Origin of the sequence: Vibrio caribbeanicus ATCC BAA-2122, assembly GCF_000165125.1 — a bacterium.
Taxonomy (GTDB): domain Bacteria; phylum Pseudomonadota; class Gammaproteobacteria; order Enterobacterales; family Vibrionaceae; genus Vibrio; species Vibrio caribbeanicus.
On the sequence record NZ_AEIU01000003.1, the window covers coordinates 57,672 to 115,342 of the forward strand.

57 protein-coding genes and 1 pseudogene (2 of these 58 cut by a window edge) are annotated in these 57,671 nt (G+C 40.7%); 24 read left to right on the plus strand and 34 right to left on the minus strand.

Going from position 1 to position 57,671, the window contains the following annotated elements; genetic code table 11:
- A protein-coding gene (locus RH40_RS00890; RefSeq protein ID WP_009599356.1) for a LysR family transcriptional regulator crosses the window boundary here: on the plus strand, positions 1 to 222 show its end. It extends 675 nt beyond the left edge of the window; 222 of the gene's 897 nt are visible here — the last part of the coding sequence; the start codon falls outside the window, past its left edge; it ends in the stop codon at positions 220 to 222.
- Positions 223 to 460: 238 nt separating this feature from the next.
- Positions 461 to 1,558, plus strand: a complete 1,098-nt coding sequence (locus RH40_RS00895) for a YdcF family protein (protein ID WP_009599358.1) — start codon at positions 461 to 463, stop codon at positions 1,556 to 1,558.
- Positions 1,559 to 1,656: 98 nt separating this feature from the next.
- On the opposite strand, the gene rcnR is transcribed toward RH40_RS00895, so the two are convergent.
- Positions 1,657 to 1,926: a Ni(II)/Co(II)-binding transcriptional repressor RcnR gene (gene rcnR / locus RH40_RS00900; protein WP_009599359.1), complete on the minus strand. Its 270-nt coding sequence runs from the start codon at positions 1,924 to 1,926 to the stop codon at positions 1,657 to 1,659.
- Positions 1,927 to 2,057: 131 nt separating this feature from the next.
- On the opposite strand from rcnR, the gene RH40_RS00905 reads away from it, so the two are divergent.
- The 3 genes from RH40_RS00905 (at position 2,058) to RH40_RS20185 (ending at position 2,999) form a co-directional block, all read left to right on the plus strand.
- The gene (locus RH40_RS00905) at positions 2,058 to 2,495 is read left to right on the plus strand and encodes a hypothetical protein (RefSeq protein ID WP_009599360.1); all 438 of its coding nucleotides are present in this window, start codon (positions 2,058 to 2,060) and stop codon (positions 2,493 to 2,495) included.
- Positions 2,496 to 2,521: 26 nt separating this feature from the next.
- Complete coding sequence (locus tag RH40_RS00910; RefSeq protein WP_009599361.1) at positions 2,522 to 2,704, plus strand: DUF1289 domain-containing protein; 183 nt, start codon at positions 2,522 to 2,524, stop codon at positions 2,702 to 2,704.
- A gap of 88 nt (positions 2,705 to 2,792) precedes the next feature.
- The gene (locus RH40_RS20185) at positions 2,793 to 2,999 is read left to right on the plus strand and encodes a hypothetical protein (protein WP_081454945.1); all 207 of its coding nucleotides are present in this window, start codon (positions 2,793 to 2,795) and stop codon (positions 2,997 to 2,999) included.
- Between the two features lie 40 nt (positions 3,000 to 3,039).
- Here the strand turns inward: RH40_RS20185 and RH40_RS00915 are convergent, their stop codons facing one another.
- The 9 genes from RH40_RS00915 to RH40_RS00955 all read right to left on the minus strand — a co-directional run bounded on the left by RH40_RS00915 (position 3,040) and on the right by RH40_RS00955 (position 11,370).
- Positions 3,040 to 4,080 (minus strand): nickel/cobalt transporter, encoded by a 1,041-nt coding sequence (locus tag RH40_RS00915; protein WP_009599362.1) that lies wholly within the window; start codon positions 4,078 to 4,080, stop codon positions 3,040 to 3,042.
- A 57-nt stretch (positions 4,081 to 4,137) separates the two neighbouring features.
- Positions 4,138 to 4,866 carry a DUF1007 family protein gene (locus tag RH40_RS00920; RefSeq protein WP_009599363.1) on the minus strand — a complete coding sequence of 243 codons (729 nt, stop codon included), beginning with the start codon at positions 4,864 to 4,866 and terminating at the stop codon, positions 4,138 to 4,140.
- A 39-nt stretch (positions 4,867 to 4,905) separates the two neighbouring features.
- Positions 4,906 to 5,787, minus strand: a complete 882-nt coding sequence (locus RH40_RS00925; RefSeq protein ID WP_009599364.1) for a DMT family transporter — start codon at positions 5,785 to 5,787, stop codon at positions 4,906 to 4,908.
- Positions 5,780 to 7,057, minus strand: coding sequence for an opine metallophore biosynthesis dehydrogenase (locus RH40_RS00930; RefSeq protein ID WP_009599365.1), 1,278 nt, complete (start codon positions 7,055 to 7,057; stop codon positions 5,780 to 5,782). The genes RH40_RS00925 and RH40_RS00930 overlap by 8 nt, the downstream gene beginning before the upstream one ends.
- 1 nt (position 7,058) lies before the next feature.
- Positions 7,059 to 7,844, minus strand: a complete 786-nt coding sequence (locus tag RH40_RS00935) for a nicotianamine synthase family protein (protein WP_009599366.1) — start codon at positions 7,842 to 7,844, stop codon at positions 7,059 to 7,061.
- 25 nt (positions 7,845 to 7,869) lie between these two features.
- A complete protein-coding gene (locus RH40_RS00940; RefSeq protein ID WP_009599367.1) occupies positions 7,870 to 8,625 on the minus strand; it encodes an ABC transporter ATP-binding protein in 756 nt (251 codons plus the stop codon).
- Complete coding sequence (locus tag RH40_RS00945; protein ID WP_009599368.1) at positions 8,622 to 9,698, minus strand: FecCD family ABC transporter permease; 1,077 nt, start codon at positions 9,696 to 9,698, stop codon at positions 8,622 to 8,624. The genes RH40_RS00940 and RH40_RS00945 overlap by 4 nt, the downstream gene beginning before the upstream one ends.
- Before the next feature lies 1 nt (position 9,699).
- Entirely contained in the window at positions 9,700 to 10,809 is a 1,110-nt protein-coding gene (locus RH40_RS00950; RefSeq protein ID WP_039953929.1) for an ABC transporter substrate-binding protein, read from the minus strand.
- A gap of 321 nt (positions 10,810 to 11,130) precedes the next feature.
- A complete protein-coding gene (locus RH40_RS00955; RefSeq protein ID WP_009599370.1) occupies positions 11,131 to 11,370 on the minus strand; it encodes a VPA0252 family protein in 240 nt (79 codons plus the stop codon).
- A 201-nt stretch (positions 11,371 to 11,571) separates the two neighbouring features.
- Here RH40_RS00955 and RH40_RS00960 point away from each other — a divergent pair, with 201 nt between their 5' ends.
- Entirely contained in the window at positions 11,572 to 12,468 is an 897-nt protein-coding gene (locus RH40_RS00960) for a LysR family transcriptional regulator (RefSeq protein ID WP_039953957.1), read from the plus strand.
- Positions 12,469 to 12,577: 109 nt separating this feature from the next.
- On the opposite strand, the gene RH40_RS00965 is transcribed toward RH40_RS00960, so the two are convergent.
- A complete protein-coding gene (locus RH40_RS00965) occupies positions 12,578 to 13,054 on the minus strand; it encodes a GNAT family N-acetyltransferase (RefSeq protein WP_009599372.1) in 477 nt (158 codons plus the stop codon).
- A gap of 399 nt (positions 13,055 to 13,453) precedes the next feature.
- Here RH40_RS00965 and RH40_RS00970 point away from each other — a divergent pair, with 399 nt between their 5' ends.
- The 3 genes from RH40_RS00970 to RH40_RS00980 all read left to right on the plus strand — a co-directional run bounded on the left by RH40_RS00970 (position 13,454) and on the right by RH40_RS00980 (position 15,889).
- On the plus strand, positions 13,454 to 14,185 hold the full coding sequence (locus RH40_RS00970) for a substrate-binding periplasmic protein (RefSeq protein ID WP_206536083.1): 732 nt from the start codon (positions 13,454 to 13,456) through the stop codon (positions 14,183 to 14,185).
- A gap of 497 nt (positions 14,186 to 14,682) precedes the next feature.
- Positions 14,683 to 15,426 (plus strand): winged helix-turn-helix domain-containing protein, encoded by a 744-nt coding sequence (locus tag RH40_RS00975; RefSeq protein ID WP_009599374.1) that lies wholly within the window; start codon positions 14,683 to 14,685, stop codon positions 15,424 to 15,426.
- Complete coding sequence (locus RH40_RS00980; protein ID WP_009599375.1) at positions 15,413 to 15,889, plus strand: hypothetical protein; 477 nt, start codon at positions 15,413 to 15,415, stop codon at positions 15,887 to 15,889. Before RH40_RS00975 ends, RH40_RS00980 begins: the two co-directional genes overlap by 14 nt.
- 141 nt (positions 15,890 to 16,030) lie before the next feature.
- Here the strand turns inward: RH40_RS00980 and RH40_RS00985 are convergent, their stop codons facing one another.
- The 6 genes from RH40_RS00985 to RH40_RS01010 form a co-directional block, all read right to left on the minus strand.
- A complete protein-coding gene (locus RH40_RS00985) occupies positions 16,031 to 16,582 on the minus strand; it encodes a winged helix-turn-helix domain-containing protein (protein WP_039953959.1) in 552 nt (183 codons plus the stop codon).
- A 427-nt stretch (positions 16,583 to 17,009) separates the two neighbouring features.
- Positions 17,010 to 17,852 (minus strand): hypothetical protein, encoded by an 843-nt coding sequence (locus RH40_RS00990; protein WP_009599377.1) that lies wholly within the window; start codon positions 17,850 to 17,852, stop codon positions 17,010 to 17,012.
- A 352-nt stretch (positions 17,853 to 18,204) separates the two neighbouring features.
- Positions 18,205 to 18,633: a YccF domain-containing protein gene (locus RH40_RS00995; RefSeq protein WP_009599378.1), complete on the minus strand. Its 429-nt coding sequence runs from the start codon at positions 18,631 to 18,633 to the stop codon at positions 18,205 to 18,207.
- Positions 18,634 to 18,744: 111 nt separating this feature from the next.
- On the minus strand, positions 18,745 to 19,470 hold the full coding sequence (locus RH40_RS01000) for a sulfite exporter TauE/SafE family protein (RefSeq protein WP_009599379.1): 726 nt from the start codon (positions 19,468 to 19,470) through the stop codon (positions 18,745 to 18,747).
- A 98-nt stretch (positions 19,471 to 19,568) separates the two neighbouring features.
- Entirely contained in the window at positions 19,569 to 21,113 is a 1,545-nt protein-coding gene (locus tag RH40_RS01005; RefSeq protein ID WP_009599380.1) for a cryptochrome/photolyase family protein, read from the minus strand.
- Positions 21,110 to 22,405, minus strand: coding sequence for a DASH family cryptochrome (locus RH40_RS01010; RefSeq protein ID WP_009599381.1), 1,296 nt, complete (start codon positions 22,403 to 22,405; stop codon positions 21,110 to 21,112). Before RH40_RS01010 ends, RH40_RS01005 begins: the two co-directional genes overlap by 4 nt.
- 326 nt (positions 22,406 to 22,731) lie before the next feature.
- Here RH40_RS01010 and RH40_RS01015 point away from each other — a divergent pair, with 326 nt between their 5' ends.
- A complete protein-coding gene (locus tag RH40_RS01015; RefSeq protein ID WP_009599382.1) occupies positions 22,732 to 24,564 on the plus strand; it encodes an MFS transporter in 1,833 nt (610 codons plus the stop codon).
- Positions 24,565 to 24,575: 11 nt separating this feature from the next.
- Here RH40_RS01015 and RH40_RS01020 read toward each other — a convergent pair whose 3' ends face one another.
- The 4 genes from RH40_RS01020 to RH40_RS01035 form a co-directional block, all read right to left on the minus strand.
- Positions 24,576 to 25,574: a succinylglutamate desuccinylase/aspartoacylase family protein gene (locus RH40_RS01020; protein ID WP_009599383.1), complete on the minus strand. Its 999-nt coding sequence runs from the start codon at positions 25,572 to 25,574 to the stop codon at positions 24,576 to 24,578.
- A 126-nt stretch (positions 25,575 to 25,700) separates the two neighbouring features.
- On the minus strand, positions 25,701 to 26,609 hold the full coding sequence (locus tag RH40_RS01025) for a DMT family transporter (protein ID WP_009599384.1): 909 nt from the start codon (positions 26,607 to 26,609) through the stop codon (positions 25,701 to 25,703).
- A 1-nt stretch (position 26,610) separates the two neighbouring features.
- Entirely contained in the window at positions 26,611 to 27,354 is a 744-nt protein-coding gene (locus RH40_RS01030) for a 2OG-Fe dioxygenase family protein (RefSeq protein WP_009599385.1), read from the minus strand.
- Positions 27,355 to 27,376: 22 nt separating this feature from the next.
- Positions 27,377 to 28,588 (minus strand): argininosuccinate synthase-related protein, encoded by a 1,212-nt coding sequence (locus tag RH40_RS01035; protein ID WP_009599386.1) that lies wholly within the window; start codon positions 28,586 to 28,588, stop codon positions 27,377 to 27,379.
- Between the two features lie 98 nt (positions 28,589 to 28,686).
- On the opposite strand from RH40_RS01035, the gene RH40_RS01040 reads away from it, so the two are divergent.
- The gene (locus tag RH40_RS01040) at positions 28,687 to 29,601 is read left to right on the plus strand and encodes a substrate binding domain-containing protein (protein WP_009599387.1); all 915 of its coding nucleotides are present in this window, start codon (positions 28,687 to 28,689) and stop codon (positions 29,599 to 29,601) included.
- 2 nt (positions 29,602 to 29,603) lie between these two features.
- Here RH40_RS01040 and RH40_RS01045 read toward each other — a convergent pair whose 3' ends face one another.
- Together RH40_RS01045 and RH40_RS01050 are read right to left on the minus strand one after the other, a co-directional pair.
- Positions 29,604 to 30,785 carry an MFS transporter gene (locus tag RH40_RS01045; RefSeq protein ID WP_422636355.1) on the minus strand — a complete coding sequence of 394 codons (1,182 nt, stop codon included), beginning with the start codon at positions 30,783 to 30,785 and terminating at the stop codon, positions 29,604 to 29,606.
- Positions 30,786 to 30,962: 177 nt separating this feature from the next.
- Entirely contained in the window at positions 30,963 to 31,943 is a 981-nt protein-coding gene (locus RH40_RS01050; RefSeq protein ID WP_009599389.1) for a phosphotransferase, read from the minus strand.
- Between the two features lie 199 nt (positions 31,944 to 32,142).
- Here RH40_RS01050 and RH40_RS01055 point away from each other — a divergent pair, with 199 nt between their 5' ends.
- From RH40_RS01055 to RH40_RS01065, 3 genes are all read left to right on the plus strand, one after another.
- Positions 32,143 to 32,832 (plus strand): PilZ domain-containing protein, encoded by a 690-nt coding sequence (locus RH40_RS01055; protein ID WP_009599390.1) that lies wholly within the window; start codon positions 32,143 to 32,145, stop codon positions 32,830 to 32,832.
- Between the two features lie 364 nt (positions 32,833 to 33,196).
- Complete coding sequence (locus RH40_RS01060) at positions 33,197 to 33,943, plus strand: flagellar brake protein (RefSeq protein ID WP_009599391.1); 747 nt, start codon at positions 33,197 to 33,199, stop codon at positions 33,941 to 33,943.
- 639 nt (positions 33,944 to 34,582) lie between these two features.
- The gene (locus tag RH40_RS01065; protein ID WP_009599393.1) at positions 34,583 to 35,503 is read left to right on the plus strand and encodes a polyprenyl-phosphate transporter; all 921 of its coding nucleotides are present in this window, start codon (positions 34,583 to 34,585) and stop codon (positions 35,501 to 35,503) included.
- 496 nt (positions 35,504 to 35,999) lie between these two features.
- On the opposite strand, the gene add is transcribed toward RH40_RS01065, so the two are convergent.
- On the minus strand, positions 36,000 to 37,001 hold the full coding sequence (gene add, locus RH40_RS01070) for an adenosine deaminase (protein ID WP_009599394.1): 1,002 nt from the start codon (positions 36,999 to 37,001) through the stop codon (positions 36,000 to 36,002).
- A gap of 197 nt (positions 37,002 to 37,198) precedes the next feature.
- Between add and RH40_RS01075 the strand changes: the two genes are divergently transcribed.
- From RH40_RS01075 to cyoE, 6 genes are all read left to right on the plus strand, one after another.
- Positions 37,199 to 37,867: a Crp/Fnr family transcriptional regulator gene (locus tag RH40_RS01075; RefSeq protein WP_009599395.1), complete on the plus strand. Its 669-nt coding sequence runs from the start codon at positions 37,199 to 37,201 to the stop codon at positions 37,865 to 37,867.
- A 558-nt stretch (positions 37,868 to 38,425) separates the two neighbouring features.
- A complete protein-coding gene (gene cyoA, locus RH40_RS01080; protein WP_009599396.1) occupies positions 38,426 to 39,310 on the plus strand; it encodes a ubiquinol oxidase subunit II in 885 nt (294 codons plus the stop codon).
- A 5-nt stretch (positions 39,311 to 39,315) separates the two neighbouring features.
- Positions 39,316 to 41,352: a cytochrome o ubiquinol oxidase subunit I gene (gene cyoB, locus RH40_RS01085; RefSeq protein ID WP_009599397.1), complete on the plus strand. Its 2,037-nt coding sequence runs from the start codon at positions 39,316 to 39,318 to the stop codon at positions 41,350 to 41,352.
- On the plus strand, positions 41,342 to 41,941 hold the full coding sequence (cyoC, locus tag RH40_RS01090) for a cytochrome o ubiquinol oxidase subunit III (RefSeq protein WP_009599398.1): 600 nt from the start codon (positions 41,342 to 41,344) through the stop codon (positions 41,939 to 41,941). Before cyoB ends, cyoC begins: the two co-directional genes overlap by 11 nt.
- Positions 41,941 to 42,252, plus strand: coding sequence for a cytochrome o ubiquinol oxidase subunit IV (gene cyoD, locus RH40_RS01095; RefSeq protein WP_009599399.1), 312 nt, complete (start codon positions 41,941 to 41,943; stop codon positions 42,250 to 42,252). The genes cyoC and cyoD overlap by 1 nt, the downstream gene beginning before the upstream one ends.
- An 8-nt stretch (positions 42,253 to 42,260) precedes the next feature.
- Positions 42,261 to 43,127, plus strand: coding sequence for a heme o synthase (gene cyoE, locus RH40_RS01100; RefSeq protein WP_009599400.1), 867 nt, complete (start codon positions 42,261 to 42,263; stop codon positions 43,125 to 43,127).
- A gap of 259 nt (positions 43,128 to 43,386) precedes the next feature.
- Here cyoE and RH40_RS01105 read toward each other — a convergent pair whose 3' ends face one another.
- Positions 43,387 to 43,941 (minus strand): hypothetical protein, encoded by a 555-nt coding sequence (locus tag RH40_RS01105; RefSeq protein WP_009599401.1) that lies wholly within the window; start codon positions 43,939 to 43,941, stop codon positions 43,387 to 43,389.
- 132 nt (positions 43,942 to 44,073) lie between these two features.
- Positions 44,074 to 45,042: an arginine deiminase-related protein gene (locus tag RH40_RS01110; protein WP_009599402.1), complete on the minus strand. Its 969-nt coding sequence runs from the start codon at positions 45,040 to 45,042 to the stop codon at positions 44,074 to 44,076.
- A gap of 290 nt (positions 45,043 to 45,332) precedes the next feature.
- Between RH40_RS01110 and RH40_RS01115 the strand changes: the two genes are divergently transcribed.
- Both RH40_RS01115 and RH40_RS01120 read left to right on the plus strand, forming a co-directional pair.
- Positions 45,333 to 47,192 (plus strand): ABC transporter ATP-binding protein, encoded by a 1,860-nt coding sequence (locus RH40_RS01115; protein WP_009599403.1) that lies wholly within the window; start codon positions 45,333 to 45,335, stop codon positions 47,190 to 47,192.
- 222 nt (positions 47,193 to 47,414) lie between these two features.
- Positions 47,415 to 47,753 (plus strand): hypothetical protein, encoded by a 339-nt coding sequence (locus RH40_RS01120; protein WP_139056832.1) that lies wholly within the window; start codon positions 47,415 to 47,417, stop codon positions 47,751 to 47,753.
- 248 nt (positions 47,754 to 48,001) lie between these two features.
- Here RH40_RS01120 and RH40_RS20770 read toward each other — a convergent pair whose 3' ends face one another.
- Complete coding sequence (locus tag RH40_RS20770; protein ID WP_158091813.1) at positions 48,002 to 48,151, minus strand: hypothetical protein; 150 nt, start codon at positions 48,149 to 48,151, stop codon at positions 48,002 to 48,004.
- Positions 48,152 to 48,669: 518 nt separating this feature from the next.
- Here RH40_RS20770 and panB point away from each other — a divergent pair.
- Positions 48,670 to 49,434, plus strand: a complete 765-nt coding sequence (panB, locus tag RH40_RS01125; protein ID WP_039953965.1) for a 3-methyl-2-oxobutanoate hydroxymethyltransferase — start codon at positions 48,670 to 48,672, stop codon at positions 49,432 to 49,434.
- A gap of 174 nt (positions 49,435 to 49,608) precedes the next feature.
- Here panB and RH40_RS01130 read toward each other — a convergent pair whose 3' ends face one another.
- On the minus strand, positions 49,609 to 51,777 hold the full coding sequence (locus tag RH40_RS01130) for an FAD-binding protein (protein ID WP_009599407.1): 2,169 nt from the start codon (positions 51,775 to 51,777) through the stop codon (positions 49,609 to 49,611).
- A 537-nt stretch (positions 51,778 to 52,314) separates the two neighbouring features.
- Here RH40_RS01130 and RH40_RS01135 point away from each other — a divergent pair.
- On the plus strand, positions 52,315 to 52,668 hold the full coding sequence (locus RH40_RS01135; protein WP_009599408.1) for a hypothetical protein: 354 nt from the start codon (positions 52,315 to 52,317) through the stop codon (positions 52,666 to 52,668).
- Between the two features lie 73 nt (positions 52,669 to 52,741).
- Here the strand turns inward: RH40_RS01135 and RH40_RS01140 are convergent, their stop codons facing one another.
- From RH40_RS01140 to RH40_RS01160, 6 genes and pseudogenes are all read right to left on the minus strand, one after another.
- Complete coding sequence (locus tag RH40_RS01140) at positions 52,742 to 53,287, minus strand: OsmC family protein (RefSeq protein ID WP_009599409.1); 546 nt, start codon at positions 53,285 to 53,287, stop codon at positions 52,742 to 52,744.
- A 645-nt stretch (positions 53,288 to 53,932) separates the two neighbouring features.
- Positions 53,933 to 54,058, minus strand: a pseudogene (locus RH40_RS21010) (GNAT family N-acetyltransferase); the annotation flags it as partial.
- 59 nt (positions 54,059 to 54,117) lie between these two features.
- The gene (locus RH40_RS01145) at positions 54,118 to 54,453 is read right to left on the minus strand and encodes an AzlD domain-containing protein (protein WP_241209853.1); all 336 of its coding nucleotides are present in this window, start codon (positions 54,451 to 54,453) and stop codon (positions 54,118 to 54,120) included.
- A 1-nt stretch (position 54,454) separates the two neighbouring features.
- Positions 54,455 to 55,189, minus strand: a complete 735-nt coding sequence (locus RH40_RS01150) for an AzlC family ABC transporter permease (RefSeq protein WP_009599411.1) — start codon at positions 55,187 to 55,189, stop codon at positions 54,455 to 54,457.
- Entirely contained in the window at positions 55,186 to 55,716 is a 531-nt protein-coding gene (locus tag RH40_RS01155) for a helix-turn-helix domain-containing protein (protein WP_009599412.1), read from the minus strand. The genes RH40_RS01150 and RH40_RS01155 overlap by 4 nt, the downstream gene beginning before the upstream one ends.
- Positions 55,717 to 55,810: 94 nt before the next feature.
- Positions 55,811 to 57,671, minus strand: partial view of a dermonecrotic toxin domain-containing protein gene (locus RH40_RS01160; RefSeq protein WP_039953938.1) — the 3' portion only. It continues 632 nt past the right edge of the window; only the last 1,861 of its 2,493 coding nucleotides appear in the window; its start codon lies beyond the right edge, outside the window; the stop codon is at positions 55,811 to 55,813.

Below are 57,671 nucleotides of genomic sequence, written 5' to 3' on the forward strand. Positions count from 1 at the left end.
GCCCTGCAACTGACATCAATTCTTGCCATGATACGCGCCAACCTTGGGGTTTCAATAGTAGCAGAATTATCAATTCCTCAACTGCACAATGATGTAAATGTTATTCCACTGACCCCCGAATATCCTCGACATATTTGTGTCGCGAAACTCCATGGGGGCTTTGCTTCTAATAGCGCAAAGTTGACATGGCAATATTTTAAGGAATTCGCCGCTAGGAAATGATTAACTTGAGTTAAAGCGCACACTATTTTCTGCCAGAGCGATTATTAGCACATTAAAAATGCAAACAAACTCATACTGTAGAAAGAATGAATGAAAAGAAGACATATGCCCTGTTTATTTTGGAGGAATTTTTTGCTGAAAATCAGAATAGAAAGAGAAAAATTGTGATTTTAATAACACTTTTATTGGCAGGTAAATTTACAATGCAAAAAAAGAACGTCCACACTTGGAAACTACAATGAAAAAAAACCTCCTTACCCTCGTTTTAAGCGGTACGATTGCCTTTACTTGTTCACCTTATGTACTAGCGAAAAATGTTGCCACAATCCAATCCAATACTGACTATTCACAACTGGTTACCAAACGTCAGGTGGTAGACCACCTTTTAGATGAAGCGGTCAAGGCGTTTAAGTCACCAGCTAGAATTTCTCATGCCGGATTTACTGCCAAAATGCCCAGTAATATGGAAGTCGTTACTAATCGACTTCTTGAAGCCTACAAACTTGAACCATACCGTACTGACCTCCTAATTTCAGCGGCAAATGCCCAGATTTATAACAAAAATGTCGACAAAGCCATCGAGTTGTTTCAACAAGCACTGAGTGTTGCTCCTGAGGATGTCGACTTACACGCCTATCTTGCCGTTTGGCAACACTTCAAAGGGAATCAAGCCGAGTCAAATAAACACATGAAAGTGCTCGCAAAGCTCAACAAAGGCAAAGCAAGCGATATCAAACATATCTTTGATACTGTTGATAGCGTTGTCTCAACACCACTTAAAATCAAGGCTGAAAAAGGGTTGCTTGAAGATAGAGGAGCGATTGTCACTTTAGGCTATGCACTAAACCCTGATGGTTCAATGCACGAAATATTAATCGAACGCCTTATGACAACACTAAAACTAGCGAAAGAAAATCCTGATGCTCTGATTATCCTCACCGGTGGTGTACCAAAAAATAATAAGACCGAAGGAAAATTAATGGCAGACTGGCTTGTTGGTAAGGGAATCAATCCAAATCGAATCATAGAAGAAAACTACGCAACAAGTACTGTTGGGAATGCACTATTCAGCAGCTATGCTCTCGCTCGACATAAGATTAAACACGCCACCATCATTAGCTCAGCCAGCCATGTACGCAGAGGACAAACCCTATTTGAAATTGCCAGTTGGCAAACAGGCCCTCAAAATATTACATTTGACACGGTAAGCTACCCTGACAAACCGCTCGAACAACTAAAGCAAGTAAGTGACAGTGAACTATTAGGTATCTACCGTGATGCGTTACGTACCTACGGAATGTGGAGCTATCGCTCTTATCCATTGGAGTCTAGGTAAAAGCGTTGCTTTGACAGGTAAGCAAACTAGTTTTTAACTATTTTTTACGATATACCCAAGTATCCTCAAAGTTCTTGGGTATAGATGACTTTTTTACTCTACTTGATATACGAATCCAATACTTTCAACACGATTTCCATGTCTGATTCACGCTGCTGACGATCATCTTCATATACACAATGCTCCTGTAAATGTCCTTTTATTACTTCCCTCATAAGGCCATTTACTGCCCCTCTAATCGCAGCAATTTGCTGCAGTACTTCCTGACATTCATGCTCTTCACCAAGCATTTTTTTCAACCCGTTGACTTGGCCCTGAATTTTACTCACCCGAGCATTGAGCTTTTTTTGATCCTTTGTGTGCGACATTAGAAAGCGGCCCTCAGTTATCTGTAGGTTCATTTTAATTGATAATGTAGCACCTTAATTATACTTGGGGGTAGTATTTTATACTCAGGGGGAGTATGATTTAGCGACGATAAAGAGTAAACTTGAAGTGTATGAAAGATATAAAAGGCGTATTTCGTAACCTGGAGAAAATGTTAGAACAAGCAAACTGGTTTGATGAAAACTGGGAAATTTATAATCGCGGAAACTACCTTCAACTATACAAAGTCAATTGGTTCAACCAAAAACAAGGAGGAGTTCATTTTGAGACGTTTATTGAAGCACAGCAGATCAAAAATAAGTCATTTCCAGTGTGCATGCATGCCGAGGAGGACTGCCCTTCTCAATCCATGTTTATTCGTGAATTGTTAGCCCACGAGCACAAGCGCATAGAGAGTTGGAAGGGGTACAAAACGCTCAATAATAGTTATGGTATCTGCCAGCGTACTTTACCACTCAACTTTAAAAACCTCGAACAAAGGTTGTATGAAGAATTCAATCGTCTTAGAACGCTAGAATCGAGTATCGACAGGATCTTATCTGATCTTTAAGTTCAAGGGGACCGTTAGGTTAGTCTATGAAAAAGCAAAAAAGTCCTTGTATTAATCTTTGTGAGTTTTCACAATCTAAAGGCTGGTGCATCGGTTGTGGAAGAACACGTAAAGAGTGCCAAGCATGGAAAACAATGAAGCCGTATGCGATTAAGAATTTAGAAAAAGAATTAAAAAGACGTATGTTACAAATCGAAAACAATGCGTGATATACCCAAGTGACCTCAAGATGCTAGGTTCAGCGAGAATGGATTGCTTGACAGGCAAGGCAACGATTTGAAAATCTAGTCATCTAAATTGAAAATCGGTAACGAAGCATGTAAAGCAAGACAACTCGCCCTTTGGGAGCGTGCCACAGTGCCGATTTCATCGTCAAACAACTTGGTAAGAGTCGACTATTACGCTGCGTTATTTTCCTTGAACTCAACACTGTGGCAACGCTCTGAATCCTGCATTTTGAAGTCACTTGGGTATACACCTCTTTTCTGGGCAGCCACCAAATAAAGTGGTGCCCACAAAAGCTGACTTTTGCCTCTTTAAAAAGTCACAGTACTGGCGAAATGCCATAGTCTTGACTGCTTGATAATAGTAAGCCGATACTCATTAAAAGTAAGCCACCAAAAAACTGTAGATAATAGCCAGCGAGCTGCCATGATTTGGTTTGGTCGGTGTTACCCTTTGACATATAACGCTTAACCATATTCTTACTAGTAAGAGTCAGGATTGCAATGATTGATGTGGTGAGCGCCGTGCCTCCAGCCATAGCAACTGCACTCATTACCCCCATCCAATAAGTGCCAACCATATTCGCAAAAAGTAGCGCCATGATAGCACCTGTGCAAGGGCGAATTCCTACTGTAATCACAATACCAACATACTCGCGAAGCGTCGACGCTCGGTTTATGGCATCCGCCTCAGCAACATGTTGATGACCACAACCGCAAGGTGCATTTGCATCGTGTTGGTGAGCTTGGGGGCTTAACGAAAGCTTGTTACTTTGCAGAGAAATAGGAGCCATAGAACTTTGAGCGGAGATCGGTCTAAGGGCTTTTACCTTCAGCTTACGAGTACTAATAAGATGATAAATCTGTTTGCCTGCTTTCCAACAAATTAATGTCCCCAATACCATCACCAACATAAAGCTGAGTGAGACAAATGTACTGGCTTTGTCATTGACCATCCGCATGGAGGCATTAAATCCCCACAATAAAATAGTAACAAGTAATATAGCAACCAAAGCTTGGCAAAGCGCAGACACGACTGTCAGTACTAAGCTTGCTCTCACCTTTGTAGGGTGTGTAGCTAAGTATGTTGACACGATGACTTTACCGTGGCCGGGACCTAGAGAATGCAACATACCATAGAGAAAACTAAATCCCACCAAGTAGCTCCCAGATACCAATGGCGTAGACTGTGCCATATAGAGTAAATCAGCCAGCTGGGTGTTAACTTTTCTCTGCCACTGTATAGATTCTACGACCAAAGATGGCCAAACTAACCACAATTGAAAAGCCGCGAAAGCGACGAGTGATAAAAAAGAAATAGCGACAAAAGAGCCTTTTTTTGTTGTTCCATTGAAATTCATTTATCTCAACCTTTTTGCTATACGTTGATTGTCAGAAATAATATTCAAAAACCTATTTCACGACGGATTAGTCACCGAGGCACAATGTACATTGACCGTTTGAGTGAATAATTGCCCTAAAGAATTGTCAGGATCTGCATCTTCGGCCAGTGACATTGCGTACACCATTTGATCAGGGGAAGGATTAGGTTCGACAAGATCGAGTCTACAGTTTTTTGCCAGTTCATCTGACAAAACGATATCCTGTTTCGATTTCCAAACCATATCAACGAAGTGACTAGAATCAAACACTAATAGACGCAACGTATCTCTAGTGACTGGCTGCTTTTTAGCTAAAGGTAAACGAAAACTTAACATCAACTTTGCTTTATCGCGTACCAGTTGTGGCTCTAACGCTGTTTGGTATTTGATCGGCTGATCGCCATCATAAAAGTAAGTAAAATAATGTTCACTCAACATATCTTTCACAATAGAATGGGCAACCTTCCTCAGTGTTTTTGGTTCATTGCCTTCTGATGTATCTTCTCCATCTAACATATAAGCTGAGGTCATAGCGTCAAATGTCCACTCCATCTTTAAGCCACTAATCTTCCCGTCTTGGCCTTCAATCAACGTCTTCATTTCGACCCAAGAATGAGGATGTGCGTGAATAAATGAGGGAAAGAATAAAATCGCCAGCCAACAGAAAGAAGTGAACCTCTTTTTAGCTTGAGTCTTAGCCGCCCTTAAGCCCAAAACTAGCCCCAAGATACTCATACAACTTTTTGAAACGTTGCTCATTTCCATGTCCTCCGATCATCACACCCAGTTTGTTTTCTATAAGTCTTATCGACTCTGTAATGGTTTTTCTTTCTCGGTTGCTGCTGATTCTTTTGCCGTTTTGTTCCAAGACAAGGCAATACAAGCAGCCACAATTATCAACGCCCCACAGACCGTCATCCACCCGGGAATTTCTTGCCAAAAAAGGACACCCCATAAAACGTTAAAGACCAGTCCTATATAGCGAGTTCCTGCCACAACCGCGGCATTTTCATGCGTGAATGCCTTGGTTAAGAATATTTGTCCTATGAGGGAAACAACACCTATCGCAATGAGGTAGAACCACGCTATTCCTTGAGGAATAACAAAAGTGTCTTTCATTAAATAACCAGAAACCAGCATCGCCGTCATCAAGAAGTAAAATACGATTTCGTAGGTATGGTGTTTTTTACTGAGGTGACGAATTGTTATAGACGCACCGGCAGCAAATAAAGCACTCGCGATACCGACCAGTGCGTAGAAATTAAATGATTGATAATTGAATGGATTGACAACAAGCCCCACTCCGAGCAAAACAAGTGGCAAAAGGATCCGCGCTTTTTGGGGTAAACGCTCACCCAAAACAAGGTTGGATAATAAGATAACAAAAAATGGCGAAAGATAGGCAAGAATTGCAGCATCAGCGAGTGGTATATGAGCGATCGTATAAACAAACGCTAATAAATAAAAGGCACCTAATAGGCCACGTAACACTAATACAGAAATGCCCGATGTCGAGAAAGAAACCTTTGCATGCTTCATTAAGGCTAAAACCAGCAGTGTACCAATGGCACTGCGAAAAAATACAATTTCAGCACTTGGAATCGTCAAACTCGCTGCTTTAATTAGCGCATTCATCACACTGAAAACAAATGCGGAGAAAATGGCTAGAGCCACACCTTTATTCATTGGTTACTCCTAGTTTCGGATAAAGCCATTTGAGGCTTTGAGTGGATTGATTGTGGCTCGACTGGAGAAATCGATTAGGATGTTGCCGATCTGCCAACCAAGATTCGAAAGTATTTAATATTTTTTCAACTGTTGGTAAGTGGATCTTGTGATATGAAGCAAGAGCGGAAAGCCAATATAGAGCCTGTATATCTTCACTCGGAATTCTAGGCCAGTCGCCTTTGTCTAAGTCACCTTTAATAAACGGTACCGCTGAAAAATCAAAATATCGCCCTTGAAGATCAGGGCTAGAAAAAGGATCAATCAAAATAGCACTGTAGCGTACATAAAGCCTGTATTCTTGCTCGATTTTTGAGCACTCACAGAAACTATCAATCTGTTCACGTGAAAGGCTTTCTTGGCGGACTGGGTAGTTATCATCATTTAGAAATTTCAATAAGTTAAAAGCCTCTCCCTCAAACTCATTGATTAGTAGAGAAATATCGCGCCACAATGAGACTAGTGTCTCAATTGATGCTGGCGTTATTGGCCCCTCAGGAAAAAGTTTATACATAAACTTTTTTTCCCCATCATCACCAAAAATATGATTTAAGCTAAAAGGTTGAATAAAAAATGCGGAGTGCACATACAGAGTAATATTGCGCCCTTCGACGCTAAAGCCGTTATCCAAAGCTAAAATCTCGACACCACACTTATTTAATGCCAACTTAAACAGTGAGAGGAAACCATTTTCGTGCTTACTGACGTATGTGTATATTTTCTTTTTAACTGCTTTTGTAACAACACTTAAGCTCTCTCTACCCTGACAAAATTTGGTCGCGGCATAGTAGTTGGAAAAAACAACAATATTTGGAGTCAGTCCTTGCTGCACAAAAAAACCTTTTGCGATACAGTGCCCACCAAACCAAGACGACAGCAACACGACTTCCCTTGCTCCGGCAATTGTTTGCTCCGGCAGCGCTTGTAGAACGGTTACGAGAGCACACGCTGGGGTAGCAAAAATAAGAGTTTCCCATTTCCCCTCTATCTGATTAATGTCATCAAAAACTCTATCAAATGAAAAGCACGATTCTAATTCTGTTAAACTCGGTTTTGCTACTTGAACATTGACTGTTTCCCCGTTGAGCAATCTATCTTTTCTCGCTTGCCAATGTACTGACCTTCGAGAAACGAGCCCCAAACAGGAACAATGCTCTCTCAGTATTGCAGCGGTCTGAAAAGCCGCAGGACCAGCACCGACAATCAAGACATGACCTAACTTATTTTCCACGCTAAATTCTCCCCATTACCACGGTATCGTATACTGCGGCTGCGTTGCTGACATGGTGACTATCCCATCCTTCCATCAATGTGGGATTAAATGGATAGTTAAAGGCAGACTTGAGACCATTACCAAATCGAACTAACACTCGGTGAGAGGGAGTCAATAGAGGTTTTAATTGATGCAGTACCTCCCACTTGTGTTCGACTAGAGAGGCAACAACAACATGGGTTGGTTTAAAGTCATTGAATTCTGTTACCAAATCTCGACAACCAAAAGTCGTCATTAAAGAGGTGCTATCTAGTCGATTAGCCATGGTGACTGCTTGTTCATCAATATCAATACCATGCACCGCAGCACCAGTAAGCTGAGCAATGGTAAAGGCAGAAAGAGGGTAAGATCCTGACCCAATAAACAACACCCTCGAGCTGGGCATCACACCTGCATGATCAAGTTCAACGTAAACATTGTTTGAAAGCTGACTTAAATATTCGCTGACATTTAATGCATGAGACTGGGCACATTCGGACTGATGTTTCTCTAGTAAGCACAGAGCTTTGATGGCAGTTTCTCGCAATCTTTTTAATTGTCTATCATGTTCTGGGTTGTGCCCAAGTTGATCACTTAAGTTCTGAGCTGATTCATCTAAGATCCAAGCACATAGCTCGTCGAGCTTGTCTTGAAGTAATGTAAAGCAATCACAACTTTCCGCACTATATTGTATTAATGTTTCTATTTGAGATTCAAAAGTCGAAATAGCCACTAATAATTCATAATGGCAATACTTCATCGTCATGGTCTCTCCTTGTTTCTCATTCACGCTATAAACGTACGGGCGTAATATATCTATGCCCTTTACTACAGATACCGACATCTACTTCTACTTGGTAGATTCGACTAAGAAGCTCTTCATTCAATACCTTATCGGGGACTCCCTCACCCTGTATTTGACCATGGTCGAGTAATAAAAGGTGGTCACAATAACGTGCTGCCATAGATAGGTCGTGTAATACTGAGATGGTGATACATTGATGTCTTTTTGTATAATCTCTCGCCAATTCAAGAACTTGAACCTGATGCTTAAGGTCAAGCGCACTAGTAGGCTCATCTAGCAACAATACTGAGGGTCTTCCAACCAATGCTTGAGCTAAAGAAACAAGCTGTTGTTGTCCACCACTCAAATCTGAGAACCTCTGGTTTGCCAAATGAATTAAATTCAATTCTTGGAGCACTGCTTCAGCTTTCGCTTCTTGCTCGGAGGAAATTTTCCAGTTCAGCTCATGTACCAAACCCAGTAGCACCACCTCAATGACGGTGAGGTAGCTCGACGTTTTATTTAGCTGGCATAGGTAGGAATAGGCAGAGCGGGAAAGTGTTTTCCCATTCATATCAAACGCCCCCATCGTCCCGGAATAAGCAATTAGGCCCATGATAGATTTAAGTAAGGTTGTTTTACCCGCACCATTTGGGCCAAGTATTGCAGTAAACTCCCCCGCTTTAAATGTGCAATTTATCGGTTTGATAATAGATTTATTACAGATATCTACGGCGACGTCGCATATGGTGAGATGACTCATACTCCACCTCGCCTTTTGAGTAAAAGATAAAGTAAAAAGGGAACACCAACTAAAGAAGTAATAATACCAATTGGAATAATGGTGCCAGGTATAATCAATTTGCCGACTAAAGATGAGACACAAAGTAAGGCTGCTCCCATCAAAGCAGAGAGAGGAAGGTAAAAGCGTTGATCCTCTCCAACCAGCAAACGGGAGAAATGAGGGGCAACTAGACCAACAAAGCCTATGGTTCCAACAAACGAAACCGCACCAGCCGTAAGCAGTGAGCAAAGTAAAAACATCTCTAAGCGTAATTTTTGTGTGTTTATGCCGAGTGATTGTGCTCTTTCTTCACCCATTGATAATGCAGTCAGGGACCAAACCTTGGGGAGGGTATAGCTAAGCCCGATAAGTAAAATACTTCCTGAGACTACAAAGGACAACCAAGAGGCCTTCAACAAACTACCGAATAGCCAAAACACAATTTGTTGCAAAACCTCTGGTGAAGCTAAGTACTGCACTAAAGATTGTAATGCTTGGAAGAAAAACAAAACTACAATGCCTGCCAGAATCAATACCTTAGCATCCATATCTTTTGAGCGACCAATAAAGTAGATAGCCATACTTGCAAGAGCAGATGCGATGAATGCGGCAATGGGAACTCCAAGCCAAGCAAATCCAAGTACAGAGAAACCAGTAATCAATGCAATTGCGGCCCCAAAACCAGCAGCAGCAGAGATTCCAAGTGTGTATGGACTAGCCAGTGGATTAGCAAGCAAGGTTTGCATCAAACCACCCGCCAACCCCAGAGATGCCCCTACCACCAGACACGTTAACGTTACTGGCAAACGCAGATGCCAAACAATCGTCGTTGAGAGCGTATCGCCATTAGGGCCACCAAACAACGCCTCTAACACATCACCAAGACCAATCCATGAAGCACCCGTGCTGATATCAAGCAACATCGCGGCGACTAAAACTGCGAAAGATAAGATTAATGACTTATACCTTTTCTTTTGCAATTTGTAATAAATGCCACCTCTCTTTTGAGAAGTAATATCGGAAGAAGGTAACACCTCATGGCGATTCAACATGTTACTTTTCCACCCGAATCATAAAAGTGCCCGCTAGCTTTTGCGGCATGTATTGTTCAAAAAACAACTTATGATGTTCCTGTGGATCAATATCTTGAAATACCTCAGGATAAATAGACTTGGCTAGAAACTCTAAAAAGACATGATCGTAGATGGTGCGTGTTCCAGAATGATACATGCCAAACACATTCTGATCTTTTACTGCAGAAATATGATGCCACCCTGAACGCTTTAAGTAAGGCTGATAACTCGCTTGAGCTTCTCCGATTGAAGTGCCAAAGCCTAGTAGTGCACTACCATCATGTTTAGCCCAATGCGCCCCTGAAATAAAGATAACCTGAGGATCCTGGCTAATCACAAATTCAGGAGTTAAGTGTGCTGAACCTTCAATTTTGCCATTGGCAATATTATTAGCCCCAGCAAGGTTAAGTAAATTCCCCCACATTGCGTTAGCGTAAGACTTGCCATACTCCTGTGCCCCACCCGTTCCTATTTCTACATAAACACGCCTCGCTTTATGCTTAGCTAAATAATTAGCAACCCGAGTTTGGACACGTTTGACCGTCTGTTCATAGTCTTTTGCGATGGCTTCTGCACGCTCTTCAGTTCCCATCACTTGGCCAATGATTCGAGCACTTTGAATATGTTTATCAAGAGTTTGTGCATTAAAATCGACAACTACAACCTTAATACCATTCTTTTCAAGCAACAACACCTTATCGCCAAGTGCTTTGTACTGCCATGCGGCAATCAGTGCGACATCGGGTTTTGTCGTTAAGAGTTTCTCAAAATCAAATGTTCCTGTGTAAATCGAACCAGAATCAGTAATTGTTTCTAACTCCGGAATAATTTTGCTGTAGGTTTGCCATTGTGATTGACGATAATCTTTCCATGAATGTCTGGGAAAGATAGCCACTTTTTGATAGCTATCAGGGCCCGCTATCGCCAAGTAGTCCTCGAAATAAAAACCAAGAAATAAGCGCTCTGCAGGCTTATCAAGAACCACTTTTCTTCCAATAACGTCCTGAATATGAATAGTTGCCCATGTGGGGAACACGACTCCCATCAAAAGACTTAAAAATACTAGCCACTGTTTCATTGTGTACTTCATCTTGTTTACAATCAGTTAGATACAAATAATTGTTACGTTATATCATAACAACCAAAAATGAAACAAGTTTTATAAATTGACGAAGGTAACGTTTTTAAAATAGGGTGTATAAAATGCTAGGTTTGATGAGAATGACTTATTTTGCAGACAATGTAATGATCTGAAAGTTTTGTCATCTAAATTGATAATCGGCAACAAGGTCAGCGAGACAACTAGCCCCCTGGGAACGCTTCTTGAAATCAACCGGGCATAAATACCCCAATAACAAAAAATGCTGCGTCAAGCGCAGCATAAAAACGGCAGTGTTTTTTATTTATGAGGTTAATCCCCGCGGCGTCCCGGTAAGATTATTTTTGGCGCTTGTTTCTCACCCGAAACCATAATGCCACCATTATTTGCTTTACTACGGCCTGTTAGCTTGTGTTGTTCGTTAACGCGCTGAACACTTACTTGATTTGCTTTATTTGTTCCCATATCCACTGTTCCAGTGAAGGAACCATCTTCAGCAAACGCAACATTTGCAAAACCTGCTATTAAGCCTAGTACTATTAGTTTTTTCATAACTTTACCTCTTATTATCAGTACATCGCTTCGATATTGAAACTTTAACAAGCCTCAACATATGGGACGAGGAAAACTCGAATTTACTAAATGGAAATCGCAGCAACCAGAAGTCTTAAAGTAGATATAGCTAAAATTGACGTTGTCTTGTCTATTCTCAGCTCGATTCAAGGTATTATGAACAAAAAGCTGGAAAAGCCGATGGTTCTTAATCTTGATATTCACAACATAATCGTATTAAAAAGAATGTACGAGCTACGAAATGTTCGTTTGGTAGCAGAAGCTCTAGGGAAGACCTCTGGAGCCATTAGTAAAAACTTGAGCAAAATTAGGTCGCAATTGAACGACCCATTGTTTGTACAAACCAAAAATGGCTTTGAGCCAACCTCTTTCCTTGAAGCTAATTTAAGCCATTTTGAACAAATTCTTTCCAGCGCTGAGTCAATAAAATCACAAGATTTTTCTCCCGAAACGCTTACAGATAAAATCATTATCTACGCACATACGCTATTCTGGGACCGCTTTGGTTCAATGCTCTACTTTCGTTTAAAGCAGCAAGCACCAAAAGCTAAATTTACTTTCCTTAGATGGGGAAATAATCCAAGAGAGCGCATGATAAATGGTGAAAATGCTGTTGCAATCCATTACTTTGATGAACACCTACCTTCATCTATCGTGCAAAAAAAACTTGGTGTGGGAAAAGCCTCTTTCGTCGTCAGAAAAGGTCACCCTGCACGAGACTTTGAGAGTTTAGTGCACTACCCAAATATTCTTTTTAAAACAGAAGGCTGGAACGACAATACTTACCCACTATTAAATCGCCTAAAAAATATTGGTATCAATATAGAGCCTATCGTTGAAATCGATCACCCCTCTAGTTTAAACAGTATATTGGTAGACTCAGACCTATTCAGTATCACCTTGTGCGGGGTTATCTCAGATGAACTTCGCACGATAGATTTTCCCAAAGACCTTAAGTTAGAGGTCAACCATATGATGAGCTTTCGCCGATCTCAGCAAAATGACCCTTTGAATCTATGGCTGTTTGAGGAAGTCCAGAGAATGTTGGCCGAACTGATAGAAATACAGACAAGGTGACTCGACTGATGGAAGAACCACAACGCAGAGTATCTCTCTGCGTTATTTTCCTTGAAATCAACATAATGGCAATGCTCTGAATCCTTTATCTTGAAACCACTTAGATAAATCACAAGTTTTTTTCCATCATCAATAAATCCCAACACTCTTCGTTAAACGTGCGCTGAATCATTTGTTTTTCAATAAAGCCGAGTGATTGATAACAATGTTTAGCGACAGAGTTATCTTTAAAGACCGCTAGTGATAAAACCTTTGCACGGTAGTTTTCTCTCGCCAATCGAATGACTTGCATTAACATTTTCTTTGCCAGACCTTTACCACGAAATCCATCATGAATGTAAACTCGACAGATCCGAAACCTAAAATCTGACTCACTCACTAACTCCACATAGCCTATAGGTTGAGAAGAGACCGTGAGAATAAATGGGGGTACCTTGGAGTTTTTATAATGACTCCAGAGTTGATCCAAGTCCAAGGAAAAAGTAAAGCATGGCCCGCCCCATTGAAAGTTCAATTCCTCATTATCAATCCAAGAAATTAATGTTAGATAGTCGTTTTCTATAAATGTTCTGATCTCTGTTTCCATATAAAGACCAATAAATGAAGTAAGTGATGAAAAGTTACCATAACAAATTTCTACGGTAAGATTTTATTTAAGGACTTTATTAGATAGCAAACAAAATTATTCTGGGTCATTTTAACCAGCTCAGCCAAAGTGTATGAATATGTGATCACCAGACTCGAAGTCTAAGGTTGGCCGAAATCTTACCGCGATCATTTTACTCTGTGATTAACGTCGAAAATATCATAAAAAACAGATGAATAAGGGCAATTTAAATCACATTTAATCATTCGATAGTGATCCTATTTTCAACTTTTCTCACAAACAGCTCGAAATGTTTGTCCAATGTCAGAAGTAGGCAAACATAATGTTAAAAAGCTTCTATACTAAACATTGCATTTGTTCACATTATTAAAGAGAAATATGATGAAAGTAATTGTTAGTATCTTATTTGCGATGTGGTCTACATCGGTCTTTGCTGGAAAGCTCACCGAACTCAAGTTTATCACCGAATCTTACCCTCCTTATAATTACCAAGAGAATGGTAAGCTAATGGGTATGTCTGTCGATATTTTAGAAGCTGCAACTAAAGCAGCCGGAGACCCAGTGATGAGGAAGGACGTTAAAGTTCAACCTTGGGCAAGGGGTTACGCGGCAGCACTCTCAGGTCCTAAGGTAGCACTTTTTGCTACAACACGAACCGCAGAGCGTGAATCAAAGTTTAAGTGGGTAGGTCCTATTTCAGACACCAAAGTAGTTATATTTTCAGCAAAGGATGTCACTGTAAATGGCGCCGAGGATTTAAAAAACTACCGTATCGGAGCAGTGAGAGATGACATAGGCGAGCAACTTCTAAAACAGCTCGGTGTCAAAGCTTCTTCTATCAAACTTCAGCCAAAAGCCGACTTACTCGTAAAACAATTAGGAGCTGGCCGGATCGATATGCTTGCATATGAAGAAAATGTTGCGTCTTACTTAATGAGATCTGCGAATATTGATAAATCAAAATTCAAAGTGGTCTATGTCCTAAGCGAAAGTCAACTGTATTACAGCCTAAGCTCTGATACTCCAGATGATTACGTTTCCATGTTACAAGGTGGGATCGACTCTATTACTTCCTCCGGTGTACTTGCGGAAATCAAATCCAAGTATTAGTCCGAAAACCTACAAGGGGCGAGTGTATCGCCCATTGTAGTTGTTTTGTCAGACCTAGACTCTTGTTATGGTGCTTCTTAAAACCAGCAAACTATAAAATTGTACTCTTCGCGCTCCCCAACCGCTGAGTCTAGCGGAAGTGAATAATATTTTGAGCTAAGAGAGAATTCATATATCGCTGTTTAACAATGCAAGAGAAACCTTTCATTTAACGTTGTTATTTTATTTAAAATTGAATCTGAGGAAGCACTCTAACTCCTCTATTTCAAAGTCACTAGCATACACATATTGCGCTTTATAAAACCTGCTAAAAGTTGATAACTTATACTTGCTGTAACTACTCTCGCCCCATAGAATGGCTCTATAACATAGCGACATAACTCCCTAATTTTTTTGTAATTTCAAGTTAAGAACAAAAAATTTAAAAATCATCTTTCGAGTCTCTTAAATTTATGAGTGAAAAAAATACAGTGAAGTCATTCAGAATCGGAAACTTGATGCTAGTTGAAAATTCACTAGCACTCGTTAATGAAAAAACGGGTCAGCAAGTAAGAATAGGAACCCACGATTTTTTGACTCTCTATGAGCTATGCTGCAACGCTGGAAATATTGTCACTAAAGAAACACTTTTAGAAAAGGGTTGGCCAGGAAAAATTGTCTCAGAGAGTTCTTTGACTCAGTCAATACGCAATATACGCAATCTAATAGGGGATAATGGTAAGGAGCAAAAGTGGTTAAAAACTATATCCAAGGTTGGATATCTTCTTGATGCAGAGGTGGTCATAGAGGACCACCCGATGAGTAAGGCCACTTTTTTTAATAGCTTGAAAAACACAAAAAAATTAAAAAAGCCCTTCATCAATACTAAAACCAAAGTAGTGATATTATCATGCCTTGTGGTATCGCTCGCTTTTCTCTCCGAGAAACTCTATCTGAAGTATTCATTCACAAAAGATAATGGGCATTATCCGAACACTCGTTATGATAACGGAATTATACAAATATATTCAGACAAGGAATCTATTGCCATCTACGTCGGTGAAAGTATAAATCAAATATTGCAAAGTACTCACAGGAAGCCCCAAAAAATTGCCATTCTACTACAGGAAAATAACCTGTCATATGCAATTATAAATAGTGAAGGTAAAATATATAATAAGTTGCTCATAATTGACAACAATACCAGCGACAGAGAAATTCACGACATCATTCTGAAAGAGGTAACGAATGCTCTCAGCTAGCATTTTAATTCTTACATTGTTGAACATTTTCCTACTTTTTATGTATACAACAATTGAAAAGCCTGCTTCGGCACTTGGGACGGTTTATGAGGTAGAAAACCTGAGTCATACCTATCAAGGACGCAGTACGATTCAAGTATATCTCAAAGGTAATGAGTTTGAGTTCACTTCGGTTGCCGAAGAAGCACAAAAAGGAGAAAAGAAGCTCTACTATGAGATGAGTGGAAAGGGAAAAGTTGAGTCTGGAGAAGATAACGTTTATTACATTAACTTCTCCGAACAGAATTCTAACTTTATTCAAAATGGTGGACTTCCGACACTGCCGATTGTGAAAAATATTTATAATGCAGAAAGAAAAATTCCATCCAAAAACATGGTTGAATTAAAGTCTAAAAGTAAAGACTACGTTGTACTCGTCACCTATATGAATGGGGGACATATAATTGCGATGAAACGATATTGACACATCAACCACCAAAAAAAACCTCAAATAGAAAACGCTTAAGATATCACTCTATAATTTCTTAAAAATCATTATTTTGATAGGTATTACAAATGTATCGATCTTAATCATTTAATGAGCCTTAGCTCCAAATAGCATGATTCACCTTAAAGCAATAAACAAACCAACAGTAAAAGCAGAAGCAAGTAATGAGCTGAAAAATGTCATTGAAAGCCATAACGTTCCGCTAATAGGTATCCCTCTGTACTGACTATCACTCCTAAACCTATTAAATGAAGCTTGTTCAAGCGAGTTCGAGTATACCTGTTCAGATTGGCTAGTATTTAGCAATTTTTTGCTTTCAACATAAAGGATATCATCCACCGATTGATTAATTAGCGAATCTTCAATGATTAATAAATATCCTTCTTTAGGGACTGTTTTTATCTCACACTCTAACGTATCAAAACATGCAAGAACCTTTCTTAGGTTTGAAATGGCTTTAGTCAATGAAGTTTCACTTACAAGCACCTTTCCCCACACCTTTTCATGCATCTCATCTTTGGTAATAACTTGATTTGCTCGTTCACAAAGTAAGTGTAATATTGCGGACTCTCTCCCCCCCAGCCTTTCCAAACGATGGTTTGATATAACCTCACGTTTTAAAACATCAAAAATAACATCGCACCCTAGTGCGTAATTTCTTTCTGTCATCAAAAAAACCCCAAAAATCACATTTATCGCTAATAGTAAATTCATTAGCAACTTGGAAAAAACAATCTTCGATATTGCACTAAAAAGGCTTAATCAAAATAAAGATGATTAAGCGCCAAGTTGCTTTTCAAAGCATGCGATAGTTTGGAAAAAAAAGGATAAAAAAGTCATGAAAAAACTATGAAGTAATCAGAACAACAGTTATAAAATCATCATAAATCTAAAAACTTCAAAAAAAGGTATAGTAAACCCATTATTTAGACAAAAGTCACACTAAGAACCACCGATTAGAAATATAAGTATAACTAATCATTAATGTGGATATAGTAATTGCATTCTGATTGCCAGAGATTAGAAATTGTGAAAAGAGATTTGAAGGTGCTCAAAACTGCCGCTATATTCAGCAATTTCTAACACCTAACGTAATTTATTTTTGGGAATACCAATTTTCCATCACCGAATATAACGCTTCTCTTAGCATACTCTTTAGTTGTGTTTCCGTACAAGGAGCCATATTACTTATATCATTGTTTGTGTCAGTGAGAGGATGTGGTTTGTTAATATATTGCCGGCGCTTTAAATACATGTTTTGAATGGCTGAGAGAAGTGCTTTTAAGGTTGGGTTTTGACTATGGCAGGCTATCACGACTCTCGGTATTGAGTAACTGAGCTTCATATTCTCCGCTGATAGATCTTCAACACCAACGACTAAACTATTTGCTTTTTCATATCTCTTGGAGATCGCAAAGGGTTCTTGTTGCCACTTCATCGCAAAACCACCATAACGAAAGAGAATCTCGTAGTGTGCAATATCTACAGCTGTGAGCTGCCCTGCTTTAACGTCTCGAGTTATTTGATGCTGATAAGGCGCTTGGTTGAGTAGTCGAATATCACGTGTATCGGAAATATCACGTACTTCTACATTAGAATATGATCTCAATCTTTCCTTTAATACCTGTAGTCGCCTAAGATCGCTAATTATCCCCGCTACCTGTACTTGCTCTGCATCAGACTCATTACTTTCATACAGTTTGACTTGACCAAATACTTTAGATTCATGGTTAAGAGCATAAAAGTATTTCGAGTCAACCCAAAGTACAATTTTCATATGTTTATTAAGAGTTGCCCAACTTTGTACATGGCATATCTGCTTCCATTTGGGCAATGAATTCAGCCAAACTAAATGAAGAAATTCAGGTATCTCAATTAGACAATGAGGATTAGCATGATTTGTAACAGCATCAGTTCTTAAAGCTTCTCTTTCTCTCATTGCTATCCCTAGCACTAGTGATCATTCAGTCAGTCTCTAAGTCCACTGACTGACGAGCAATAGAAATGTTCTTACTTATTATGAGCAAATATAAAAAAAGCTAAATTAAAAACAAAAAATCACTTATTTTAATGGCTTAAGTTACTCCCACATTCTATGCAAGAAACATATACCCAGACAACTCGCAATTTGGGGGCGTGCCACTGCGCCGATGTCATCGTCAAACATCTTGGTAAGAGCCCACTATTCCGCTGCGTTATTTTCCTTGAACTCAACACTGTGGCATCGCTCTGAATCCTGGATTTTAAAGTCACTTAGGTATAGTCCTATTGCCACACCAGTTGTTATCAACCTAGCGAGAATACCTTGCCATAGCAGCTTGCTCTTTGGTCACCACTGTTTTGCCAATTGGTGCTAAAGAAATGTAGGCTAATTTCAAATGTTGGATAGCAAATGGAATACCGATTATAGTAACAAAGCATGCAACAGCAGAGCATACATGCCCTATCGCCAGCCATATTCCAGCTAAAAGGAACCAAACAATATTCCCCACCATTCCCACAGAACTGGTACCAATATCTTCCTGTTTAGTCAGTTCATTACGTGCAATGGCCTCATGTCCAAAAGGAAAAAATGAAAAATTTCCCATAACAAAGCACGCTCGACCCCAAGGTATACCAATAATACTAATGAAAGCGATCAAGCCGACTAACCACCACATTAACCCCATGACGACACCACCCAATACGAACCAAATGACGTTTCCTATTGTTTTCAACATGACTGTTCTCCCAGATGCAGAAATAACTCTAATGCTATCTCATAGTATTAGAGTTATTTCTTAACCTAAGATGAATATCTCAAGAAGCGAGGTTACTTGGGTATATATTTTTCACATTGCCTGCCAGATAGCCGTAGTTCCACTTAGCGCGCAAAGACACAAAGCTCCCAGACGAATCTTTTCCTTACTAACAGACTGTGTAGTTAGTAGCGCTAATCGATATCCAAACCAAGAAGCGGGCAGTAATGGTATCGTAATCCAAAGGTGATGAAGCGTGAAAAAGCCAACTGGTATCTGAATTAACAAAGAAATAAATGAACTAATAACAAAAAAAGCGGAAAGGTTACCTCTGAGTTGGTTGGCTCCTTGATGCTGCAAAAGTAGCGCCATCGGAGGACCTCCTATACCTGAACTCGTGCCAAACAGACCAGAAAAAAAACCAGCAATTCCCATTCTGATTGGCGTAGGTTCAAGACGAAAAGGAAGCAAACTGAGGCAAACCGCGATCAAAACCAGCAATCCAAGCCACAACGATAAAAGTTGATGAGAGACGAGCACAAGAAGTGCTGCACCCGCAAAAGAACCAGGTATTCTTCCAAGCAGCGCTAGTTTTAGTCCCCCGATCTCCACACTATCTCTATGTTTAAAGGCATTTAGCACAGAGATAAACAGTGCCACAAGACAGATAGGGGCCGGAACATAAAAAGGTGAAATCATAAAAAGCAGTGGTGCAGCGACAATGGCTAGACCGAATCCGATCGAGCTTTGAACAAAGGAACCAACAAATATCAACAAGGCTGCAAGCAAGCCATCCTGCGTTACCCATTCGCTAAACATATGAACCCACTATGCGAGAAGACAAGTTTAGAGGTTATCGCCAAACAAATGTACTTTCACTAAGTTTCTTAGAACAATTTGACCTAGTTAGCTGTTATTTATAATTGTTGTATATCATTGAGATAGCGTTCTGCGGTTGATAAAACGGCACTTTGTCCAGCTTCATCCATATTGTCCCAAGACCGATAAATGACGCCAATACGAGGGTTGGTGGTAAGCGTTTCTCTGTTCTTAACCATAAATCGCCAATAGAGACTGTTCATCGGGCATGAGCGCTCACCACTCTTTGATTTAATGTCATAATAGCAGCTCTTACAATAATCACTCATTCTGTTGATGTAAGCACCACTAGCCGCATAAGGTTTTGTTCCCACAATACCACCGTCAGCAAACAATGCCATACCTCGTGTGTTAGGCATTTCTACCCACTCAATCGCATCAACATAAATACCCAAATACCATTCATCGACCTGTTCTGGAACGATTTCGCTAATCAGACAGAAATTTCCCGTTACCATTAGTCTTTGAATGTGATGTGCATAAGCATAATCTAACGACTGGCCAATGGCTTGTTTCATACAAGTCATTTTCGTTTTTCCTGTCCAAAAAAAATCTGGCAAATCACGTTGAGCATTGAGTGCGTTGCGCTGCGCGTAATCAGGCATATTGACCCAGTACACTGCTCGAATGTACTCTCGCCAACCAAGTATCTGCCTGACAAAGCCTTCAACTTGAGAGATATCAATTTCACCCGAACTTTTGTAAGCCGACAACGCCGCATTTATGACTTCCATTGGGTGGAGCAGCTTGCTATTCAAAGAAAAGGATAAGCGACTGTGATACAGACTCCATTTGGACGAATGCTGCGCTGTCATCGCATCTTGAAAGCGACCAAAGTTGGGTAAACAGACAGAGCAAAAATAAGCGAGTAACGATAAGCTTTGGTTTCTATTGACAGGCCAAAGCAACTTGTCAGTGATACTGCCAATTGTTTCGATATTGTGTTTTTCTAATCGGATCAATATAGATCTGACACTCGTCTCGAACATGAGTGGTGTAGGTAGTGATTCTATATCGGTCGCCTTCAATTTATTACGATTGTTTGCATCGTAGTTCCACTTGCCCCCCAAAGGTTTCACGCCTTCCATAAGGACATCAAACCGTTTACGCATCTTACGATAAAAGTGCTCCATCATTACGTGCTTATCTTTAGCGAAATAATTGTGAAACTCCTCGAACGGTAATAAAAAATGCTCACTATCAACAGCTCTAACCTGACACTCACCTAATTCGAGCGTCAACAATTTTTCAAACAACCTATATTCATCAGGGCGTTGATACTCAAACTGCTCGGCACCACATTCCACCGTATAGTGACCGATCAACTCGGTAATATCGCCAAAGGACTGAGTGTCATCTAAAGTAAGGTGTATCACATGATGCCCTTCTTCTCTGCGCTCCTTTGCAAAAGCTTCCATCGCAGCGAAGAAGGCACAAATCTTTTGCACATGATGACGAACATAACTGGCTTCCTGATGCATTTCAGCTACCAAATAGACCACTGAGTCATCGACCCTATCAAACCAAGAATGTTGACTATTGAGTTGGTCACCTAAGACGAGTCGTATTTTTTGATATTTCACTGTAACCTCCCCTTCTCCGAGCCGACACCAGCCCACTGCATTATAAACTCACGTTTGGGATCGTAAATCTCAGTCTGTTTACCCAGATTAAATTGACGGGCTGGCTGAGTGTCAGCACCTACACCTGCAAGGTACTGCCAATTACCCCAGTTAGAGCCCACATCGTAATCGATAAGTTGAGTCTCAAAGTAAGCCGCACCGCAACGCCAATCAATCCCAAGCTCATGGATAAGGCAGCTCGCAACCAGTTGTCTACCGCGATTGGACATAAAGCCGGTTTTCCTAAGTTGATTCATACAGGCATTGACTATTGGGAAGTCAGTCTTTCCCTCAATCCAGTTGCTAAAAGCAGTCGAGACAGAGGTGCCTTTGGCGGCGGGTTTACTGCAGGTTTTTATACCTGAGTAAAGAAACAAATTTTTACCCCACCTCCTCGCGTACCAATAAAAAAATTCTCGCCAAAGTAACTCAAAAAATATCCAATAAGTGGACTCATTGGCGCCATTTTTTTGCTCGTAGTCACGGAGTACTTCCAGCACCTGCCGGGGAGATATACAACCGTGAGCAAGCCAAGGAGAAAACTTTGTCGAATAACTAGGTCCATCCAAACCATTTCGTGTAAGCTTATATTCGCTCGCTCTTTTAGTAGAGAAGTAGCGCAGACAATGATCCATTCCAAAAACCTCGCCACCCAAAAACTCGACGCTCTGCATTTGCTTTTCTGCGGGTATTTGGACACCTCGACCGACGCTCTTGATAGGGGGAGGCAATCTAGGTACCTCCACCAACTCTCTCAGACTTATGCCCTCAACTAATTTTCTAAACTTTGTAAAAGTGTTAGGTAACCCATTCAGTGCAAATGGCAGTTGTTCTTCACTGTATAAATGATTACTACTATTTTGATGGATGATTAAATCTGAAAAGTTTCGGCCAAGTTGCTCAATGACACTTTGCTCGTCAAACCCAGCGAACTGGTTACAGTAGAGATCGCTTACTTCGTGTTTGGTCACTAAATCAGAGAGTGTCCCTATTGTGGGTTCATCCACTACAGTAAGCTGCTGTCCGACGTCATCTAACGACTCAGACAAATTACGTAGAGATTGGTTGAGAAAGAGAGTACGCGCTGCCCCCCAACGCTCCTGACAGGAATACTTCTGGAGAAAACAAGTAAGCTGGGGTCTAGTGTAAAGGCAAATGAGTTGATCAACTTCTTTGCTTGCTTTGTGCAATAATGGATTGTCGGTTAAACGCAGATCGTTTGTGAACCAGTAAAGTCCAATTCGTTTTTGCAACGTTGTCTCCTAAAAGAGCATTTTGAAACATTAACACCTGTATACGGGAATGTGTAAACCAATAGCTCAACCGTGGTCAAATTTTCTAAACATGGTACGAAGTAACTTTCACTTGTTGGAGGCCGTTCGCCTGTAAAACAATAATAATTATCGTATGGCCGAATAACTTTGAGCATAAGTTCATGCCAATGGAAGGAAGAAAAACTATAAAATTTAATGGGATAATTTATGACTCAACGCAAAAACAAACATTAAAATAAGCATTAAAACACAAATAATTAACAAACCAATTGAAAATATTAACAAGTTGCTTTTAAATCATTCCAATGACGATCACAGCGACGCTTAAGCCACTTACACTCCTTTTTATCAGCTCATTTTTGTTGATGAGTAGTCATGGCTTGAGTGGTATTTTACTCCCAACCAAGCTTGCCTCACTAGAGATCGACTTCCAATCGATAGGTTTTATTCTTTCGATGTATTCTGTCGGTTTTCTTTTGGGTGCAATCATAGGTAAACGAGTTCTGCAAAAAATTGGCCTAGTACGGACATTTGCGATGTGTGGGAGTCTTGGTGCTAGTGCGATATTAATCATGGGATTGAGCTCAGATGTTTGGGTTTGGGCACCCATGCGCGCGGTCATGGGGTTTTGCATTGCCTGTGCTACCGCGACTTTAGATACTTGGTTCAATAGTGTATCGACCGAATCAAATCGAGGAAAAATTCTTGCGATTAACCAAATCGTTATACTCTCAGCAATTACATTAGGTCAATTTGGACTTGCTTTAGCACCACCAAGTGAGACAACACTCTTCATTCTTTGTGGTATTCTGTTTAGCATTTCCGTCTCGCCCGTTGTTTTTGTTTCACAGTTCGAACCACAAGTTGAACACAATCAGTCCATACGTCTGAGCGCTATCTATTCACTATCACCGCTAGGATTCATAACTTGCTTTGTCTGCGGGATCCTCTACTCAACAATCGCAAATATGCTTCCTGTATACGCTGATGAGCAAGGCATCTCAGGACTCAACCTTTCCATATTTATGGGAGCAGCTACAACAGGTGGAATTCTTCTTCAGTTACCTCTTGGATATTTATCAGACAGGTTTGAGCGCCGAAAAGTAATCTTAATGAGTTGTTTTGTTCTTGCCATTGTAAGTTTTGGATTACCCGTTTCTATTATTTACAATTTACAAATACTCGCTTTACTCCTCGTTGCTCTTATTATGGGCTTTATCGCGTGTTTATACCCGTTAAGCATTGCTGAAACCTTTGACCGCGCCCTCAAAGCTCAACTGGTTCCAGTTTTATCAGGATTACTATGCGTCTATGCCATTGGTTCAATCATTGGTCCATATACTGCCGCAATAATGATGGATGCATATGGAAGCAGTGCCTTATTCAGTTTTGTCATTTTGGTCGATCTAGGACTGATTGCATTTACTATTTACCGCATGTCTGCAAGTCAAGCGCTTCCAGTGGATGAACAAGAGAGTTTCGTCATGCATACTCCTGCTTCAATTCATGAAGAGCTTGATCCAAGAACCAATTACCAAGAACACTCGCTTTATGTAGAAGAGGTCGTTCAAGAAGTTGAGAAATTGGCAGAAGATCATCCGAGTAAAGCCATCGCCTTCATTCGCGAGCTTTCAAACAAAAACCCAGAGTGGACAGCCTCTCTCGCCGAACGCGCTATTCAATTAGAAAATATTGATGCTGTTGTTCTATTTCGCGCATTGACCCTCACTCATCCTGAGTTATCTATGGATATTGCAAAAAAGATTGCTGAATCTGACGGTGAACAAATTCAGAGTATTGTCGAATGGTTAATAGAAAAAGAGCCTGAAAACACCATGAAAATCCTCGTGACAATCAGTGAGTCAATGGTGAATGAAAATAATCGTCTTGTTGAAGTGATTGCAGAACAGGCACCAGAAAAGCTTGCGGAATTTAGTCAAGAGCTTGTAGTCACTCTCGTAGAAAATACCCAGGCCATGCGTCCAGCAGACAGAGAGGATAGTGATTGGAGCGGCTCTGTTGAAGAGTTTATTAACAATGTCGCAGAATCCAGCCCTGAAAGAGCAGATGAGATCAGTCAAATCGTCGAGCAGTCTATTATAGACCATGAAGATCCAACCGAAGCACCTGCCTCATAAGGTCATCGCTGCTAATGGATCAATCGAACAACGAGAGAGCCGGGTGCTCTAACGGACTCGACATTGTGACTAATTACAGTGCCATTCAATGGTGAACGATAGCAATGAATTTCATCTCCAAAGCTATTATATTGGGTGGCTAGGATCTGATCTTTTTCAACCTTTTGCATAAGTTCCACATGACATATTACGAAACCACCTTGTTCGGCTCGTATACTTGTGATGTTATTCCCTTCTACACAACAATTGATGCATTCTTCAGTCACTCCCTCAATTACGTTATAATTACGCAAAACGTTGACGAGTCCTCTACTCGCTCGTGCAATAAGACTTAGATCCGTATATCGCCCAACCCCTATCTCAATGGTTATCGATGGTATACCTGCGCGATTATACACAGTCTCTAAAATTCCAGGGTCACCAGGGTCGTTAAGAATGACATCAGGGTGTATCAGACGTGCCATACGTATGGCATCATCAATACGATAATCTGCAAAAACATACAATGGGTAGGCGCTGCCACTCGTTTGTGTATGAAGATCTATAGCCAAGTCTGCGTTAGGCTTTAGTAAGTTCTCCCAAAGGCTATAAGCATAGCGGCTTGCATCATCTCCTGACGCACTACCCGGAAAAATGCGATTTAGGTTTGCAGATGAACTATCAGGGGCAGCTGAATGAAAATCCCGGCTATGGCGAGCAATACCGGAAAGGTTAACTGTCGGTACGATAGTGACACAACCCGTAATTGTCTTTCCTTCAAGCTCACGGGCAAGATTTTGGGCAGTAAGAATACCATTTTGTTCATCACCGTGAATCCCCGCAGTAATGACGATACGCTTACCCGGCTTGTCTCCTTTAAATACACGAACAGGCAGCACTTGAGGATGTCCTATTGCGTCAGTGGCAACAGCAAACCAAAACTTATGTTCCCCAGCATCAAGTAGGTCAACATCGAGGGCTTGAATAGTCGGATACATTGGAATAATACATTCATTCAAACTTTTAGGCATTTTTCTCTCCAAATCAAGCCCAATGATTTGACTGACATATTAACTGATGTAAAAGCGAGTAGCACGTTATAACTCATTTTCAATCTCTGTTCACAGTGAGACCTTGGCTCAGAGTATGTCGAGATATCAAGAAGTCGATCGAATTGAGGTAATAATCACACTAAGTAAAATTAGGCTCCCACCGACAATTTGGGTAAAGCCTAAATGTTCTTGCAACCAAATAGCCGCAAAAATAGCACCGAATAATGGCTCACTGCCCATTAATAACGAGACACGTGTCGGGGATGTTCGTCTTACGGCATAGTTTTGTACATAAAAAGCGAACAACGTACAAAAAACTACCAAATAAGCAATAATTAACCAGAACTCTGAGTTTTTAGGCAGCAAAATTTGATTTTGTGGCAAATAGAGAGTGACGAAAATCAGCGCAATGATGGCGACAACGAGTGACTGTAGCGCCGTTAATGTCGACGTTGTAATAGACCTACCTAATGAGAAACGTCTGGTTAGGGTGACCATCATAGCTCTCAGCAACGCCGCCAATAAGATAAAAGAGTCACCGACGTTAAATGAAAAACTTGATTCACTCTGACCAGTCAGTAACAACACTCCTGTTATACTGCAACATGACATACCCCACAGCCACTTGCTTATTTTCCCTTTATTAATAATCATTTCTGCGAATGCGGTTAAAATAACCGATAAACTTATTAAAAAAGCAGCATTTGATGCTGTGGTTTGCGAGACCCCGTAAACTTCGCAGAAAAAAATCGCCGAAAGAATAAGTCCTGAAGGGATGGCAGTGCTCCAGTCCTTATTCAAACCTCGGCGAAAATCTCGAACCATTACTGGCAGCATACAAAGAAAAGTAATAGAAAAACGTATGAGTATGAAAATTAGCACGCTCGTTTGTAATAACGCCAATTTTGTCAGCCCGTAACTCGTTCCCCAAAATACGGCAACGAGTAACAGCATCAGCTCAACCACTGGTAACTTAACGTTCGCTCTTTTAACAGAATCAGTGATTGTATTCACCTCAACTCTCCATCTTAGTGAATGCGACAACTAGTACATCTCTATAAGCACATTTGCCCAAGTTTTGGGGACTTATAGACGATACTTGATGCATAGTTTCATCATCATTAGCTAAAACAAGGTCAAAGGTTTTTTCCAGCGTTAGGGCTTCTAATAAATCACCATTGTTATCTGTAATGGTCGTCTCCCCGCCAGCCACATTTATCTTACTGATCATAAGAGAAGCAATATAATTCACTCCATCTCGATGCAATCCCTCAGGAGTAGGTTTTCCTATCTGAGTATCGTTAGCAACGATACGATAAGGATGAAGACGAATATTCCATTTCCTCGCCTCCCCTTCAGCAAGGTCATAAACATCGCTGAGTAACAACAACAGCTTCTCGAGTATCGGTGAAGTGAGAAAACGATCTGATAATGGCTCAAAGTGGCGAGCAATATCTCCATTTAATGGATTAACAGCAGAGGGTTGAGAATAAGGTTCATGTGGTAGTACCGATATTTGGCGAGCACCTTGTGTTTTTACAAATTGACCATATCGCCGATAACGGTAGGCACCCCCATCTGCCATATAGCGGTCACGTTCTAAATGATTCCAACAGTGTTTAAAACGAACCACTTCGTCAACATTAGTCGATAACATGTGAGTCATTCGTTTACCACAAACAAAGACGTAGTTATTTTGGACAAGTAAATTTGAAACGACCGTTGCATGTCGATCGACAGGCCTTTTAACAATTTCCATATAATGCCCTCTTATTTTTATATTAAGCCAATAGATGATTTTTCCTGATTGGTAACAACTCAAGCTCGCGCAAGCTGCGTTGCTTTGCTGTCTTAGATTCCCAATCATCTCTATCGCGAATGTATCGTGCCTCACAGGCATTGATACCAGCCATAAAATAGCTGCCCCGCGATAAAGAGAATAAGACACTGCCGGAAATATGTTCGGCAGTGTGGGCGATGAACGCATAACTTGAGCTCTGCATCATGCTTTCCCAGCGACCTTCAACGGCTTCCTGGGTCCACAAATCATTCTGCACCGCTTTTGCTCTGAGAACATCAGTGGGTAAAGTTGCGGTTTCAAGCAACTTATATGCTTTCATGAGGAGGCAAGCCGCGGGTGCTTCCCGCACCTCTAACACTTTTTCATCCTCATCTAAATGATCGAATCCTATATATCGACCAATTTCATACGCGCCAACGTGGTTGTTAATGAAAGCAATTATTTTACTCAAGCTCATAGGTTGTCCATCGACAGTCACCGGGTAGCCTTTGCGAAACCCTATTTCGATCTGGTCATTCTTTAAGTGCTTATTAATATTCCATTTTGACCAGACGAAAAGAGAATCACATAATGTGAAAGATTGGGGGTCATCTAATACCCCTGCTTCAAATTCCCGACACCAGATATTTTCATCGCCGCTAACGTTTCTAGTTTTAAAACCAACTAAACCGCTGTGAAATAATGCTTCTATCTTCTGTTCTCGAGATATAGCTGAATATTCATATGGCGAGCCGTAAAATCCCGAATAACCTGATGCTTCAATTGCACCATTGATGCGACGGAGACTATTTTGAGACTGATTCGCTGTATGTAGAATGGCATCACAACCAAGTTCATTTGCCACTTTCACCGCGTTACTAACAATAATCGGTCGAGAGAGCGAAGAGCTAATAGGATAGTCATTCAAATACATTGCCTGAGCTTGTATCGCAGAAACAATACTGTGTTCAATAAAGTTTTTCTGCGCATCGACAATTTTTAGGTCGATTTCGTAGTGATTGGTGAGCAAGGTAAGGTGTTCTGTATCGACACCAGAGCCTAAATCAACGACAAGTGCCGTCACCTTTACTCCTTGGCCTTTTAACAGTTCAAGCAAATAAGTACTATCTAAACCACCGCTAAACAACGTTAAAACATGCGTTGCTCTTTTACATAAGGTAGTTATATCTTCCGTGCTTCTGACCTTTTTCACAATCTGATTCCATCTTCCTTGATGTCAATTGACTTAATAAGTATCTATAAGTAACGTTATTGAAACAATACTGCATATATGCAAAGGATTTTTGCGCTATGGACACGAATAGACTTATCCCACTTCTTTCTGAAATGGCAATATTCGTAAATGTTGTCGATTCTGGAAGCTTCTCTAACACAGCAAAAAAGCTTGGAGTCTCACCATCATCTGTTAGTCGTTCAGTAACTCGCTTGGAGGAAGCTCTTGAGGAAAAATTACTTGAGAGAACAACTCGTCAAATGCGTTTGAGCTCCACAGGCCAAGAAGTCTACCAACTTTGCAGCGATATGTTGAACTCAGCGAAACTGGCGGTTTCAGCCGCTCAATCTGATCGTTCTAGGATTTCGGGCCCATTGCGAGTCGCAGCACCTAAAGCTCTGTCCAGACAAGTATTAATGCCCATGATTTTAGAGTTTATAGAGACTTATCCCAATATCCTGCTGCAGCTTAAAGTCGCGGATCATTACATTGATCCAATTGGTGATGAGGTTGACGTAATTATACATATCACTGACGCACCAACAGAGGGATTGGTCGCAAGAAAAATAACTCAATATAGGCTGGTTGCCTGTGCCAGCGCTGATTATCTGGCAAAACACGGAACTCCTATCCATCCAGAAGATATCGCTTCACACAATTGTCTTTGTCTGGGTGAAAACCCGCGAGATAGAGTGTGGGAATTTACCAACAATCAGAAAAAAGTATCCGTCAATGTATCAGGTTCATTTACGGTCAACCACAGCGAGATTAGGCGAGAGGCCGTTATTAGTGGTATTGGTATATCGGTCTTTCCTGAATTTGCGATACAACAATATCTCGACTCCGGCAAGGTTATAGAAATCTTACCGGATTGGCATGTCGGAGGACGCTACCAAGGACAAGTAGTCGCTCAATATCCCCAATCTAAATTTATTCCCGCCCAAATTAAAACTTTTGTTGATTTTATTCAGGAAAAGTTTCGTGAACAATAACTTTAGGACCACTTAAGCAGCCAAACCTCATTACCTTCACACGGAATTCTTGGAATATTGCACGATAGTAACAAAGAGATGATAGACATTCCCGCTCCAGCATAAAAGACGATAGCCGGAGAGCTCAACCAAAGAAAACCAAAGCACACCGGAATCACAACAGCAGCAATGTGATTGATAGTAAATGACACCCCTGCAGTCGATGCCATATCAGCTGAATCCGCAATTTTTTGTAAATACGTCTTTAAGGCTAATGCAAGAGCAAAGAATAGGTGGTCGATCACGTAGAGTGCTGCTGCCCACTCAGGCGTATCGACAAAAGCATAACCCAAAAAGACGAAAAATAGCCCTGTATATTCAAAAATCAATGCGTTACGCTCACCAATCTTGCCGATCAAGCGGCCAATTCGCCCAGCAAAAAACAGATTAAATGCATAATTGATCATAAATAAAAGGGTTATTTCAGCGGCAGAATAGCCAAACTTTTCTACCATTAAAAAACCTGCAAAAACAACAAATATTTGCCGACGTGCACCGCTCATAAAGGTCAAAGCATAGTAGAGCCAGTAGCGTTTTCTCAACACCAGTTTAGTATTTTGCTGAACTTTGGATTCAAAGGTTGGGAAACAATACGTTATCCATAAAACGAGTACGAATCCAAAGCCACCAAAGCACAAGTAAATCCACTTATATTCTAACTCAAGAACTTCCAAGCAGAACCACAGTGCGCCGTAAGTCAATATAGAAGCAAAAGCACCAACAGAAATTAGTTTTCCCAGTAACTCTGGCGTCTCTTTCTTTGGTAACCATTGAAGAGCAAGAGACTGTTTGAGCGTTTCAAAATAGTGAAAACCAGTCGACATAAGGAGTGTGGTGAATAATAGGCCCGTCAGAGAAGGAAAAAAGCCAGTGATCGCAGTCCCTCCCGTTAGAGCCAACAAAGAGATTAAAATAAATCGCTGCTCTTTAATAAAAATCAGGATAAATACTGCAGTAAAAGCTAAAAATCCTGGTATTTCGCGTACACTTTGCAGCAGTCCTATATCTGCTCCAGTAAAACTCGCTTTTTCAATCACAAAATTGTTCAACAGTGACATCCAACTCGAAAAAGCAATCGGGACTACGATAGATACAGCCACCAAAAAGGCAAATGGAGTCTTCAAATTCTTATTTATGTTCACAATTTAAATCCTAACTCTCACTATCACACCAGTATGACGCCCAGATAACCCCAAAATTGAACATCATCGATTTTAAACAAATATCTTTTAGCTCCCACCTAATAGTAAACTGGTTTTATATTAAATCAGCGATACGGCGGAGACTACACTTAAGAGCAACAAAAACCTAATTCAATGATATCAATAATTTTCTTCAATATACTTTAAAGCCATCTTGGTGAGACTCTCTGTATAATCATTAATTTTCCAATGAGATGGACACCAACCTTTGATAAAGCGTTGAAAATCTGCCCAAGCAACAGGAAATAGTGGTCGCCAAGCAGCCTCAACCTCCGCTGGTGATAGATGAGGTTGGAATTGCTCTAAGCTTTTTTTCAGGTAAGAAAAATACTGATTAAGGATCCAAGGTTCCATTTGAACACATTGGTTAGGATCAACTGCGCTACTCATAAAAAGTACGAGATCTTTCATCGCGCAACCACGCCCGACATATTGAAAATCTACTGCAGCAGCTAATTTACCATCTGCCGTAAAACAAAAATTTGCCAGTTTGGCATCACCATGGACGAGTGTGGGGAATGGGGCTCTCGTTAAAATACTATCGATTGTACCAGCCATCTTTTTCAGAGCAGGATCATCGAGCGCTTTAAGTTCATCTCGACGCGTCGCCAAATGCCAATAAGTACCATTTTCCCATAGCCCCTCGTAGGTGTTTTGTATATGTTGAGCGTGGAAAGAGGCAAGCCATTTAAGGCATGACTGCAAATGTACTTTTTGGGCACTCTCTATCGCTTGAGTAAACCCTGAGGAATGAAGATCTTCCATAACCAGCATAAGGCTTGGTGAATTATTTATTGCCATGAGAGTTTGGGGAACACGAGCAATATTGCTCTTTGCAAAAGAGGTATACCAGCACATTTCCACATGATAAGACCTAAGCTTTCTTTGATAAGCTGCTTGGGAGCTCCAACCTTTGGCATTTTTAATTTGTTTCGGAAGCTCTATATGTTTAATAATTAGAGATTTACTTTGACAATACACCCTAACAAGATAGCCGCAATTACTCCACAAAGGTTGAATCACCTCTAGCGAAACGATGCGACCTAAGCCAAGGGAAGAAACCAATGTTTGGTAGGTATGATCACTCACTTTAATACTCATAGACAGATTAGATCCTTTTGCTTCCTGACGACTGTGTCATAGACCAAGCTAACTTTCCATGAGTTTTAGCGTTCAGGAACTATAATTACAGAAATCTCAACAAAAGAAGTGGCTTATATCAGTTAATTGTCGATGTCAGCTATTTATCTTTTTCAGAATTGAACTACTGAAATAGCAGAAAGAACAAAGGGGTACATGAGTGAATCAGAATGAAACGACTGTCAGTGGCATAGACGCCCTAGAAATGCTTGAGCATGGGACTGGAATGACAGTTAAGATAGAAACTCCGGTTGGTATTTCTTCTCAATATCAAACTAGATTTGTTGGTGTTTTTGCAGAAACATTATTAGTTATAGAAATACCTCGAATATCAAGAGACGAATACAATTTATTCTTTAGAGAAGGGTTTTGGATGACTATCCGTACAATAGCAACCCGAGGAGAAGGAGCGACCCTAACATTTAAAGCGCAGATAGAAAACGTTGTTGATACCCCTATCGCCTTATTTACTGTTACATATCCGCGATCAGTGCAGCTCAGCCCATTGAGATCGGAGGCAAGATTTGATGTCAATTTACCCGCAAAAATTTATCGCGATAGCCAGCAAGTAGAATGCGAAATTCGTGACTTATCTAAAGAAGGTTGCGCATTTATTGTACCCCTGCTCAGTCCTTCTTTTAAAGCTGGGAATAAGGTGTCCTTGGAGTTAACCTGTAATATCAGTGCGGATACACCACTAGGACTCTTACAAGGGACCATTTGTAATTTACACCGTAGTAAGCAATACGCGAAATATGGGGTGCGTTTTGATGAAGATAACATTGTGATGGTAAAATCACTATTGAGCAGACTTCAATTCAACGGTTCTAAACTTGTACCAAGACATTAACATTCATAAAGTATTCGTGTTGCAAGGCGCTAAACTTTACTTCTCTATGTCACACCAAAGTTTATATTCCCCAAATTCAGCAACTTTGTAGGTTCCGTTATTATTGATTTATATATAAATTATAGATAACTACCTTTAGACAAGCATTGCACTTTTCGGTAATCTTACTCGGAGAAGTTTTCAGCGCTCTTTCATCCAGGTGACGTGAAGATATGTGGGCAGACTATCACGGTAATAACTAGTTCAACCCTATACAGACCGATCGTAGCAGTGAGAACATTTGATTTTACTCTCAGATATTGATTTTTTCATCGCCTAATATGTTTGTTCAGCGCAATCTAATAATCGCAGTAACGGAGATGAAATGAGCTCCCAATCCTTAACTCAAAATAAGGCACCATCCGCTTTTTCAGATAAGAAGAGTATCGCCAATATAAATAGTACAGATGCGCTTGCCATGATTGAGCATGGTAGTGACATTACGCTCAGTGTTACAACTCCTGTAGGTACTACTTTCAGATGCAAAACACAGTTTGTCGGGGTCAATTCCGACAACCTAATACTCGTAGACATGCCAAACATCGATCATAACGATCTTGAATTCTTTTTTAAGGAGGGTTTTTGGGCAACTATACGTGCCATATCAACTCGTGGTGAGGGAGCAAATTTAACCTTTAAATCGCAACTCCAACATATTTTACATTCGCCCATATCTTGCTTCACATTTTCAGTGCCTCAATCTATGAAAATTTCTACCTTGAGAAAAGAGCCAAGGTTTGAGACAAATCTAAACGCATTTGAAACTTCACAAAACAAAAAGATAAATGGCCAAATTCGTGATATCTCCAAACAAGGCTGCTGCTTTTGCATCGAACCGTTAAACCGATCATTTTTAGTAGGCGATCGCGTAACTATTATGGTGCAGCTACCTGGTGGAAAACCCAACAAACTTCCTCCCTTAACAGGGACGGTGAGGAATCTCAAAAAGAACCTACACCATTACAAATATGGAATAATGTTCGATAAGGATGGACTCGCAAGTGCAAAAGAAATATTAAGCAAACTGAAGTTTAACGGGACTACACTTATCGTTAAGGAACTCAACTCATGAGTTCGGGCTTAACTCACTAGAATATTTCAGGTAAATTCGTTTCGATAGCCTGAAATTAAAGTGCACTATGTGTCGATAAACCTTATTTTAGGCAGACAATTAACTCATACCCTTACTTTAGTTGTTCCTTAACCCATGATCCCAGATGTTCTGTTACTTATGCCCAAGCCATCTAAAATGAAAGTTGGCAGCAACGCCTGTTAGTCAAAACGAATCGTCCTTTGGGAGCGTATAATATGGTCGATTCCATCGTCAGACAACTTGAAAATCTTATGCTAGGGAGAAGTACTGGCAAAAAAATAGCCACCTACAAGTTCATAGATGGCTTACATATGGTGTGAACAATTTGTATTCACTAACAACGTCAGTTGGCTAGGTGACCCTCGGCTTAAGAAGGGTCATAACAGTTAATGCATTTACTATGCCAACAAAAAACACCCTATATAGTGAATTAATCTCTCAATTTTTCACCTTTTTATTTTGCATTATGCAAAAAACACGTTGCAATATAAGAATGTTCGCAAAACAAAAAAAGTTTCCACTAACTTCACAAAGCGGTACCTAAGAGTTTTTCATACCTTTTTGCTCAATCTTATATATACTTCCAAGTCAATCGAATTTGATAATCTTAATCGGAATATGAACTACCTTATTACATTTTTAAAAGGCGTAGCTATGGGCGCTGCAGACGTTGTCCCCGGAGTCTCAGGTGGAACTATCGCCTTTATCACTGGTATCTATGACACTTTGCTAGAAAGTATTAGACGTATAAATCCTAGTCTTATCTCTATTATCAAAAAGGATGGTTTTAAGGCTGCTTTTCAACATATCAATGGCATATTTTTAGTGGTGTTGTTTTCAGGAATTCTGTTTAGTATCGCAACGCTGGCAAAACTTATATCGTGGTTACTTGAGCACCACCCTATCCCATTATGGTCTTTCTTCTTTGGCCTTATTTTGGTCTCTGTTTTCCATATGTTAAAACAGGTTCAAACCAAAAGTATCAGTCGTCTCATCTTCTTGCTTTTTGGGGTTGGTTTCGCCTACGCAATAACCGTTTTACATCCATTAGAACTTGAACCATCAAGCTTGAACATACTTATTGTTGGTGCCGTTGCTATATGTGCGATGATTCTGCCTGGCATATCTGGCAGTTTCATTTTGTTATTGCTAGGTATGTACGCCCCAATACTAGGTGCCGTTAAATCAATGGAGATAAATATTCTTCTCTTGTTTGCACTTGGATGTATTTGTGGTCTCTTAAGTTTTTCGCATCTACTTTCATGGCTTCTTAATCGTTTCAGAGATATCACCCTTGTATTTCTTACTGGATTAATGATCGGAACATTACCCAAAATCTGGCCTTGGAAAGAAACTCTGTCTTGGCGCATAAACTCAAAAGGAGAACAGGTGCCGCTTCTTCAACATAACCTTTCACCGACAGAATTTGAGGTTATTACATTGCAACCTTCACAATGGGTTCTGGCTACAATAATGATGGTATTGGCTGTACTTCTCGTACTAGGAATGGAAAAGTTCGCAAGCAAACAACCAGACTAGGTTTCGATGCTAAAAGTACCAAAATAAGGCATTAACTACAGCCACTTACCTCCAATATATACTTCTCGTTTTTACAAGCGTAGTGAGGATAAGTGGCATAAGCACCGTGGTAGACATTGCAATACTCTCTACTACCGACCTTGCAGCATAGAGAACAACATCTCGGTCCTAATCACATCAGATATTATTGAGCATCTTTAGTTTGGGCTCCATAAACAAGTAACGCCAAATATGCTCATCTAAGTGGGAATAGATGACCTTATTCTCCGAGGAAAGATTTGTTAGTCTCGTCATCTAAATTGAAAATCGGTAACGACGCATGTTAAGCAAGACAACTCGCCCTTTGGGAGCGTGCCACAATGCCGCTTTTATCTTCAAACAATCTGGGAAGAGATTAGGGATCAATTAAATGGGTTGAGAGAGTAGTAAGAGGATGATGATACATCCTCTCTCTTGATTTAAACGAATTAACTAAACAGCGAGAAGCATGACTCCCTTATGCGGATTCAATAAAAGTAAGCAAATGCTGCTTAACTTCGTCAGATGCAAAAGACTGCTCAACGCTTGAACGATAGATTATTTTATAATCATCCATGCTTAACTTAAACATCTCCATCACCTTTTCAACCTCCTTGGTCATGGTCGTATTAGAGACTGTTCTGTTATCGGTGTTTATGGTGATTGCGAGATTGTCCTGATAGAAATCGATTAATGGATGCTCCCTTAATTCATCGACGGCTTTAGTCTGCACATTGCTACTAGGACAAGTTTCCAGCCCAACCAAATCTTCTCGAACGCGATCGTAAGCTGAATCATGCGATTGTATTGCAACACCGTGACCTATTCGCTCAGCCCCCAATAACTCAATTGCATCTAAGACATTTTGTCCACATCCTTGCTCTCCTGCGTGGATCGTAATTCGATATCCTTTTTCTTTTGCATATTGAGCATGGGAAACATATTTTTCACAAAAGCCATCGTCCTCGTTACCCGCCAAATCAAATGCAGCAACACCATGGCCAATAAATGGGATACCAGCATCAATAACGTCATTAATCGTGTCAGCAGGTAAAAACCTCACTGCCGAAAGAATATAGTTTCCCTTGATATCATACTTGTCTTCCGCTTTTTTCATCCCTCTGACCACACTCTCGATAATTTGTTGGTAATTCAAACCATCTTGTGTGTGAAGCTGCGGCGCAAAACGAACCTCTAGGTATTTAACATTTTCTCGTGCTGCATCCTCAAAGAGTTCAAATGAAATACGCTCAAGACTCATCTCAGTTTGCATAACCTTAACGGGCAAAGAAAACCTCGCTAGGTATTCTTGCAAGTTCGGGCACGATTCGGGAGCAACCATCATATCTTTTATTTCATCAACATTCGATGAGGGTATCTCAATATCCCACTCTTTAGCTAAATCAATGACAGTCTGTGGACGTAAACTACCGTCCAGATGACAATGCAAATCAATTTTGGGGAGCTCTAAATAATTCATTTCCAATATCCTAGTTTTACTACCTGACTCTATTCCAAGGCATCCGTATGGCCTGGAGCCCCATTACTCTCATAACATGATTACAAGTTGAGCTGGGCTTTTTAGCATCGATGTTTTTTATATTATATTATGATGACTCCAAGTAAATACGACAATTGTCAGGACACTGAACACTTTTTACACAGGCACCACTTTTAATGACGAACAAAAAAGAAATTTTAGAGCACGGACTTGATGAAATCCTAAAATGGATAGAGCGATGTAACTTTAAGCGACGCTCGGTCAAACAAGGCCAGTTTATTGTTACAGCAAACAGCAAAGTTGATGAAATCTACTGGTCAGAAGAAGCTAGGTTTTCAATCATACATATGGCAGAAAATGGCAAAACACTCAGCCTTGGCGACTACCATTCAAAAAATAATTTTTTTGGTGAAATTGAGTTCTTTTCAGAGAGGTCAGGATGTTTTAGTGCTATTGCCAGTGAAAACCTGGAACTGACTTGCATTCCTAAGGATACCCTGACTCAATTCTTTCTCCATAATGGTCATGCTGCATTTTGGATGAATCACAGAATATCGAGCATCTATTTGAGTACTATGGATATAGCCATTGAGCGCTCTCTATACCCCCTTAAATACAACATCTTAAAAGACATATTAAGGCGTGAGAGTACATCAGCACAAGATACAAGTCATCACTACATTTACCAAGAAGCTCAACGATTCGGCTGCAGTGATAGAGCATACGCTAGAGTTATAAGAGAACTAGTAAGCGACGGACTGATCAAGAAAGGAACAATTCCTACCCAATTAAAAGTTATTGATCTCACACAAATAGAGCATTACTTAAAAAGATATCATACCTAGTTCGAATTGATGTTCTTTACAGCGCTTTTTGAACACGAAAAATTATTGAATATATTTCCAACTGTGGGGATAAAAAAGCGTGGGATTGTGCTCTCCTTGCAGCATTGATACGAGAAAACATAAAATTGATCAATATCACAAATTTTAGCAAAAAAATTGTATTAATGATTGTTAATTCAATTCTTGCCCTCAAACGAAAAATCCGAGACAAAAACATCGTAAGCCAATGTTTTAAAAAGAATTAAAAAGTAGCACGTAAGTATAAACACTTTGATTTTCAAAACAAATCCCTGGTTCACTTCCATTATTGGAAGGTTAGATTCCAATATCGGTTAATGAGCTTTTTTATTAAAAACAGCATAATACCGCGGTTGTAGAATTGCATGTCCAAGTGAAACTGGACAAGCCTCTCATTTTCCCGGTCTGAGCGTGAAAATTAAGGTGAAAAAGTTCCACTTTGCCATCCAATCCTACTCACGCTCAACACATAAACATTCTAATGAATATAACAACCGGCCTTCAGAAATCTCTGAAACCGGACAAACATCGAGAAAGTTAATGGAAGCCTCAAGATATAAAAGCATCTTGTCAAGAGGAAGCCTGGCGACTGCCGTGCTTTTCCTGTCGGGATGTAATTCTGCTTTGCTTGACCCTAAAGGCGCCATCGGTGTCCAAGCAAAAGAGCTGATTATTACAGCACTTTTGTTGATGTTAATCGTCGTTATCCCTGTGATTTTGATGACGGTTTACTTCGCATACCGATATCGTGCGACCAACACAACAGATGAAGAGTACGCGCCTGAATGGGCACACTCTACCAAGATTGAAGTGGTGGTATGGACAGTCCCACTCATCATCATCGCGATACTTGCAACAATCACGTGGCACTCGACACATGAAATGGAGCCTTCAAAGCCCCTAGTCAGTGATGTAGAGCCTATGACAATCGAAGTGGTTGCTCTCGATTGGAAATGGTTATTCATCTATCCTGACCATCAGATTGCTACAGTTAATTACGTTGCATTTCCTAAAGACGTTCCTGTGAAGTTCAAACTCACATCAGACAACATCATGAACGCCTTCTTTATCCCACGCCTTGGTTCACAGATTTATGCGATGCCGGGAATGGTGACAAAGCTAAACCTCATCGCCAACCACGAAGGTGATTTTAGAGGCTTTGCGTCTAACTATAGTGGCGAAGGTTTTTCTCAGATGAAGTTTACTGCGACTGCACTGCCTGACCGCGCCGCATTCCTCAATTGGGTGCAGGAAGTAAAAGCAAGTCCAGATCGCATCGAAGACTGGGAACAATATAGTGCTCTTGCTGAGCCTAGTATTGCAGCGCCTGTGACTCTGTTCTCTAGTGTGCCGCCATTCTTGTTCACTGATGTCGTGACCCAGCATCCTGGTTCAATGAACTGTTTACCTGAAAACCAAGGATAATCGTAATGTTTGGAAGATTAACTCTCGACTCGATTCCATACCACGATCCCATTATCGTAACTACCTTAACTGTGGTAGCACTTGTGGGTATGGCTGTCGTGTTCGCGATAACTAAAGCAGGGAAATGGCAGTACCTGTGGAACGAATGGTTTATCTCTGTAGACCATAAAAAACTCGGCTTTATGTACATCGCTGTTGCGATGATTATGTTGATACGAGGCTTTGCTGACGCAGTGATGATGCGTAGTCAGCAATTGCTCTCTGCAGCTGGCGAAGCAGGATATTTGCCGCCTCATCACTACGACCAGATTTTCACCGCTCACGGTGTAATCATGATTTTCTTCGTTGCCATGCCGTTAGTAATTGGCTTGATGAATATTGTTGTGCCGTTGCAAATCGGTGCTCGTGATGTTGCATTCCCATATTTGAACAACTTGAGCTTCTGGCTGTTTGTTGTTGGTGTAATTTTGACCAACATGTCATTAGGTTTAGGCGAGTTTGGCCAAACTGGCTGGTTGGCCTATCCTCCTCTTTCTGGAATCGAGGCTAGTCCTGGGGTCGGGGTAGATTATTGGATATGGGCTCTGCAAATATCCGGGGTCGGTACGACACTGACAGGTGTGAACTTCCTAGTGACCATCCTGAAAATGCGCACCCCATCTATGCCTATCATGAAGATGCCTGTATTTACATGGACATCCTTGTGTGCCAACGTCCTCATCATTGCATCATTCCCGATCCTTACGGTAACGATCGCACTGCTTACTCTAGATAGATATTTGGGAATGCACTTCTTTACCAATGATCTTGGCGGCAATGTAATGATGTACGTCAACTTGATTTGGGCATGGGGCCACCCAGAAGTATACATATTAGTACTTCCTTTGTTCGGTGTTTTCTCTGAAGTAACTGCAACCTTTGCACGCAAAAAGTTATTCGGCTATACGTCCTTAATATGGGCAACCATAGCTATCACAATCCTTGCGTTCATCGTATGGCTACATCACTTCTTTACGATGGGTTCAGGCGCCAACGTTAATGCCTTCTTCGGTATAGCTACCATGATTATTTCGATCCCTACCGGGGTTAAAATATTCAACTGGCTGTTCACTATGTACAAAGGTCGAATCACGTACACGACCCCAATGCTTTGGACAGTAGGTTTCCTGATCACCTTTACCGTAGGTGGTATGACAGGGGTTCTACTTGCCGTGCCAGGTGCTGACTTTGTTTTACATAACTCAGTGTTCCTAATCGCACACTTCCATAACGTAATTATTGGTGGCGTTGTATTTGGTTGTTTTGCGGGTATGGCTTACTGGTTCCCCAAAGCAACGGGTTTCACAATGAATGAAACTTGGGGTAAGCGCGCATTCTATTTGTGGATTATTGGTTTCTTGATGGCTTTCCTACCTCTATATGCCCTGGGCTTTATGGGTATGACGCGTCGTTTAAGTCAAGATATTAACCCTGAGTTCTTACCACTACTCTCAGTTGCAGCAGCTGGTACAGCTGTTATCGCTATGGGTATTGCTTGTCAGTTCATTCAAATCTACGTAAGTATTCGCGACCGCGAACAAAACCTAGATTTAACTGGTGACCCGTGGGATGCACGTACATTTGAATGGTCAACATCTTCACCACCACCATTCTATAACTTTGCTCATCTGCCAAAAGGCGACGAAGTCGACAACTTCTGGTATCAAAAGCAAAGTGGTGAGTTTGATCCGATGAAAGAAGTCGAGTACGAGCGTATTCATATGCCGAAAAATACTCCGACAGGTATCTACCTATCAGGTTGGTCACTAGTATTCGGTTTTGCCATGATTTGGTACATCTGGTGGTTAGCTGCCGCAAGCTTTATTGGCATGGTTGTGACATGCATTCGTCATAGCTACAACGACGACGTCGATTACTACGTTGAAGTTGAAGAGATAAAAGCCATCGAAGCAGAGCGTCGTGCGAAGTATGCTGCCGCTGGTAAGAAGACAGTACAAGATGACAATAAGAAAGATGATCTGGAGGTGACGTATGCAAGCTAATGCAGCTTCTCACGATCATGATCACCATCATGATACCAACGGTAATAAACTGTTCGGTTTCTGGATTTACTTGATGAGCGACTGTATTTTGTTTGCAACCTTGTTTGCAACCTATGCAGTGCTCGAAACTGGCTCGATAAGCGGTCCGACAGGTAAAGACATATTTGAACTTCCATTTGTATTTGTTGAAACCATGTTACTGCTATTCAGTAGTATTACTTTTGGTTTCGGCATGATCGCAATGAAACGCAATGATATAGCTGGCCTAAAACGCTGGATGAAGGTGACATTCCTTCTTGGTGTTGGCTTTATTGCAATGGAAATTTATGAGTTTCATCATCTGATCGAAGCGGGCTATGGACCACAAGAAAGTGCGTTCCTTTCTGCATTCTTTACTCTAGTAGGTACTCACGGCCTACACGTAACCTTTGGCCTAGTATGGTTGGCAGTGTGCTACCACCAACTTTCAACAAAGGGCTTAAACGAAAACATGGCGATGCGTTTTAGCTGCTTAAGCTTATTCTGGCACTTCCTTGATATCGTTTGGATTTGTGTATTTACCATCGTGTACTTAATGGGGGTAATGTAATGGGTCAGCATGTAGAAACAAGTTCTTCTGATTACGTGAAAGGCTTCGTGGCATCACTCATTTTAACAGTGATTCCATTTTACCTAGCTTACACGAAAGCTCTGCCAAACGGCGTGACTTATGCGCTGCTGTTCGGCTGTGCTATCGTACAAATACTAGTGCACTTTAAATACTTCCTACACATGGAGGCCAAAACCTCTGAAGGTCAGTGGAACATTGTGTCACTAGCGTTTACTGCCATCATTGTTTTAATTCTGATCGCTGGTTCGGTTTGGATTATTTACAATATGACAGCAAATATGAAATTGTAGGCCAAGGAATGCTGAAAAATTATTTGTCTATTACTAAACCGGGCATCATTTTCGGCAACCTGATCTCTGTTGCGGCTGGGTTCTTCCTAGCCGCAAAGACAGAGAGCGCGAGTATCTCTTTGCTACTCGCTACTTTGGCGGGTGTCGGGTTTGTTATCGCTTCTGGCTGTGTTGTTAACAACATCTTTGATCGTGATATTGATGTAAAAATGCAGCGAACACAAAACCGAGCGCTTGCTAATGGTGCAGTTAATGTCGATTATGCATTTATCTATGCACTAGTATTGCTTTTTTCTGGAACTGCATTGTTATTTCAGCTTGCAAATCCATTGTCTGCGGTGATGGTGTTACTCGGTTACATTTTCTATGTCTTTTTCTACACCATGTGGTACAAGCGCACCTCTGTATACGGTACATTGGTCGGGAGTATCTCAGGCGCAGTCCCTCCTCTAGTTGGCTACCTTGCCGTGACTAACTACATTAGCTTAGAGGCCATTTTACTCTTCGCGATGTTCTGTCTTTGGCAAATGCCACATTCATATGCCATTGCCATGTTCCGAATGCAAGATTATAAAGATGCGGACATACCGGTTTTACCTGTCAAAGAAGGGATTGAAAAGGCACACCGTCACATGAAAGCTTATGTTGTCGCTTTCTCTGTAATTGCTCTCGCTTTATTTCTTTTCGGGCAGACAGGCTACGAGTACTTAGCGGTAACCGCATTTGTCTGTTATATGTGGACCAGAGCAACCTTTCGAAAAGTAGACAACGATAACTATGTTCAGTGGTCAAAATCTGTCTTTAAGATTTCACTGCTAGTTGTAATGAGTCTAAGTGGTATCCTAGGTGTAGAGTTGTTGACACTCACTATTTAAAAAATTAGCGCTCTTCGCTTTGCTATACCAGCCGATAAGGTATATATAATTATCCGAATCAGGCATGTTTGTGTAGGTAGAGCTTGGCGGGGGGCGCTTACTTCTTAGCGCTAACATTTACTGGCAACTACCTCACATTGCTTCAACGACAGATGCTAGTATAATCCTAGATATCGATTCAATGGCCACTCAAGTGAAAATAGCAGCTAAGCAAACAAAGTAAGACAACTTCCCACTAAAAGTGTTTTCAATCTATCTGTTACTGTAAAAACAAAGCTTGTATAAACGACATCGCAACTGCATCATGAACTGCCCTATATGTTGTGCTGCGATCAAAACTCAGTTGCGCTCCTTTTGACAGCTTATCTCCCACACTTATCGCACCTGGTAAAAATCTTATTTCAACATTACCTATATCAGACTCGCTCGAAATCTTAATACGTCGACTCAGTATCACTGCCGCTTTTTTTGATTCTTGTTGAGTATGATAATAGATAAGCTTTATCTTGTGCTTTCCCTCAGCTTGAGGAAACTCCAACCGCTCTGGAAAGAAGTAAACATTATTAATGTTTGCCAATTCGTCTGTCACGGTTACCTTTACATCAACAAAGATCTCTTTTGTTGAGTTCCCAGCACTCATAGAAACCCTCACATCAGAATTGTCTAAGCTCACTTCGACAGCGCCATCTGAACAATCACCAAAAGCGACAATTTTGCCAGAACCTTTTTTGGGCTTATAGTCAGAGGTGCAAGTCGCACATCCAACTAAGAGCAAGGATAATAGGACAGCTCCGAAAGTACGATAACTTCTCACGTCACATTACTCTAAAATAAAAAACACCGTTCAATTTTAACCTTTGATGATAAAAAAGACAATATATTCATAACAAAATAAAAAAGGCCGACGAATAAATCATCAGCCTTGTGTATAAATTTCTAACGAGTGCTAGCTTTTAGCAGCTAAAAAGATTTCTCCCAGCATACATCGGACACTCCCGCCACCAATGTTTTCGATAGTCTTTACATCAAATGGCATCAGTTTGCCATGACTTGATAGCTGCGTGAGCTGAGATGGCGAAAAGGCATCGTAAGCTGACTGCGACATGGCAATAACTTTATCACCAGAACCGGTTTCTAATTGCAATATATTGCCGCAAAACTGGTTCATTTGGTCGATGGAAATCGAAATAACTTGCTTGTCTTTCGCTAATGATTTAATTACGAAACGTCGTTCAAATTCAGGAATTACCTCGTCACAAATCACACAAAATTCTTCTCCAATCGCCATCATTACATTGGTGTGGTAGATGGGTTTACCCGATGGTAATAGTGTCTGAAACGATATAACACGATTATATCCTATACGCTGAGCGTAATCCTCCAAAACCTCTCGATCACAACGCTGAGAAAGTGCAGCGTAAATTGTTCGCGAAATGTGGTCTTTGACCATCACACCAGTGCTTTCTAAGAAGGCTTTTTGTCCAAGGTATGAAATAAGACTATCCTGTGAGAAAACTGGACGATTCGCTTGTTTAAGAGTTTCCACTAATGCAGCCACTTTAACTTCATGCTGACGGTTCTCACAAGCCATAGGAAAGGTGTACAACGCACCACCTTGCGTGGTACTGAACCAATTGTTAGGAAAAACAGCATCTGGTGTTTCAATCTCACCGACTGGGTAGTCAAAAACAACGACTTGCACGCCAACATCACGCAATTGTTCAACCATAGAGTGAAACTCTCTCATTGCCGCCGCTCTGATTTCTGCCGTTGTTTCAACGACCTGATTTTGAAATTCATTATCCTGAGCGGTTTGAGAGTTAAATGCGAACTCTTTGGGAGGTACCATGACAACACAATTTGCATTCTGTTGGATCTTTTGTTTTTCCTGCTGAGGCATACGCTGTTCTAACATCCTGTTTTACTCTGTTAATTTTAAATACCGTTTTTATTGTATGCAAAATGTTAAGCAAACATTTACTGAATATCATGAAGAAGCCCTAAAAATGCAGCTAATTTAACTCCTATAAATGAGTTTTACAGCAATATTTACTTATAAATTCAATTTATGAGGCTTTATAAAATAATATGCAATTTAAATAATAATAAACTGATTACATTTCATTAACTAACAGTATAAAATTAGCGTTAGCGCGCTTTTGCTCATCTCACTCCTGTTGCCGTCGTAAACTTAGGAATCACCTTATGTTTAAAAAATTCGAGAGGTTCACTCAGCCTTTTCCAGAAAAAGAGCCATCACAACCTCCATCAGGCATCTTCGCATTTTGTCGCCACTATACGCGTGGATTTGAAAAGCCCCTCATTATCATGTCCATACTTGCAACCTTTGTGGCGATTGTCGAGGTCTCACTATTCGGTGCCATGGGGAACTTAGTCGATTGGCTCTCCAACAGTAATCCAGAAACATTTTGGCAAGACAACAAATCTGAATTGATTCTTTACGGCACACTTCTGTTAATTATCATGCCGGTTGTCATCACAGGCTACTCATTACTAACTCACCAGACATTGTTAGGTAACTATCCAATGTCAATACGTTGGCTAGCTCATCGCCACCTTCTCAAACAGAGCGTCAACTTTTATCAAGATGATTTTGCAGGGCGTATAGCAACAAAAGTCATGCAAACTTCACTTGCGGTAAGAGAGACCGTGATGAAAACCATGGATGTCTTTGTTTACGTATCCGTCTATTTTACTTCCATGGTTGTGCTCCTGGCACAGGCGGATTGGCGCCTAATGATCCCGATGCTTGTTTGGCTCATTAGTTATGTCAGTATTCAAGTCTATTTTGTCCCTAAACTAAAAAATGTTGCTTCAGAGCAGGCCGATGCACGCTCAACGATGACAGGTCGTATTGTTGATAGCTACACCAATATCACCACAGTAAAACTCTTCTCTCATAACCAACGCGAAACTGAGTATGCAGAGCAAGGAATGACCGGTTTCCTAAATACGGTTTACCGTCAAATGCGATTGGTCACTGGTTTTGATATCGCGGTTGAGATCACCAATTATGTGTTAGTTTTTTCAATCAGTACGCTCTCGATCTATTTATGGATGGAGAATGCAATCAGTATTGGTTCTATTGCCATTGCCATTGCATTAGCATTACGGATCAATGGTATGTCAATGTGGATCATGTGGGAGGTCGGTGCGTTATTTGAGAACATGGGCACAGTCGTGGATGGAATGAAAACCCTTTCAAAACCTGTTGATATAGTTGATGATAATGAAGCGAAACCTCTAAAAGTTGAACAAGGTGGCATAGAATTTAAAAATGTCCACTTTCATTATGGAGAGAAAGAAAAAGGAGTTATCAGTGGTCTAAACCTCAATATTAAACCTGGTGAAAAAGTGGGCTTAGTTGGACGCTCCGGAGCAGGTAAGTCAACCTTGGTTAATCTCCTACTCCGCTTTCATGATGTTGAAGATGGTGAGATCTGCATTGATGGACAGAACATTGCCAGAATCACCCAAGATTCGCTTCGTAGTAGTATCGGTATGGTAACTCAAGATACCTCCCTACTCCATCGCTCAATTCGCGATAACATCCTATATGGAAAACCGAATGCGACAAACGAGGATTTATTACGAGCAACGCATCAAGCACACGCGCACGACTTTATTCAGGACTTGAGTGACCCTTTCGGAAACAGTGGCTACGATGCGCAAGTCGGTGAACGCGGTGTAAAACTCTCGGGTGGACAGAGGCAAAGAATCGCTATTTCACGAGTTCTGCTAAAAAATGCACCACTACTGATTCTTGATGAAGCGACTTCTGCTCTCGATTCAGAAGTTGAAGCGGCGATTCAGGAAAGCCTAAATGAACTAATGCAAGGAAAGACGGTTATTGCCATCGCACATCGACTTTCCACCATTGCGGCCATGGACCGCCTAATCGTGCTTGATAAAGGTAATATAGTTGAGCAAGGCACTCATCATGAGTTAGTCAGTCGTGGCGGCATTTACGCTCAGCTCTGGGCGCACCAGACGGGTGGGTTTATTGGAGAGGACACTAAGGAGCCTAAGGTAACTGCTTTGTAATTGATTGGTCGAGTGAAAAGTACATAGATGAATCAATAAGGGGCGAAGTAACACTGTATCAATAAAAGCCCCTTGTACAGTATCGATGAATAATTGAAAGAGTCCCCACTTAGAAGAACTGTTAGCTCAATTCTGGTTAGGTTTCTTAAAGCATCATTATATATTTTTTGTCTTCATCAAGTTATTATTCTTATGACTGGTAATTATAAAGGAAAATTGAAGTTGAAACGTTTTATTACATTCATGGGATTAACCCTAAGCTTATCCTATGCGCATGCCTCTGGAGAGCCGAGTGGAACGCAGCACAGTGGTGTTTTCTTCATCAAGTCCATTCTTGTAGATGGGCGGGAATCTTTGAGGTATTTTACCGTCGATAGAAAAATTAGTTTTTGTTCCAAACAAATTGAAACTTTTTGGCTAGATAACAATTACGTTAATGAAAGTGGCAACAAAAGCTTATTGTCCACATTGATGCTTGCAAAGTCAGCAAACCTAAAAGTACAAGTATATTACACAACCGCTGATGATTACTGTCGTGCTACCATGATGAAAGTACTGTAATCTGAACTATCAGGAGCCTAGCTAACGACGCTAGGTTTCATAAGGCTCTGTTGCGTAATTAAATTTAGAGATAGAGCCAACGCGTTTCAGGCATACCTAACCCCGTAAGCTTGTTCAAAGCTTTAGCATCGCGTAAGTTTCATTGTAAATAACCTAGCAGTATCTACTTACAGTATGAAATAACTAAATTTTCAACTATAAAAAAACCGCCCTCTTTGGCGGTTATTTATTGTTATTTGTAATAGTTCCTAAGCGGAAGGCGTATTATTTTTCTTTTCCTTCGCCAATCTGTCTTGGTCAACGTGCCACTTAATGGCAAAGAACGCAGCGATGCCTAGAACGATAAGCTTAAATCCCATTGCAAAATAAGGGAAAAAGTCTGCCCAATTTTCCATCATGTGTCTCCTTGCTGTTAGATATCATTGTACACAACTAAAAGTTAATCTTGGCATAATCGGAACCCTATCCGAATTGCACACGACAAACTCAAAATCCGCTTAGCGGATTAGCCAAAACAAGCTGCGCTACAACGACTGACGAGACATAGAACTTTACTACTATAACTCTATGAATGCGCAAGACTTATCCATTTGTGGACTATATCTTACTTGCCTTAAAAAAACTAATAGAAATTTACAAACAAAAGTGAAAGATAATAGTGCAAATTTGCAAACATCTCCGTATTTAGTTCTCAGAAATGACCCATCTAATTCCCGAATTGTGTTACCATTTTTTAGTGATCCAAAACACGTTACACCCAGAAAAACTCTGTCAATAATCAATTTAGAGGGTTAACTTTCAAATGAGATCCACACTGAAAAAATCATGTCCCAATGATGATAATAAAATGATTTTATTGAAAAAAAATTAATTCTTAATCATTTTAGGGCAAGGAAGCCCAATGAGAGGAAATCATGTGAAAATTAATCCACAAGCTTTTGTCGATATGAAAGGAAACCAGCGTATACCTATGCTCACCGCTTACACTTTTCCAGTTGCCGCAAGTATCGAGTCGGCCGGTATACCAATTATACTGGTAGGCGATACGGTTGGAATGGTTGAAATGGGGTTCTCAACTACAAGAGACGTCACTATAGAACATATAGAATACCACTTAGGTGCTGTTAGACGAGGCGCGCCCAATACTCATATTATTGGCGATCTACCCTATCTCACTGATCGCTCACCTGAAATTGCGCTAATCAATGCCAAAAGACTTATCCAAGCTGGCGCCGATAGCATCAAGCTTGAGGGGGCAAAAATTGATGTAATCGCTCATCTCGTCCAAGATGGAATTGATGTCGTTGGGCATACAGGACTCACTCCCCAGACTTCAAAAAACTTTAAAAAAGTCGGACAGTCAGAGCAAGAGGCACAAACTGTCTTATCAGAAGCAAGGGCAATTGAGAAGGCGGGCGCATTTATGTTGGTTCTGGAACACATCCCCGACTCACTTGGACAATCGATAACCAATGAATTAATAATTCCAACCATTGGCATTGGGGCTGGCTCTGATTGTGATGGTCAGGTCTTAGTCACCAACGACGCATTAGGCCTTGGGAGTCGATGGCCTCCATTTTCAAAACAATATATGCACGCTAGTCAGGCTATCACCACATCAGCTCAAAAATTCGCTTGTGAGGTAACATCAGGTATTTTCCCCAAAAGTGCGGATGATTAAGGTCAGCGTATCATTTAGTATCAATTCGCCTTGCGTTAATATTGAATGTTTCTAGACTGGTACGATACTAAAAGCAGCGCCCTCAGGAAAAGTCGCTGCTTTTCTGGATTTAAACATTTTCCAAAATGGATACCCAAACAAGGTAAAAAAGTTTAGGTATCAACATAAGCTGAATTACCAATCCTTAGGATAAATAAAGTTCGGATATTTTATACCAATTGACTTAGCAAATTTATTGGCGAACATACCGTTTGGATCAACTTGACCAATTTTGGCACTATAACGATCCAAAAAGTCTCCGTAAGCACCGATATCACGCTGCAACTCAAAGACCCAGGAGTCCTTTGAGTGGGTATTCTTTCCCCAGTGTGCTCTAGCGCCATGTTTAGTGATCAACATACGCATCGCTTCTTCATAAGGCCCCATGTAATGGTTAAACTCCTGATCGGATAGACCAATGGGAACAAAAATCGGTAGCTCTATATGCATGGCAGTTGTTCCATCGGTAAACCCATTGCCCGCACCTGTGTAAGCCATCAAAGACGCATCTTCTATCTTTGAAAAGCGAATAAAAATACCGATCAATGGAACAGGCATACTTCTATTCGCATTATTGAATCCTTTCGCCCAATCACGAATATACTCAATGGCAGCCTGAGCGTTTTCTTCAGGCACCGCCACCTCCCAGTCCATCTGACGCATCTCACGCCCAACATTATCAATCAGCTTACTCGATATGATTCGGTGTGTCGGCCCTATTGCATTGGTGGTATAGCGGGTTTCACCAGCGATTGTCTTTATGAGCGGTGGAGTAATATGCCAACCATTTCGGCGCAGATAAGCCATACTTTGGTGGGTATCAATCGAAGGATCTGCACTGCCAACCTGAAACGCTTGCATCGTCTCTTCGATACTAAGACTCGAGGTATCAACATAAGGGAAAATTAATCGGTTATTTGCTCCCAACTCAGACTTTGCTGTAGTCGTTTTTCCACAAGTTCTTAAATACTGCCCAAGACTAGGAAACCAATTGTATTGGCCATAATCACATTCTTTAATATCGGCGATTACGCTCCCTTTACGGTTCTCCTCAAAAAGCTCTTTTTCATCATGAAAGGTAATTTTTACATGAGTATTAGTTGCTGGCTGCACTTCAAGCCTTAATCGAGTGATAATGCCAAAATACCCCATATGGGTCAGAACAGACTTCCACAAATCAGGGTCCGTCTTCCCCGTGGTGCCACGGCTATATGTTCTTAATTGACCATCGGAACCAACAATGTCCATCGAAACGACCGAGTGACTAAGGATATTACGATTCTTTGGTGAGCTACCATGCGCTGAAGTACCAATCGCTCCTGCAACAGAGGCGTGACGCCATCCCAAATGGATATAGCCGAGCCCTTTATCACGCTCAAATAACCACTCTCCTAGCTCATGCAAGTTGGTACCAGAAGCAACGTTGACAACTTGAATACCTTCAAAGGTTTCTAGCTTCATGTCTAACTCAGCTTGAGAATGATCAAATTTATCCATAATCATGGTAATGCCGTCGGTACAAATAATACCTGATGCAGAGCCCGCCGTATTATTCTTAGTCTGACCACTAGACACCTTTATCCTAACGCCATTCTTGTTGGCCAACTTAACAATGGATTGGATCTCTTCCACGCTTGTCGGATGATAAACTGACTGGAGCGATGCTTCATCGCACAGCACCATAAAATTAAAGGATGCTTGGCCATACTCCCCACAATCAGATGGGCACGATTCAGGCGTCTCATTCCCGTTACAAATTAAGTCTGAACATGTTGCCATTAGCTCTACTCCAGGGAGGTGCTGATTGTCCCCCACCAGTCCTTTCACATGGTTGAGCTTGTTGTAAATGCTGAGTAATGGGTCAGTAATTTTCTCAAAGTTATTCTCTTTAGGACAATATTCACCATACTCATTGGCGCTGCACACCAAAATATAAAAGGCACCTACTTCCATTTTAAAATTTTCTGGAAATTCATACTCTAAGACACTTCCGTCTTTCTTAGCATCAATTTTTGCTAATCGAGGTGCGAGGAGCAGACCTAACTTATTATTAAGTACATCCCCCCAATATACGTTGTAATGCGTAATATTTGATTCATTCGATGCTGGCCAGATTTCTATACCTTCCAATAATCTAACAGGCATAATTGATTTGGGGTTTCTTCCTGCTGTGTAAGTGACACGTACTTTTTCCGCCGCTCCTTTTGGTTTTTGAGGTAGACTCGCTGAGGCGAAAGAGCTTGATACAAAAAGTAGCGACGTTATTAGTAATATACCAATTTTTATTTCTTTTATATGCTTCATAAATATATCCACTATATTGTCTTAATGTTCCAACCAGCCTCATTGCAACTTTAAAAAAGACGCATTTCGGCTATTAAAAACAACAAAGAAAGGTAAGAGGAACCCAAAAAATAAACTTGGAAAATCCTCTATAATCCATTGATTTAAATAACAAACACTTCCAGAAAAAATAAAACACCCACAATCAGAAAACCATAATTTTGAATGTCAAAAAATAAAACCAAATTATTGTTATACATAGGTTGATATAACTATTATTTATTCAGTTCAATTTATAATCGTAAAAGTGGAATCAATGTCGAACATACACAAATCAACGAAGCTGCTGTTTGATAAAAATTAGAGATACAAAATTTATATAAATAGGGCAGTAAGTATAAATAATATATTAAATAAGTTTCATTTAATTAATAAAGAAAACTAAAAACATAAGACTCAAATTTCTGATTTATAAACGTTAAGTGAACATTAAAAACACTGTTTTAAAAGTTAAAACTTCATTGTAATCTTAAACTTAGTTTTTATATGAGGTGAACCATGAGAGTACTACTACTTTTTATTTTGATGAGTATTTCATTATTTTCGACAGCAAGAAACTATACTAAGACGCCAGAAATATTGGTAACAGAACCAAGACCTATTAGCCAAATATCGGTGGGCCACGATGGAAGTTGGTTTGTTGAAACAGCAGAGGGATGGGGTTTAGAAGGCTGCCCTTCTGCAACAACATTGCATATTGAGAGTACCAATAGTCGCAAAGATGACTACGTACAATTACTACGCACTATTAACGATTACTCTAAGGCACTGGTCAGTGCAAACGCGCGCTGCAGTTCAGATCGGATGTTTATGGCCATTGCAGAAAATTTTATCACAGTGAAAAATCTTTAATTGTTAAAAAGCCTATATCAAAATATAGGCTTAACACATTGAAAAAATGCAATTTTTAATTATAAACTTACACTTAAGCAACGATTGCTGAAACCTTTACTGCATCGCTAATTGTGCGATAGTTTGGAGAGAATTGCTGTACACTTGCAATCACCTCATCGTAGTCAGCTTGTGTTCCATCACCTTTTACCTCAAATTTAAATTGTATTTCATCAAAGCCAACTGGCACCTCTTCACTCACGTTGAGGAAACCACGTAAATCCAGGGCACCCTTGATGGTTAACTTTATTGAATCTAGTTTGATGCCACGAGAACTAGCGCCAGCTACAAAGCCCACCATCATACAACCTGCCATACCTCCCAATAAATAATCTTGAGGCGTTGGGTATGCATTGTTGCCCAATAGCTCTTCTGGTTCACCAACTTGAAAACTAAAGTCTTTGATAATTTCTTTTCCGCCAACCTTTTGATTCAAAGTTCGAATTTCACTGTGAACGCCGCCTTTCCATTCAGCAACAATACCGTATTCAGAGACTGCCTGCGTTGCATCTTCAGTGATTACTTGAGTGTAAGTCGCAAGGTCGTCTAGTTTGATGCCATTTAGTGGTGAGTTATTCATGATATATCCTCGTTATTATTTGATGTCGTGTACATTACTTATCTATAAATTGAAGCCTTTAAAGAATGAGGTTCTCCAATTTGCAGGTTTAGTGAGAGGGAACTCATCTCTTCGTTAGTGATTTTTACTCTAAGGTCATATTTTTTTCAGGTCAACAACTTTATATACCTATTAGTAGATACAATAAAATTATTTGTTTATTTTCAACTAGATAGTGATGTTTTTTATTAATTAGATTGAATGACACAAAAAACTTAGATAAATTGTGGTCTCTAGAACTCATTCGCCACTGTCTCGATGAAGGCGCAAGTATCCGTCTGTAGAAAAGGCAAGTTTAAGGTGTCAATAGAGCAAGCTACTGACAATTGAGACAATAATAAAGACTCGTGGCGATGGACCAAATCAGTTAGCGATAAACCTTATATTGATTGATAGGGTTGGGTGCTCCCGAGTCAAAGCAATATTGGTCAACGGTCATGAATGAAGCAACAACGTTAAAGATACTCCACAGCTTCAAGCTCATCAGAGCCATTACACGGTGTAGTAGCAGAGTTATTGTGCTGAATAATGGTGAAGAATTATTTGAATGCTGAGAAGCGTCTCCCCTCCAAGCAAAACCATTGATATACGATCAACTTAGAAGTACTAGATTTGTGCTCGCATAATATGTTGTGGGCCCGCCGGACCACCAAGGTAGAGCTCACCAGTGTCCTCGAAACCACCCTTAAGGTAGCAGACCCTTGCCGCTGGATTTTTGCAATTTACCGTTAATTACCATTAAGCTGACCTTGATAAAAGGTCAGCACAGCTTTAACAGCCAAATAAAGTCATTAGGAATAAATCCGTAGCATATATAAAACGACACCATAAATAGCTACACCAGCAAAAACTGGCAATCCCATGCTACGACGCCAGAACCAGAAAAGTAATGTTCCAAGCACGCCAAAAGCGGTGGCTATCCAAGTTGCAGATGATGGATGTGTCGGTACCAGTGACGCACCAAACATCGCGGCCACCATAGTCGGACCCAATATACTTAACCACAGTGGCATTTGCTCGGTCAGATTCTCACCTGACTTGGATGACATTTTGCGCATCATAAGCACAAAGGGTAATGCACGCATGAGAAAGGTTCCTAGTGCAATAACACCTGTGGCTATCCACATTTCAAAGCTCATTTGTACTTCTCCGAATGGTTTGTCGATTTCTAACTAGGTAATACAAACATGCTCCGATAGCCGCTCCCAGAGGAATAGAAAGATTCGTCAAGCCGTAGAGCTTAATACAAATGGCGCTGACAATGGCACCAAGTAAAGTAATCACCCATAACATAGAATTGAAACGAGGGATCAAAAGAACAAAAAACAAAGCAGGCAATGCAAAAGGTAAAACGTCTCCAAGTAGCGGCCAACGAGAAATTAACCCCTCTCCTGCGAAGGCCCCCAGCGCGGTCCCTCCGACCCAACTTAGCCAGCCAAGAATCGAGCAACCGATAAACCAGCCTAGCCTGTCTGACTCTGCTATCTGTGGCAAGCGAGCATGAGCAAGCGCGAATATCTGATCTGTCAGCCCATGCATGAGTGCAATCCACCATGGGTTTTTAGACAAATAAGGCGCCAAGTTTGGGCCATAGACCACATGTCTGGCATTAATCATTAAGGTCATAGAGACGACCAGCCAAAGTGGTGCCCCCGATGCGACCATAGCAACAAAGAGAAATTGTGATGCCCCTGCATAGATCAAGATGGAAATCATGATGGTTTCCCATATGCCAAATCCAGCTTGAAGCGAAATCAAGCCAAATGAAATAGCTACAGGAATGTACCCCCCCATTAAAGGAATGGCATCTTTTATACCGGTTAACCATGCGCGATCTTCCAAGTTCTCGACTTTCGCATTCATAAATTCGCTCCTTTACTACCATACGTGACGGTCAGAAGAAATGTGGTCCAAAACTCTCCTGTTCGATACATATGTGGCTGGTCTGAGGCAAAGCGAAACGCATCTCCGGCTTTCAAAAGTTGAGTTTTACCATGATTCCCAACTTCAATCTCACCGCTTATCACCGTAATTGACTCTACCGTTCCTTTGGAATGTGCTTCAGCATGGCGCTCAATGTCGGGTGCATAAGACATCCAGTATGCATCAACCTGAGGATCGTCTCTCCCCTGCTCAATCAATTTCGCTTGCACACCATCATGACCGATGGCTGTATTCATTGAGGCAACTAAACAGCCAAACGGGACATCAAGTTGGATCGCTAAACGCCACAGAGTATCTAAGGTAGGGTTACCACTTCCTTGTTCAATACGAGATAAATTGGATTTAGCGATACCAGCATCATGAGCGAGCTGAGAAAGGGATAACCCTTTACTCACACGGATACTCTGCAAATTGCGCCCCAAAATATCTAGGCTCGGCTTTTCCATTACAATGCACCAAAGTTGTTCTCTATATAGAACGTTCTATATAGAGAACGAACAAATGTCAATCAATTTTTGGTCTTTTTGCTTAAGATAAAAACTACTTAAGACGCACTGAGCTATCACTATGAGTGGGAGTTCGACTGGGGTACTTAACCGCATAAGTACGATCCCCAGATATAGATTTCAGAGTATCTTTACTAAATACAGTGCGGCAAGTGAGTACATCAACTTCATCAACTTTAGGAAACTTCTGACCAACTTCATTCAACAATTCGCTCAGGGTTGCCGCATTAGGTGCTCTCAATGAGCCCGCAGTTTCGGGAACTGTCACGATAATGGGTGGTTTTTTACCCTCAAGGATTAAATCTCTCAGACTGCCAACCAACGAAGATTCTTGCGATGCCAATTCAGGAAAGTGTGAAAATCGATAGTTAGCAACCTTAACGTGGTGCTCTGTACCATTTTTACGCCGAATAGTGTTACGTCGAAAATCACGCGAGTAAACACCTGTAACTTCTTGTGCCTCATCATTAAAACGATGAATGTTGCTGGCCAAAGTAGCAGGATCACCGCGATTTTTTACACCAAAAACTCGATAGCCATTCTCGTAACCATCCCAAAGCTGTGAGTGCGGATATAAGTCATCAATTTCCTTGATAAAATCTGATGTTATCGGGTTTGCTAGGGAAAAGTCATCGGGCGCCCAAAAGTTCAGTTTCATTCCTTGAGGTAAATCCATCACCTCACCGTACATTCTTTTACTCTCATTCGGACGAGTGACAAGGCTTTCATCAGCATCGAGTACGGCTAGTCGTCCGCCGTGAGCATCCAAAATAAGTCGCTCTGAATTAGAAACGGCTAAACTGCCATCATTCAAAGTGGTTAAATTAACGTAGTAGTTAAATTTTTGTGTTTCTATTTTACCAATCTTAATATCGTTCTCCAGATTTATACCCTTCAGAGAGTAAATGATATCGCCATTTAGAACGCCCGTTTCGAATTCGGATTCAGCTTGAACAATGATGCGCTCATTATCGAACATCCTCTCTTGATATAACTTCATTGAACTGAAAGGATCGAGTTCCTCCTCTCCTTTTAAGAGTTGTGCTAACTCATCCCCACCCTTATAGTAGATTGAAGTCAGTTTTACTTGGGGGAGATAGTCAATGGCTGCAGGTATGAGTTGGCTAGCTAGGAAAAAGCTATCAAATCCCGCCCCCATGGCGCCAAGATAACGATCAGCTTCAGTATCCCCCATTATTGCCCTATCTATATTCAAACTCAGATCAGCCGAGCCCAAAGCAATACCGAGGGGGATACCAACTTCAGGAGCCAAAATATCAATAATTGGAGTAAGATACATCATCGTATTTAGAATGCTGATTGCATAGTCTCTTTGCACCTCTGCATTAGAGCGAATCTGGGTATGGCCATCACTCAAAAGTCTTGTCAGTGTTGAATGAGCTCTGTGAACAAAGATGTCTCCCTCGATCACTTCGCCCCCATCTTGCAATACATAGCTCTTGTCCCACCTTTTCTGTCCGAGGCCTAGAATTGCACTATCTACTCCTGAATAACTGATACCATCTTGACGATCATAGAGACTAAAATGTCGAGAGAAGAGTACTCTGATATTTTCAGAGGCAAAGGCAGCAACGACCTGCTGCCTTAAGTGGTTTAGATCATCAAAGGGAATGAGAGGATTTGTTATTCCCGGAACATAGAGTAAACCATTGTTATTGTCACTGTATCTAGGCTGAATGATGATAATATCATCCGAATTATAACCATAAATATTGAACTCGCGGGCGATAAAGTCATTGTATCGGTTTTCCTTGACCGACTGGATTAACAAAACCTCCTCGGCTGAAAGTAAACCACGAAAGTACATTTCAATAGCATGAAAAAGAAATGCTTCACGATTAAGCTCTGATATTTGTCCAGCGTGCTGATGAAAA

What these genes read in the sequence shown, in the direction of transcription:
- RH40_RS00895 (WP_009599358.1), top strand. Translation starts at nt 461, where the DNA reads ATGAAAAAAAACCTCCTTACCCTCGTTTTAAGCGGTACGATTGCCTTT.
- rcnR (WP_009599359.1), bottom strand. Translation starts at nt 1,926, where the DNA reads ATGTCGCACACAAAGGATCAAAAAAAGCTCAATGCTCGGGTGAGTAAA.
- RH40_RS00905 (WP_009599360.1), top strand. Translation starts at nt 2,058, where the DNA reads ATGAAAGATATAAAAGGCGTATTTCGTAACCTGGAGAAAATGTTAGAA.
- RH40_RS00910 (WP_009599361.1), top strand. Translation starts at nt 2,522, where the DNA reads ATGAAAAAGCAAAAAAGTCCTTGTATTAATCTTTGTGAGTTTTCACAA.
- RH40_RS00915 (WP_009599362.1), bottom strand. Translation starts at nt 4,080, where the DNA reads ATGAATTTCAATGGAACAACAAAAAAAGGCTCTTTTGTCGCTATTTCT.
- RH40_RS00920 (WP_009599363.1), bottom strand. Translation starts at nt 4,866, where the DNA reads ATGGAAATGAGCAACGTTTCAAAAAGTTGTATGAGTATCTTGGGGCTA.
- RH40_RS00925 (WP_009599364.1), bottom strand. Translation starts at nt 5,787, where the DNA reads ATGAATAAAGGTGTGGCTCTAGCCATTTTCTCCGCATTTGTTTTCAGT.
- RH40_RS00935 (WP_009599366.1), bottom strand. Translation starts at nt 7,844, where the DNA reads ATGACGATGAAGTATTGCCATTATGAATTATTAGTGGCTATTTCGACT.
- RH40_RS00940 (WP_009599367.1), bottom strand. Translation starts at nt 8,625, where the DNA reads ATGAGTCATCTCACCATATGCGACGTCGCCGTAGATATCTGTAATAAA.
- RH40_RS00945 (WP_009599368.1), bottom strand. Translation starts at nt 9,698, where the DNA reads ATGTTGAATCGCCATGAGGTGTTACCTTCTTCCGATATTACTTCTCAA.
- RH40_RS00950 (WP_039953929.1), bottom strand. Translation starts at nt 10,809, where the DNA reads ATGAAGTACACAATGAAACAGTGGCTAGTATTTTTAAGTCTTTTGATG.
- RH40_RS00955 (WP_009599370.1), bottom strand. Translation starts at nt 11,370, where the DNA reads ATGAAAAAACTAATAGTACTAGGCTTAATAGCAGGTTTTGCAAATGTT.
- RH40_RS00960 (WP_039953957.1), top strand. Translation starts at nt 11,572, where the DNA reads ATGGTTCTTAATCTTGATATTCACAACATAATCGTATTAAAAAGAATG.
- RH40_RS00965 (WP_009599372.1), bottom strand. Translation starts at nt 13,054, where the DNA reads ATGGAAACAGAGATCAGAACATTTATAGAAAACGACTATCTAACATTA.
- RH40_RS00970 (WP_206536083.1), top strand. Translation starts at nt 13,454, where the DNA reads ATGATGAAAGTAATTGTTAGTATCTTATTTGCGATGTGGTCTACATCG.
- RH40_RS00975 (WP_009599374.1), top strand. Translation starts at nt 14,683, where the DNA reads ATGCTAGTTGAAAATTCACTAGCACTCGTTAATGAAAAAACGGGTCAG.
- RH40_RS00980 (WP_009599375.1), top strand. Translation starts at nt 15,413, where the DNA reads ATGCTCTCAGCTAGCATTTTAATTCTTACATTGTTGAACATTTTCCTA.
- RH40_RS00985 (WP_039953959.1), bottom strand. Translation starts at nt 16,582, where the DNA reads ATGACAGAAAGAAATTACGCACTAGGGTGCGATGTTATTTTTGATGTT.
- RH40_RS00990 (WP_009599377.1), bottom strand. Translation starts at nt 17,852, where the DNA reads ATGAGAGAAAGAGAAGCTTTAAGAACTGATGCTGTTACAAATCATGCT.
- RH40_RS00995 (WP_009599378.1), bottom strand. Translation starts at nt 18,633, where the DNA reads ATGTTGAAAACAATAGGAAACGTCATTTGGTTCGTATTGGGTGGTGTC.
- RH40_RS01000 (WP_009599379.1), bottom strand. Translation starts at nt 19,470, where the DNA reads ATGTTTAGCGAATGGGTAACGCAGGATGGCTTGCTTGCAGCCTTGTTG.
- RH40_RS01015 (WP_009599382.1), top strand. Translation starts at nt 22,732, where the DNA reads ATGACGATCACAGCGACGCTTAAGCCACTTACACTCCTTTTTATCAGC.
- RH40_RS01020 (WP_009599383.1), bottom strand. Translation starts at nt 25,574, where the DNA reads ATGCCTAAAAGTTTGAATGAATGTATTATTCCAATGTATCCGACTATT.
- RH40_RS01030 (WP_009599385.1), bottom strand. Translation starts at nt 27,354, where the DNA reads ATGGAAATTGTTAAAAGGCCTGTCGATCGACATGCAACGGTCGTTTCA.
- RH40_RS01040 (WP_009599387.1), top strand. Translation starts at nt 28,687, where the DNA reads ATGGACACGAATAGACTTATCCCACTTCTTTCTGAAATGGCAATATTC.
- RH40_RS01050 (WP_009599389.1), bottom strand. Translation starts at nt 31,943, where the DNA reads ATGAGTATTAAAGTGAGTGATCATACCTACCAAACATTGGTTTCTTCC.
- RH40_RS01060 (WP_009599391.1), top strand. Translation starts at nt 33,197, where the DNA reads ATGAGCTCCCAATCCTTAACTCAAAATAAGGCACCATCCGCTTTTTCA.
- RH40_RS01065 (WP_009599393.1), top strand. Translation starts at nt 34,583, where the DNA reads ATGAACTACCTTATTACATTTTTAAAAGGCGTAGCTATGGGCGCTGCA.
- add (WP_009599394.1), bottom strand. Translation starts at nt 37,001, where the DNA reads ATGAATTATTTAGAGCTCCCCAAAATTGATTTGCATTGTCATCTGGAC.
- RH40_RS01075 (WP_009599395.1), top strand. Translation starts at nt 37,199, where the DNA reads ATGACGAACAAAAAAGAAATTTTAGAGCACGGACTTGATGAAATCCTA.
- cyoA (WP_009599396.1), top strand. Translation starts at nt 38,426, where the DNA reads ATGGAAGCCTCAAGATATAAAAGCATCTTGTCAAGAGGAAGCCTGGCG.
- cyoB (WP_009599397.1), top strand. Translation starts at nt 39,316, where the DNA reads ATGTTTGGAAGATTAACTCTCGACTCGATTCCATACCACGATCCCATT.
- cyoC (WP_009599398.1), top strand. Translation starts at nt 41,342, where the DNA reads ATGCAAGCTAATGCAGCTTCTCACGATCATGATCACCATCATGATACC.
- cyoD (WP_009599399.1), top strand. Translation starts at nt 41,941, where the DNA reads ATGGGTCAGCATGTAGAAACAAGTTCTTCTGATTACGTGAAAGGCTTC.
- cyoE (WP_009599400.1), top strand. Translation starts at nt 42,261, where the DNA reads ATGCTGAAAAATTATTTGTCTATTACTAAACCGGGCATCATTTTCGGC.
- RH40_RS01110 (WP_009599402.1), bottom strand. Translation starts at nt 45,042, where the DNA reads ATGTTAGAACAGCGTATGCCTCAGCAGGAAAAACAAAAGATCCAACAG.
- RH40_RS01115 (WP_009599403.1), top strand. Translation starts at nt 45,333, where the DNA reads ATGTTTAAAAAATTCGAGAGGTTCACTCAGCCTTTTCCAGAAAAAGAG.
- RH40_RS20770 (WP_158091813.1), bottom strand. Translation starts at nt 48,151, where the DNA reads ATGATGGAAAATTGGGCAGACTTTTTCCCTTATTTTGCAATGGGATTT.
- RH40_RS01130 (WP_009599407.1), bottom strand. Translation starts at nt 51,777, where the DNA reads ATGAAGCATATAAAAGAAATAAAAATTGGTATATTACTAATAACGTCG.
- RH40_RS01135 (WP_009599408.1), top strand. Translation starts at nt 52,315, where the DNA reads ATGAGAGTACTACTACTTTTTATTTTGATGAGTATTTCATTATTTTCG.
- RH40_RS01140 (WP_009599409.1), bottom strand. Translation starts at nt 53,287, where the DNA reads ATGAATAACTCACCACTAAATGGCATCAAACTAGACGACCTTGCGACT.
- RH40_RS01145 (WP_241209853.1), bottom strand. Translation starts at nt 54,453, where the DNA reads ATGTGGATAGCCACAGGTGTTATTGCACTAGGAACCTTTCTCATGCGT.
- RH40_RS01150 (WP_009599411.1), bottom strand. Translation starts at nt 55,189, where the DNA reads ATGAATGCGAAAGTCGAGAACTTGGAAGATCGCGCATGGTTAACCGGT.
- RH40_RS01155 (WP_009599412.1), bottom strand. Translation starts at nt 55,716, where the DNA reads ATGGAAAAGCCGAGCCTAGATATTTTGGGGCGCAATTTGCAGAGTATC.